The sequence below is a fragment of the Kribbella sp. NPDC050241 genome (genome assembly GCF_044459685.1).
Classification (GTDB): domain Bacteria; phylum Actinomycetota; class Actinomycetes; order Propionibacteriales; family Kribbellaceae; genus Kribbella.
The window spans coordinates 1-55,833 of record NZ_JBITJE010000020.1; the positions used below are offsets into that span (position 1 = coordinate 1).

A 55,833-nucleotide genomic window follows, 5' to 3' on the forward strand; every position below is an offset into this window, starting at 1 on the left:
TGCCGACGGGCCAGATACACGAAGATCGGTGCGCCGATCAGGGCGGTCACCACACCGGCCGGGACCTCGAACGGCGGCTTGACATAGCGCGACAAAATGTCGGCATACAACACCAGCACCCCACCGCCAACCGCACACAACGGCAACAAAACCGTGTAACTCGAACCCACAATCCGGCGCATGATGTGCGGCACAATCAAACCGACGAACGCCACCGGGCCGGCGACAGAGACGGCGGCACCGCACAGCACGACGACGAAGGTTGAGCCGAGCAGCCGGGTCCGCTCGACGTTCTGACCGAGACCGCGGGCCATGTCGTCGCCGAGGGCCAGCAGATTCAGCGGCCGTGCCATCGAGAACGCACCCACCAGCCCGATGGCGAGCCACGGGAGCAGATCGCGTACGTCGCCCCAGCCGGCGAAGTTGACCCCGCCGACGAGCCAGAACAACACGCTGTCCGCGGAGTTCTCGTCGAAGATGATCAGCACCTGCGTCAACGAGATCAACAAGCTGCTCGCGGTGACACCTGCCAGCGCCAGCCGGACCGGGCTCACCCGCCCGCGGCCTGACCCGGCCAGCAGCATCACGGACACGCCTGCTGCGGCGGCACCGCCGAACGCCAGCACGATTGTTGGCGCGCCGGACAGCGACGGCAGGATCGTCACCGCCAGCACAACCACGAACACAGCACCCGCGTTGACGCCCATGATCTCCGGCGCTGCCAGCGGGTTGGCGGCGACGGCCTGCATCAGCGCGCCCGCCACCGCCAGGGCGGCGCCGACCAGCAAGGCCAGCACCACCCTTGGCATCCGGATCGACTGCAGGATCAACTCGTCCGGCTCGTCGGCCTTGACGATTGCTCCGGGTAGCCGTGACAGCGAGATGTGCTGACTGCCCATCGACAGACCCCAGACGACGCCGATCACCAGGAGGGCCAGCAGGACCAGGGCTGCCCAGGTGACCCGCTGCTTGCTGGTGACAATCCTCGGACGACGGTGAGCTGCGTCCTCGGTGGCGGTGGGCAGAATGCCCGTCGACTGGGACATGTCAGTTCCCGTAGAGGTTCTTGACGGCTTCCTGGGCGATCAGTTCCGAGGCGACCAGACCACGTGATCGCGACCAGACGTTCTGGTCGACCTTGTACGTCGCGTTGTCCTTGACCGCGGGGATCTCCTTCCAGAGCGGGCTTTTCTCCCACGTGTCGGCCAGGGTGTCGCCGGTCTGGCCGGCGATGAACATGATGTCGGGCTTGGTGGTGACAACTGTCTCCAGCGTGAGCGAGACCGTCGCGTCGCCACTGTCGTCGGCCAGCGGGGACTTGATCCCGAGCAGGGCCAGCACGCCGGGGGTGTAGGCCTTCGGTGGGAAACCGGTGAACTCCTTGTCGGACGACACCGCGAACAACGCCGCGCGGGTCTCACCGGACTTCGCCTTGGCCTTCAGATCGGTCAGGATCTTGTCGTGCTCGGTCAGCCGGGTCTTCATCTGGTCGCACTTGTTCAGCGCGATCGCCGCGGACATCTCGCTGTCCATCACCTGCTGGTAGTTGCCGTTGAGGCTGGCGTAGGCGACGGTCGGCGCGATCTTCGACAGTTGGGCGTAGATCGCCTTGTGCCGTCCGCTGTCGGCGAGGATCAGATCGGGTTTGAGTGCGGTGATCACCTGGATGTTCGGCGTCGCCCGCAGGCCGACCGACTTGTACTCGCCGACCTTGTCGCGCAGACCGGGGATGATCCGCTCCGGCTTGTCGTCGTCGGCGACCCCGGCCGGCGCCAGGCCGACCGCGACCAGCGCGTCGACGAAGGAGAACTCCAGCGCGACCACCCGCTTCGGGTCGCCGGTGACGGTGGTGGTGCCGAGGTCGTGCTTGATCGTCCTGGTGGCCTTGCCGCACTGCTCGAGATTGACGTCCGAGCTGATCCCCTGCGCGGCCGCGGACCGGTTGGCGTTCGGTGCGTCGCCGGTGGCCGGCGACGCGGACGTGCCGCCGCACCCGGCCAGGCCGACCGCCGCGACGGTCAAGGTGAGGACGGCGATCGACCGCCGCGGCCTCGAAGCGGTGTTGGACATGGCAATCACTCCTGGTGTCGAAGATGCGTTACAGGGGTGGGGCGGCGAATCTGGGGCCGGGACTGCAGCAGCCCGGCGAAGAAGGCCCGGACGGCCGGAAGGATCAGTGAGCCGCGGTGGGCGACTCCGGGGACGAGTTCGAACCGGACGTCGATGCCCTGGGCAAGGAAGTCGCGCTCGAGTGTGCGAAGGCGCTCGATCCGGGTACTGCCGGTCTTTTCGGCGCCGTCCATCCAGTTGGACTCGCCGGGGTTGTCGATCTCCCAGGTCTCGACGTCGTTGTCGCCGACAACCATCAGGATCGGCACGCGGCGCAGCGAGTCGAGGTCGACCGCACGACCGAAGCGTTGCTGGAGATCCTTGGTGCCGAGCCACCAGGGAAGACTGTCGTCGAGCTGGGTGATCCGGCCGGGAGCACCGATCGACACTCCGGCCAGGCGATCGGGATGAAGATAGAGGAAGCGGTGGGCGAACTGACCGCCGCCGGAGAATCCGTGCAGGTAGAACACGTCCGGGTCGACCGGGTACCGCCGGCTGACCTCGTCGACCATGGCGAGCAACGCCTGGTCGTACCGGATGCCCTGGTACTCGATGAACTTGAAGTTGTGTAGATCCTCCGGATCGATGATCCCGGCGGGGAACAGCGGCGCGAGTACGACGATCTGGTGCTCTTCGGCGAACGCGGCCATGTGGTCGCGGTACAACGAGGCGTTGCGCTCGGTGCCGTGCTGCATGACGAGCAGCGGGGCCCGGTCGGTGCCCAGGGTCTGCGGCACGTAGAGGCAGTAGCCGAGCCGCTGGTCGTACTGCGAGGCGAAGATCGGGGTCTTGCCCCGCGCGAAGTGGGCCGAGGTCGGCTCGGCGGGCTGCCCGATCATGGCCGGATCTCGTCGTACAGGTTGAACGGGACCAGTTCGTACTTGTTCTCGCACGGAGAACCCGCGGCTACGTAGTACTCGCCGGTGGTGAGATCGACGCAACTGGACAGGGTAGTGGACCACTGCTCGACGGCGGGAAGCCGCTCGTCCGGGTGGGCGCAGAGCGAGTCCGGGTATCCGAGGTGGTCCGACATCGCTGTGTGGATTGTGTTCCGGACGTCGTCCGGCGTGGCCCCCTCTGCTGCCTTCACCAGACCCCGACGAGCGCGTGGTACCCGGATCAGTGAGTCGGGGGAGATCAGTCGGCCGGCGCTGCCGACCTCCGTCGGATTGAGGACCTGGTAATGGTTGCCGTGCACAATCAGGCCGTCCTCGCCGTACTCCCAGCCGTGTCCGCCTGGAGTGGTCTCGACGTCGATGGAGAAACCGTCGCGATGGGTGAGGAGGGCGTTGCTGGGGATGTGGGCCTTGGTCGAGGTGAGGATCTTGACCGCGTCGGCGATGTTCGCGGCGTCGAGCACAGCGCGGCGGATGACCGTCTGAGGCATCCCGACCGAGTCGTCGAAGCGCCCGCCCAGGCCGTTCGCGTTCAGTGCGAGGCCGTCGGAGTTCGCGCCGTGGCGGCCGATCTGCCCGGCCTCGACCTGCAGGATCAGCGTCGGCTTCGGTGGCTGCACGATCCGGAGGACGACGACGGATCCGCGGACCGCTTCGCGCCAGTCCCAGTTCTGGCCGGCGTACACGTGCCCGTCGCCGGCCGCGCCGTCGATCAGGGAGAACGACGTACAGCCGTCGACGTCCTCGCGGACCGGGGACTCGGGGAACCAGTTGTCGTAGATGATCTCGCCGCGACAGTTGAGGGCGACGATCTCGGGCAGCGTGACGCCGGCGCCGTCGGCGATCCCGGCCATCTCTGCCAGCAACTCGGGGTGGTCCCGCTCGACGAGACGCTGCCACGGCCGGGTGTGATCGAGCACCTGATCCCAGGACAGACCGGTCTGGTGCGCGAAGCCCTCGCGGTAGTACGCAATCGCGTCGGCGATCAGATCCGCGGCGGCACTCCCGTACTGACGGCCACGTTCCTGGGCGGACGGGCTCGTGATCTCGATGACTCGGAGACTCGGCACACGCGCTCCTCGGATGAACACTCTTGGCTAGAAAGAGAACATTGACGCAATACTGTAACGGCTATTACGGTCCTGTCCAGACCTTGCGGACAACGGACCTGTAATCCAGGTGAGGAGCCACAGCGGATGACCACTCCACCGCCCACACTCGAGCCAGTCGACCTGATCCTGTACTGCGGGATCGTGTGGACCGCCGATCCGCACCATCCGCTCGCCTCCGCCATCGCGGTCACGGGGGACCGCATCGCCGGCGTCGGCGAGGACGCCGAGATCCTGCCCCTGGCGAGCGAGGGCACAGAGTTGGTCAACCTGGCCGGACGCATGGTGTGCCCAGGCTTCAACGATGCGCACACGCACTTCGAGAACGCCGTCGACTGGCACTTCCAGGTCGCACTGACCGACGTCAACGACCAGGCTCGGCTCGAGGAACGCGTCGCGGCCACGGCTGCGCGACTGACGCCCGGCGTCTGGATCACCGGGGGAGATCTCGGTGACTTCGCCTCCACCATGGAGGAGGCCGTCACGCTGCTCGAGCCGGACCTGGCCGCGGTCGATGCACTGACGCCCGGCAACCCGCTGCTGATCCGCCGTGCCGACCACCAGTACTTCGCCAATTCCAAGGCACTCGACGTCGCGAACATCGATCGCGAGACGCCGGACCCGCGCGGTGGCAGGTTCGGCCGGGACGCCGACGGCGAACTCACCGGAATGCTCTACGGACAGGCCGGTGAGTTCCTGCACCGGCTGGTCACCCCGATGTCGCTGGAGCAGAAGCTGCTCGGTGCGCGCGGCGTGATGGCGGGGCTGAATGCGGTCGGGATCACCTCTGTCCACGACATCGCGCGGCTGCCGTCGGTGACCGACGAGACGATCCCGCCCGTCTACCTCGAGCGCAGCTTCTCGAATGCGCAGATCTTCCAGACCCTCGCGGACCGCGGTGAGCTGTCCGTCCGCGTCTACGCCTTCCTCCCGCTCGACACCCATGACCGGCTGCCCGGTCACGGCGTCACGCCGAAGACCGGTGACGACTGGCTGCGCTTCGGGGCCCTGAAGATCTTCGTCGACAGCGGTGCGATGCTTCCGCCGTTCGACCTCGCGGACGCATCAGGTACCGGCCTGACCGACGGCTGGTCGTACCGCTTCGTCGGCGAGGAACGGCTGGCCGAGCTCGTACTGGCGGGTGACGCGGCGGGTTTCGACATCGGCGTCCACGTCCAGGGCGATCGCGGCTGCCGGATCGCGATCGACGCGTTCGAACGGGCGGCGCTCCTGAACGGCCCGCGCGACCGGCGGCACCGGCTCATCCACGCCTGGCACCTGGCAGCCGACGACTTCGCTCGCGCCGGCGAGCTGGGACTGGTCGCCGACGTGACGTCGGACCAACTCCTGCATTACTCCGCGAACCTCGACCAGGCGCTCGGCCTCGCCCGCTCCGCGAACGCGTTCGCCTGGCGCCGGATGATCGACTGCGACATCACCGTCAACCTGGTCTCGGACCTCCCCGGAGCGTTCAACAAGTCGCACGTCGCCGAGATCAATCCACTCCGCAACATCTATGCCGCGATCACCCGCAAGGCTGGCGATTCAGCGCAGAGCGAGCCGTTCCACCCCGACCAGGCGATCACCGTCGACGAGGCGCTGCTCGCCTACACCGCCAACCCCGCCTACTCGTCGCACGAGGAGGACGTGAAGGGAAGCATCACCCCGGGCAAACTCGCCGACCTCGTCGTGCTCAGCGAGGACATCCTTGCCGGCGCTCCCGAGGTTCTGCTCAGGGCGAGCGTCGAGCGCACGTACCTCGGCGGACGCCTGGTCCACCCCGTCACTGACAACAGCGCGGTACGACGGTCAGCGTGCTAGAGCCGTGATGTCTGTCGAGGCCACCACGTCGACCAGGAGTCTCTCGTTGGACTCGGCGTGCTCCTGGACCAGGCGGCCGGCTTCGGCGGCATCGCGGCGCACGAACGCCTGACAGATGGCCCGGTGCTCGTCGAGTGCCTCGGCGGGCCGATGGGTCGACTCCCGGTAGGTCGTCTCCAGGATCGACAGCGCGAAGCGCATCTCGACCGCGATGTCGGCGAAGAAGTCGTCGACCCGGGTGCTGCCGATCAGGCCGACCACCGCCTGGTGGAACTCCAGGTCGCGCTGCACGATCGCCTGGGCACGGCCGGAGGTCGTCGCCTCCGCGAGTTGGTCGAAGGCCTCGGTCAGCCGCTGCAGCTGTGCATCGGTCAGCGTGGCAGCCAGTGCCGCGGCGCTGCTCTCCAGCGTCTTCCGGACGCGGTAGAGGTCGTGGATGTCCGCCTCGGTGAACAACACGACACGGGAGCCCTTGTGCCGGTAGTGCCGCACGATCCGCTCCCGCGCCAGAATGCCGAGCGCGTCCCGGACGGTCCGGCGGGACACGTCGAACTGCGCTGACAGGCCTTCCTCGCGCAGTTGCTCGCCCGGCTTCAGCCGGCCGTCCATGATCGTCTCGCGAAGCAGGGCCGCGACTTCCTCGGCGGTCGTACCGCGATTGAGCATCGAGACTCGTCCGTCGACCGGCATGCGGCTTCCCCTCTCAGCTGCGCAAAGCTCCAGCGCACTCTATCGCGCACCACAGTCATGGTAGCATTGGTGCATTGTTCACCAATCGTGTGGGGCGTGATGAGCACTGTCGAGTCCAGTTCTCCCGTGCAGCAATGGAGCCAGGCGAGCATCGCCGAAGTTCTCGCCCAGGAGTTCGGTCTCCGGGCGGTCGCACAGTCGCCGTTGGGCGGCGAAGTCGATCAGAACGTGGCTGTCGACCTCTCCGACGGATCCCGCGTCGTCGTCAAGATCTCCTCGCCCGGAGCCGATGCCGACGAGATCCGCTGGCGGCAGGGGCTGCAAGCACTTGCCGGTCGGCCGGGTGTCCTCAGATCGGTTCACGTCGCCACGGCAGTTGCCGCGTGCAACGGAGATACCGCCGTTGCGATCGACCGCGACGGGACGCGCCGGATCGTCACGGTTCAGTCGTGGCTGGCCGGTCGGACCTTGTCCGAGCTGAACAGTCATTCCCCACAGCTCAGGGGCGAACTCGGCCTGACCGCCGCTCGGATGGTCCAGGCGCTCGCGCCGGCCACCAGATTGCCCGGGGCAACGACTCATCACTGGGATGTGCTGCGGTCGCCGGAGGCGATTGCCGACGGCATCGATGCGGTCGAGGACCCGTTCCGGCAGGCCCAGGTCCGGCGGATCGTCGGGTGGTTCGACCGGGCGATGGACAGTCACCGTGCCGGGCTTCCGAAGTCGGTCGTCCACCAGGATCTCAACGACTTCAACGTGCTGGCCCGGCCGGGGACAGACGGTCGCCACCATGTGCACGCCGTACTGGACTTCGCCGACGCGCTGTACACCGTGCGGATCGGCGAATTGGCCGTGGCGGTCGCCTATTCGATGCTGCGCACAGCGAATCCGCTGAGCGCGGCCGCGGCCGTGATCCGCGGGTACGCCGCGGAGCTCGAGCTCACCGAGGACGAGCTCTCCGTGCTCTATCCGCTGGCCGCGACCAGGCTGTGCGTCAACGCCGTCACGTGGATGAAGCGTTGTGCGGACAGCGGTACGTCGTACGGCCACGAGCGGATGAAGCACACCTGGCCGGCGATCGCTCTCCTCGCGACGACCCCACCGGAGGTCGGCGAATTCGTCGTTCGCTCGGCGGCCGGCGCTCCGGTCGAACCGGGGAGGCCGGTGCCGGGTGCCGGCGGTCGATGGTTGGCACCCGGCCTGGACCTCGTGCCCTTCGCACCCGCGCACGAACCGGTCGGCCGTGATCACCACGCCCGGCTGGGCCGTCATCTGCAGGCCGATGCCGGCACAGTCGTGCGGCGAACGACCGCGTCGGGTGAGGCGGCAACGCTCAGGCTCGGCGTGGAGATTGCGGCTTCACGGCCGTTTCAGGTCGTCGCGCCTCATGGCGCGGTCGTGGAGGAGCGTGATACGCCGTACTTGATCCTGCGACACGAGGGCGCGGAGACGATCTGGTCCCGATGGACCGGACTCGACTCGTCGCTGTCGGCCGGCGCCTCCGTGGCCGCGGGTGACCCGATCGGTGACGCGCAGGCAACCCTCCGCGTAGCGATCTTCCGTTCCCACGAGACAGCACGCGTCACTGGGAGGCAGTTGGTCGCGCCCTCCGAGGCGCCTGCGTGGGCGATCGTCTCGCCCGATCCGTCGGAGTTCCTCGGACTCGGTGCCCGGCCCGGCGGCGCCACGGACTGGACGGCCGACAAGGTGCTGGCGACGAGGAACGTGCGGTTCGCCCGGTCGCAACGCTCGTACTACGACCGGCCGATGAATCTCGTCGGCGGCCGGGGCGCCTGGCTGTACGACGAGTTCGGCCGTGGCTACCTCGACGCGATGAACAACGTCAGCCACGTCGGCCACAGCAATCCCCGCGTCGTCGAGGCCGCGACCGCGCAACTCTGGCGGCTCAACACGAACAGCCGGTTCCTCTACCCGGGCATCGCCGAGTATGCCGAACGGCTGACCGCGTTGCTGCCCGATCCACTGGGGGTCGTGTTCCTGGTCTGCAGCGGGAGCGAGGCCAACGACCTGGCCGTCCGGATCGCGCGCACGGTCACCGGGCGCTCGGACGTCCTGGTGGTCGACGGGGCCTATCACGGCAACACCTCGGTGATCACCGGGCTCAGCCCGAACCGCTACAAGGGCCCGGGAGGCACCGGTCCCGATCCAACCACCCACGAGGTACAGCAACCCAACCGCTATCGCGGCCCCTTCGGGTATGACGATCCGGACGCGGGCAGCAAGTACGCCGCCGACGTCCAGCGGCAGGTCGATCGGCTCACCGCGCTGGGTACGCCGCCGGCTGCCTTCCTCGCGGAATCGGCGATGGGCACGGCCGGCAGCATCTTCTATCCGGATGGCTACCTCGAACGGGCCCACGCCTCCGTCCGGTCCGCCGGTGCACTCTGCATCGCCGACGAGGTCCAGGTCGGATTCGGCCGCTTCGGTGACGTGTTCTGGGGATTCCAGAGCCAAGGTGTTGTTCCGGACATCGTCACGATGGGCAAGCCGATCGGCAACGGGCATCCGATGGCGGCCGTCGTCACAACCCGGGAGATCGCCGACGCCTTCGATACCGGGATGAGGTACTTCAACACCTTTGGCGGCAATCCGGTCTCGTGTGCGATCGGGACCGCCGTACTCGACGAGATCTCCGAGGGAGGCTTGCAGGCCCACGCGGCTGAGACCGGGCGGGTCTTCAAGGACAGGCTCGACGAGCTCGCCGGCCGGCACGAATTGATCGGGGACGTACGCGCCCACGGCATGTATCTGGGCATCGAGCTCGTCCGTGATCGGGTGACCAAGGAGCCGGCGGCACGGGAAGCGCTGGTGCTCAGCGAGCTGATGAAGGACGAGGGGATGCTGGTCTATCCGACGGGGTCGGCCGGCAACGTGCTGAAGATCAAGCCACCGCTCGCCTTCACGCCGGCCGACGCCGAACTGTTCACCGAGGTCCTCGACGAGGTACTGACCCGGGACTGGTGATCGGGGTTCCGGACGGTTGTGACAGCTTTACCACCCTTCGGCGAGAACGCGGTCAAGTGTGTCGGCGAAGAAATCGGCGTCGGGGATCTTGATGCCCAGTGGCGGCTTGATCTTGAGTACACACAGGCGATCCGACGTCGGCTGCATGATCACGCCGAGCCGGCGCATCCGCTCGCAGATCGCTGCGGTCTCCGCCGGTGCGGGCTCCAGCGTTGTGCGATCGCGGACGAGTTCGACACCGACGTACAGCCCCATCCCGTGCACGGCGCCGATGATCGGATGGCGGTCGGCGAGCTCCAGCAGGCGCGCCCGCAGGTGGTCGCCCACCACGCGCGCGTTCTCCTGCAGTTGTTCGTCGCGAAGTACGTCGAGGACCGTCACGCCGGCGACACAACTGACCGGACTGCCGCCGGCCGACGAGAAGAAGTATCCCTGGCTGCGGTAGCCCGCCGCGATCCCAGCCGTCGTGATGACCGCACCGAGCGGATGCCCGTTGCCCATCGCCTTCGCCACCGTGACGATGTCCGGTACGACGCCTTGTTGCTCGAAGCCCCAGAAATGGTCGCCCAGGCGGCCGTATCCGACCTGGACCTCGTCGGCGATGCACAGGCCACCGGCCCGCCGTACCGCGGCGTAGATCTCTTGGAGATAGCCGTCCGGGAGAGCCATGCCGCCGGCGTTGCCGTAGAACGACTCGGACAGGAACGCAGCGGGCGGGCGGCCGGCGTCGCTCAGCTCGTTGATGTAGGCAGCGGCATCCTCGCCGTACCGGTGTGCGTCGGCTCCTCGGTACTGCCCGCGGTAGGCGTTCGGCGCGGCGACCGTGTGGACCCACGAGGGCCGGGAATCGAGGGCGTTGGGATTGTCGGCGACCGACGTCGAGATGGCGTCGGTGGCGTCGGACCAGCCGTGGTAGGCCTCTCGGACCGCAACGACGTCACGCCGTCCGGTGTTGGCCCAGGCGAGCCGGAGGGCGAGGTCGTCGGCCTCGGTGCCGCTGTTGACCAGGAACACCGTGTCCAAGGGGTCGGGCAGTAGCGCTGCCAGGCGTTCGGAGAACTCGACGACTGCGCGATAGTGGAAACGCGAGTTGGTGTTGAGCAGACGCCACTGCCGTTCGATCGCCGCGGCGAGGCGCGGATGCCCGTGGCCGAGGATCGACACGTTGTTGACCATGTCGAGGTAGGACCGGCCATCGGTGTCGAACAGGTGGTTCCGCCAGCCGCGCTCGATCTGCGGCGGCTCCCGGAAGTAGTGCTCCTGGACCGGAGCGAACGCGGTATCGCGGCGATCCAGCAATGCCTCGGGATCGGTGGCCGGCGGAGTGCGGACCCCGGCCGGATCGATCAGGCCAGTCGGGTCCAGGCACGACTCTGCCCACGCGTCGGCCAGACTTGCCGGAACGAAGAACGGCGGCTGAGCGTCGAGGTCGCTGACCTGCACCCACAGCGCGGCCCCCGATGCCAGCCGACCGAGTACATCGCCGGTCTCGACAGCGCCCTCAGCAGTAACGTCCGCACCGCTGAGCCACAAGGTCACACCGTCCGGGCCCCTGAGCGCCACGGTGTCGCCCTGCCGCTGCACTACCCCGGGCCACGGCGCCCGGATCTCCAGCTCTCGTCCTGCGAATACCTCGACGCCAAGACCGATGGAAGCCGGAGCCTCGAACGAGTTCAGCCGGGTACGCGTCAACCGCGGCTGGAGGAACGGAACAGCCACGGCCGCCGATCCGGCCCGCTTGATCGCCGCCGCAGCCGCGGCCGCCTCCGCGCCGTCGAGCAGGAAGCGCCCGTCGTGCAGGTCGGCACTCGTCGCCGACAGATCCAGCTGATCCGGAACCACGGGCTGGTCGTCGATCCACAGCAGGGCGGAGCCGTCGGCAGTCCGGTGCTCCTTCCGGGGTCGCACCGAGGCGCGGATCAGTTCGGTCAGGACCTCGAGCGGAACCGAGGTCGCCCGCTCGAAGATGCGCCACTCGCGCGCGAGGTTCTCCGTCGCGTACCGGTTGTCGCGGTCGACTTGCGTCTGCTGCTGACCACTCACCATCAGCGCGGCGGCCCGCAGTACGACGAGCGGCCCGAGCGCCGCGAGTTCGTCGTCGGAGATCGGCCGGATCCGCTCGTACGCGACGATCGCCGGGAGCATCGTCGACGGATCGGGGGAGTAGTGCAGCAGCGACGTACAGGTCACCGCGAGTTCGGCGATCGACCAGCTCTCCGTGAGGTCGCCGAAGTCGATGACGCCGACCGGCCGGCGACGCCCGTCGGCGTCGACGGTGGCGATCACGTTGTCGTCGGTCAGGTCGCCGTGGATGGCCTGGAGTGGCAGGTTTCCGGCGTACGGTGCGAGCGCCTTGGCGGCTGTCCTCGCCGCGGCGCGGGCGGCGTCCGGTCCGCCGTGCACGGTCACGAAGTCGGCCAGCCGTGCCACCACCTCGGCCGCGTTCCGCAGATCCCATTGGAGCGAGCGGGGCGGGACCTCGCCGGCGAAGCCGGCCAACGCGCGCGAGGTGCGAGCGGCGAGATCGCCCAGGGCGGCGACGACCTCGGGCGCGAGGTAGCTGCTGTTGCTCAGGACGTCGCCGGCCACGAAGGTCACCAGCCGCGCGTACGTCGGCCGGCCGCCGAGCGTGACGAGCTGCACGGTCGAGCCGTCGGCCCCGGGGACCGCCACGGGGACCTGAATGTCAGGCTCGTGCTGGGCGACCCGGGCGGCCGCGAGATCCTGCGCTGCCAGATCCTCGCGCGTGAAGGCGGCGTTGGACACCTTCAGGACGTACGTGGTGGCCGCCGCGCCGACGAGGAAGTTCGCGTCCTGCTGGCTGCCGAGTTCGGTGACCTCGCCCTCGATGCCGTACGTGTCCCGCACGTACTCCAGCGCCTGAGCCACGGTGATCTCCGGTGCGGGGAGGGCCGCTTCCTCGAAGAAGTTGAAGGACTGGGTCATGCACGTTCCTCCGCGATCGAGTTGCCGCCGTCGACAATGAGGCACTGGCCGGTGAGATAGGACGAGGACGGTGAACACAGATAGGCGATGAGGCCCGCGACTTCCTCCGGGGTACCGCTCCGGCCGACCGGGGTCCGGAGCCCCTGCCTGTGCTCGTCCGGCGTCTGTGAGTCGGTGGCGATCCACCCTGGGGCCACTGCGTTGACCGTGACCCCAGCGACCGCGGAGTCGAGCGCGAGTCCTCGGACCAGTCCGACCACGCCGGCCTTGGCGGCGCAGTACGCGACCTCGCCGCGCATGCCCATGACCGGTCCGGTGAGGCTGGCGACCATCACCAGGCGCCCGGCGCCGGACTCCTCGAGCGCCGGCATGACGGCGCGGGCGAAGAGGAAGGCCGAGTCCAGGTTGCGTGACAGGCTCGCCCGCCAGGTCTCGAACGACAGCTGCCCGACTGCTCCCGACTCCGGCTCCGGACGAGTGGTCGAGGTCATGCCCGCACAGTTGACGGCGATGTCGAGCCGGCCGAACCGGGACGTGGCGGCTCGGACAAGTTCCATAGCGGTGTGGTCCCGGGTCAGATCGCCGGAGATGGCAAGGGTGCCGGTGGGGAGTTCGGCTGCGCGCTGGTGGACCCGGTCGCCGGTCGCCGAGATGACGAGGGACGCACCACGGGCGCTCAGTGCGCTCGCCACCGCGAAGCCGATGCCACGTGGTCCGCCGACCCCAGTCACCACCGCGGCTCGGCCCGCCAGGTCGAGGTCGCCCACGCACAGCCACCTTCCTACGATTGGTGACCAATGTAGCAGCTACGGAATTGGTGAGCAATCGTGGGTTACAGCGGCGGGACGAGGTCAGAAACCGAGTCGCCGGCGGAGGGCCGTGAGTTGCTCGGACGCCTCGACAGACCGGGAGGCCTCCAGGGTCGCGACGCCTTGCGCCAGCACGTCCCCGACGACGATCGAGGTCAGCGGTTCGCCGGTCAGGCCGGTGGGCGTCGTCGGGGAGTGGAGCGTGACTGTCACCTCGTGGGCGAGCTTGCTGCTCGGGTCTTCGGTCACCAGTACGGTCGCGGCCCCGACCTCTCGGGCGCGGTCGAGCAGGACTTCGACCTCGACGACCGAGCGGCCGGGCGCGAAGAGGACGACCACGTCACCCGGCCCGATCGCGAGGAGGTCGTCGGCGAGCCGGAAGCCCCCGGCATGGAGGGCCGTCACCCGGAGCCCCACCCGCCGCAGGACCAGGGCCAGATGATCCGCGGCCACGAACGAGGCACCGAAGCCGTAGGTCAGTGTGTGCTTCGCATCGAGCAGTAGTTGCACGGCGTGCTGGTATGCGTCGAGGGAGAATGTCGGCTGCATCAGCTCGAGCCGGTCCAACGACTCCGCCAGTACCTGGTGCCAGACGCTCTCGAGATCCCCACCGGTCGACTCGACTCGCTGGCGGGCGCGGACCGCCGGCCGGTTCGCCTGCGTGAACGGCGCCGCGATCTTCGCCTTCAGTTCTGCCAGGCCGGAGTACCCGAGCGCCTGTATGGTGCGGATGACCGTCGCGTTGCTGGTCTTGGTCTCGGCGCCGAGGTCGGCCGCCGACAGGAAGAGCAGTTCCTCGGCCGGCCGCTCGGCCAGCGACCGGCTGACTGCCCGCGCAGCCGGCGAGAAGCCTTCCCAGCGCTCGCGGATCCGCGACCGCAGGTCGGCGATCACGTCTGCCTGGGTCGCGGCGGTGACGGCGTTCGTGGAAGCATCGCGAGACTCATCCATGTCATGGATGGTACGAGTCGGAGCCACCCTGCGCGGCGGCCGTCGTTCGTAGGCGTTGAGGAGTTCGGAGTGAGTGCGGGACGAGCTCCTCGACACTTCGGTGCGAAGAGTCGGTGATGTTCACTCCCTGGCGGGGGTCAGGCGCAGGACGCGGGCGGAGGGCTCGAGGGTGTTGGTGGTGATGCTGAGTCCGTCGTCGGTCCAGGTGTAGGTCCAGTCGCCGAGGTCGGTGGGGAAGTGGGGGGCAATGCTCGAGCGTGGGATCGGGAGCGTGATGGCGGACGGGCCGGGACCGCGGTGCCACAGAGTCAGGTAGGAGGTGTCGGGGCCGTTGAGTGCGAGGGCGATCCACTCCTCGGTCCAGGCCGGGAGTCCTAGTGGCCATGCGGGGACGAGCGTGTTTAGATCGTCGAGTATGGCGCGATGAGCGGTCAGCGCGGACCGGACGAGGTCGAGCTCGGCCGGTGTCATGCGGTTGAGGTGGCCGGAGAGGTAGAGGCGGCCGGGGATGCCGTTGACGAGGGCGAAGGTGAACTCCTCGCGGGTGGTGCCCGTGATCGGGTACGCCCAGTGGCCGGCCTGTTCGGGGAGTACGGCGGCGGGGGCGGCCGCGGTGATCGGTGCGTAGAGCAACGGATCTTCCTGGTCCGAAGTCGACTGCAGATGAAGGCGGGACAGCATGGCGTAGTCCATCCGCATCGCTCCGGACGCGCAGTTCTCGATCAGCACGTCGGGGTGGCGTGTGTGGAGGCCGTCGAGCCAGTCGAGCAGCGCCCGTTGGTGTTCTAGCAGTCCATGGCCGAGCGACGTACCGCCCTGGTCGGTGCCTGGGCCGGTCATCGTGTTGTTGTCGAACTTGAAGAAGCCGACGCCGAAGTCGGACACCAAGCGGTCGACCGTGTCGTCGAGATGCTTGCGGGCGGCTGTGCTGCGCAGGTCGAGCAGGTAGCGACCGGACTCGGCGACCCGAACGCCGCGGCGGGTGAGGAAGGCTTCGTCGGGGAGTTCGGGTGCGATCGGTGACCGGACGCCGATCACTTCGGGTTCGAGCCAGAGGCCTGGGACCATGCCGTGTGAACGGATCCGGTCGATCACCTCGGCGAGCCCGTTCGGGAAGCGGGTGGTCGACGGTTGCCATGCTCCGACGGTGTTCCACCAGTCGCCGTCGGCGTACCAGCCGGCATCGATGCAGAAGTACTCCGCGCCCACATCCGCGGCCGCGTCGATCAGCGGCAGGAGTTTCTCGGTCGTCGGGTCGCCGACGAGGGTGTTCATGTAGTCGTTGAAGATCACCGGCATCCGGTCGTCGATCGGACGCCGGTTCCGTACGGCGCGGCGTTGCCGGGTGAGTGCGGCGAACACACTGTCTCGATCCGTGCCGGCGACGAGTGAGACGGGCACCGTCGTGAACGGCTTGTCGGCTGTGAGCTCGACACTCCATTGATGTTCCTGGTCGGTGGGGCCGCTGAGCAGCAAGTAGCCGCCACGCCGGGTCTCGCCGATCTCGTAGTGCCACGGCCCGTTGTGCTCGATCTGCCAGCCGAGGGCGTACGGCGTACCCGACTCGACCAGGACACCGACGGGCAGCCGCTCCCCGCTCGACCATGAGCCGGTGTTGGTCACCGCATCACGGCTTCGGGCGACGTGACGATGCGGATCGCGGACGATGTTCGCCAGTGCCTCAGCGCGCAGTGGTCGGCTTGACCACCGGTTCTCCGCCATCCAGCTGTTGGCGGCGGAATACAGCTCGGCGTCGATCGACGCGAGGCCGACGACCAGCGACGACAGGAAGGTGAGCTCGAGCGTGCCCGGGCCGGCCATCGAGGCTTCGGACCAGGCGCGTACGCCGGCGCGGGCTTCGAACACAGTGGTGACGCGCAGACCCGTGGTGGGCTCCTCCTGGATGATGCGCAACGTCGTCTGGGTTTCCTCGTGACGGACGTAGCGCAATTGTTGCCCGAGACTGGTGTCGACGTGCCGGTTGGTGCTCGGCGAGAGTCCGTGCCCGACGGCGGACACCTCGACCAACGGCTGGCTTGGAACCAGATCATCGCGGTCTGGCCGGGAGGCTTCGCGGACGCCGATCAGTCGCACCGGACCGTTGTCGAGAGCGAAGGTCAGGGTGAGCTCAGGGCTGCTCCAGCGCAGGAGATTCATCCACAGGTCTCGTTTCGTCGTCGGCTCGGCGGCGGGTCTCGAGGAGGTAGTCCTCGACCGTGAACAGGTGGGCGGCCATCCGGATCCGGGCCCGATCGGGGTCGTGCGCCGTCAGCGCGGCGAGGATCGAGAGGTGTTCCCCGTGGGCGGTCTCGTCGGCGCCCGGTTGGGTGATCGATCGGCGCAGCCGGTCGCGCATCGTTCGTCCACCCAGCGCATTGATCAGTGCCGCCAGCACCGGATTGTCGGCCGCGTCCGCGATGATGCGGTGAAAGGCGATGTCGTTCTCGATCACCGTCTCGTGATTGGGTTCGTCGTGCCTCAGTTCGGCCTCGTTGTGGCGCAACAGTTCGGCCGCGGCCTCGAGGTCGACCGGTGCGATCTGTTGCGCCGCGAGGGCGGCCGCCTCGGTCTCGAGGACCCGTCGTACCGCGTGCAGATGGTGCGTTCCGCTGCCGTCCTGCAGGTCGACGACGAATCCGATCGGTGCGAGCAGCATCGACGGTTCCAGCTTGGTGACGTAGGTGCCGTCGCCTTGCCGGGTCTCGAGAACTCCCATCATCGACAGCGCGCGAACCCCCTCGCGCAGCGGGTTTCTGGACACGCCGAGGGCCGTGGCGAGGTCCTTCTCGACCGGGAGCCGGTCGCCGGACCGGAGCCGGCCGTCGATGATCATCTGCCGGATACCCTCGATGACGACATCGGTCTGGGAGGTGCCGGGTGTACGAGCTTTCTCGACCACCTTGCCGGAGGTCATCGTCGTGGGTCTCGTTCCGTGCCGGCCGACCAGTAGACGCCGTCCGGGAACCGATAGGTCTGAAGTGACTCCCTGTGCATCTCGGCACTGTAACCGGGCGCGGCCGGAAGCACGTACGCACCGTCGCGGATCACACAGGGGTCGACGAAGTGTTCGTGCAGGTGGTCGACGTACTCGGTGACGCGGCGGTCGAGGCTGCCTGATACGGCGACGTAGTCGAAGATCGCGAGGTGCTGGACGAGTTCGCACAGACCGACGCCACCCGCGTGTGGGCAGACCGGCACGTCGAACAACGCGGCGAGAAGGTAGACCGCGAGTACTTCGTTGACGCTGCCGAGGCGGGCCGCGTCGAGCTGGCAGTAGTCGATGGCGCCGGCCTGGAACATCTGCTTGAAGAGCACCCGGTTCATCCCGTGCTCGCCGGTGGCGACGCCGATGGGCGCGACGGCCTTGCGGATCGCGGCGTGACCGAGGATGTCGTCGGGACTGGTCGGTTCCTCGATCCACAGCGGGTCGAACTCGGCCAGCGCCTTGACCCATTCGATCGCCTGCGGCACGTCCCACACCTGGTTCGCATCGATCATCAGGTGACCGTCCGGCCCGAGGACCTCGCGGGCGATGCCGCAGCGCCGGATGTCGTCGTCCAGATCGGCGCCGACCTTGAGTTTGACGTGTTTGTAGCCTGCGGCAACGGCTTCCTCGCAGAGCCTGCGTAGCTTGGCGTCGGAGTATCCGAGCCATCCGGCGGAGGTGGTGTAGCACGGGTAGCCCGATGCCTCGAGTTCCTCGATTCGTTGCTTCCGGCCCGATTCTTGCTGCTTCAGCAGAGTGACAGCTTGCTCCGGTGTCAGTACGTCGGTGAGATACCGCAGGTCCGCGGCCTCGACGAGTTCTTCGGGCGACAGGCCGGACAGCAGACGCCACAGTGGTACGCCGGCCCGTCGGGCGGCCAGATCCCACACCGCGTTCATGACCGCGGCCAGGGCCAGATGAATGATTCCCTTGTCCGGACCGAGCCATCGCAACTGACTGTCCGACTGTAGCTCCCGGTAGATCGCGCCGGGGTGTTCGCACAGTTCGTCGACAGACCGGCCGACCAGTGGCTCGGCGCGCTGAGCGGCGGCGGCGACGCACAGGTCGTTGCCACGCCCGATGGTGAAGGTGAAGCCGTGCCCGGCGAGATCCGGGTCGTCGGTGTGCAGGACGACGTACGCCGCGGAGTAGTCGCCGTCCTTGTTCATCGCGTCGGATCCGTCCTGGGTCAGCGAGGTCGGGAAGCGGACGTCGATGACCTCCACCGAGGTGATGCGCGGCATGGCTGGCCCCTCACGATCAGCGATAGATGGGATCTTTCTCCAGCTTTGATGTCGTTCAGTATGGACCAACGTCCGACCGAGCGCTACGATCCCGGAAATTCATAGGACTAATACCTCGTCGTCTCGACGGAGGACAGTGGTATGGGCAACCTGGTGGGCTCGAACCGCTCCGGCACGCAGCGGCTGTTCTACGACCGGCCGGCCGCAACGTGGCTGGAGGCATTGCCGCTCGGGAACGGGCGGATCGGAGCAATGTGTTTCGGCGGTATCGGCACGGATCGGATCGGACTGAACGACGAGACGTTGTGGTCGGGCAGCCCCGAGACCGCTCGGTCGTTGTCGACCCCGCTCGGTGCGACCGGCGCCGACGCCGTACAGGCTGTGCGCGACACGCTGAGAGCGGGCGACCTTCGCCGGGCCCACGAGTTGGCCCGCGGTTTTCACTCCGGCTACTCGCAGGCGTACCTGCCGCTGGGCGACCTCCTGCTCGAGGTTCGCGTCGCCGGCGCCACACCTGCTGCCGCCGATAGCAAGCAGTATCGCCGGGAACTTGATCTCGACGGCGCGATGGCCACGGCGGAGTTCGAGATCGGGAGAGTGTGGGTTCGGCAAGAGGTCTTCGTCAGCGCGCCGGACGGTGTACTGGTCCACCGAATGACCGCGTCCGAGCCGGTACTCGCGCTGACGTGCCGGCTCGCCTCCCAGTTGCCGTCGCGTCCATACGCAGTCGAGAACGGCCTCGGACTGCTCCTGCAGGCTCCAGCCGATGTCGCTCCTCCCCATCGCGACGTGCCGCAGCCGATCCGGTACTCCGACGACGAGGATCGCGGCATGGCAGCCGCCATCGCGTTGCGCACCACGACCGATGGCGAGATCTCTGCGAGTGGTTCCGAGCTCGCTGTCGAAGGTGCAACAGAAATCAGCCTGATCCTCTCGACCGCTACCGGATACGACGGTCCGTTCACGGCGCCGGCGCGGACAGCGGAGGAGTGCTGGTTCGCCGCGGATCAGACCGTGCTGGCGGCACTCGAGCGGGAGTACGACGAGCTCGTGACCGATCATCAGAGGGATCACCGGCGGCTGTTTCGTCGGGCATCGCTCGAGCTGGCTGGATCGGCGGAGCACTCGGAGCTGCCGACCGACGTGCGGGTGGCCCGGTCAGTCGACGTCGAGGACCCTGCCTTGGCTGCGTTGATCTTCAATTACGGCCGCTACCTGATGGTCGCGAGTTCGCGACCAGGTGGTCTGCCGACCAATCTGCAGGGCATCTGGAACGACATCCTGCGGCCGCCGTGGAGTTCGAACTTCACGGTCAACATCAACACCGAGATGAACTACTGGCCGGCGGAGACGACCAACCTGTCGGAGTGCCACGAACCGCTGCTGAGGTATATCGATCAGCTTGCCCAGGCGGGGCGTCGTACGGCTCGCGAGCGGTACGGCTGCGGCGGTTGGACCGCGCACCACAACGCCGACGCCTGGTGCTGGACCCTGCCTGTCGAGGGCGATCCGCGGTGGTCGAACTGGCCGATGGCAGGTGCGTGGCTGGTCCGTCATGTGTGGGACCACTACGAGTTCACCGGCGATCTGGAGTTCCTCGGCGAGTCGTGGCGCGTACTGCGGGGCGCGGCGGAGTTCTGCCTCGACTGGTTGGTCGAGCTGCCGGACGGCACGCTCGGTACGGCGCCGTCGACGTCGCCGGAGAACGACTACATCGCCGACGATGGACTGCCCGCGTCGGTGACCCTGTCGGCGACCATGGACCTGGCCCTCATCTCGGACCTCTTCCAGCGGGTCGAACAAGCCGCCGAACTGCTCGATGTCGTCGACCCCCTTGTCGCTGAGCTCTCCACCGCCCGCAAGCGACTGCCCGAGCCACCGATCGGCGCCCGGGGACAGTTGCAGGAGTGGGCGGCGGACCTACCCGAAGAAGATCCCCATCACCGGCACATGTCGCACCTGGTCGGACTCCATCCGGGCGATGCGATCACGCCGGACGGCACGCCGGTACTCGCGGTCGCGGCAGCGCGGACGCTGGACTTGCGGGGTGACGAGGCCACCGGCTGGTCGCTCGCGTGGAAGATCAATCTGCGGGCACGTCTTCGCGATGCAGCAGCCGCGCACCGCCTGGTCCGGGCGTTCCTGAGGCCCGCGGACGACACGGCGACGGGGCGACCGGGCAGCGGCGCGGGCGTCTACCCGAACTTGTTCTGTGCTCATCCGCCGTTCCAGATCGACGGGAACTTCGGTGCGACGGCGGGAATCGCGGAGATGCTGCTGCAGAGTCACACCGGCGAGATCGAATTGCTGCCGGCTCTGCCTGCCGAATGGCCGAGCGGGCGGGTGACGGGCCTGAGGGCTCGCGGCGGAGTCACCGTCGACATCGCGTGGACGCCGAGCGGCGTCGAAGCAGTCCTGACCGCTGATCGGGACCAGGAGCGGGTCGTACGCCACGGCGACGATCGGACGCCGGTCAGATTGACGGCCGGCGTCGGTCACCGCGTGAGCTCGAGTTGATCGCCGGTTCGGACGAGGAGGTTTCATGGCAACCCTGACAACCATTCGGCCACCGGCCGGTGAGACACCAGCTCGGTCCAGGCGACAGCGGCGGGAGCGCCCCGGTATCAAGGGGCTGCGGCGCAGCCTTCAACGCCACTGGACGCTGTACCTGCTGATGGTCGTGCCGCTGGTCTGGTTCGCGGTCTTCAAGTACATCCCGATGTCGAACGCAGTCTTGGCGTTCAAGAGTTTCAACGTGGTCAAAGGCATCTGGGGAAGCCCGTGGGTCGGGTGGCAGAACTTCGACCTGTTCTTCCACAACCCGGTGTTCTGGACCCTGGTGAAGAACACCTTCATCCTGTCGGTCTACACCGTCGCGGCCAGCTTCCCGATCGCGATCATCCTCGCGCTGGCACTCAACGAGATCCGCCTCGGCCTGTTCAAGCGAACCGTCCAGCTGGTCACGTACGCGCCGTACTTCATCTCGACCGTGGTGGTCGTGTCGATGACGATCCTGGTGCTGTCGCCGCGACTCGGAATCGTCAACGAGGGTCTGGGGTTCTTCGGCGTTCCCGCGATCGACTTCCTCGGGAACCCGGACTACTTCCGGCACATCTATGTCTGGTCCGACGTGTGGCAGACCACCGGGTACTCCGCGGTCATCTACCTGGCCGCGTTGTCCGGCATTGATCCGGCGCTGCACGAGTCGGCCAAGATCGACGGTGCCAGCCGGTTGCAGCGGATCCGGCACGTGGATCTGCCGGGCATCATGCCGACGGCTGTGATCATCCTGGTGCTTGCTGTCGGCAACATCATGGCGATCGGCTTCGAGAAGGCATTCCTGTTCCAGAACCCGCTGAACCTCAGCCAGTCGGAGATCATCGCGACCTACGTGTACAAGACGGGTCTGCTGAACGCGGACTTCAGCGGCGCCACCGCGGTCGGGCTGTTCAACTCGGTGATCAATCTGGTGCTGCTGCTGATGGTCAACATGATCGCCAAGCGGATCACCGGGAACGGATTGTGGTCATGAGCGCTCAGACCGAAGCGAGAACGTTGCCGAGTAAAAGGGGCGAGCGCCGTGCGGCGCGGGCACGCCGGATCCGCGAGCCGCGGACCGACCGGATCTTCCTGATCTGTGTGTATCTGCTGCTGGCGGTGTTCTTCACAGTCGTCCTGCTGCCGCTGCTGTACATCGTGGCCAGCTCGTTCAGCAGCCCCGAAGCTGTGTCGTCCGGGCGGGTGTTGCTCTGGCCGGTGGACTTCTCACTGCGCGGGTACCACGCGGTCTTCGCCAACCCGCAGGTCGTGCAGGGGTATCTGAACTCGTTGTTCTACACGGTGGTCGGGACGATCGTCAGCGTGACGATGACGATCGCAGTCGCGTATCCGATGTCGCGGCGTACGCTCGTCGGCCGCAATGTCGTGATGACGCTGATCCTGTTCACGATGCTGTTCACCGGCGGCCTGATCCCGACGTACCTGGTGGTTCAATCCGCCGGGCTGCTGGACACCCGGTGGGCGCTGATCATCCCGCAGGCGATCGGGGTCTGGCAGGTCATCATCGCCCGCACCTACTTCCGGACGGCGATTCCCGACGAACTGGTCGAGGCCGCCGAGCTGGACGGATGCGGTGATCTGCGCTTCCTGTGGTCGGTCGTCATCCCGCTGGCCAAACCGATGATCGCCGTGGTGGCGCTGATGTACGCGATCATGCAGTGGAATTCGTACTTCGACGCCTTGATCTATCTCAAGAACCCGGACTTGTTCCCGCTGCAGCTGGTCCTGCGCAACATCCTCATCCTCAACACGACCGGCGGTGGAGCGGTCGACGCCTCTGTCGTCATCCAGCGCCAGCAACTGGCCGATCTGCTCAAGTACTCGCTGATCGTGGTCGCGAGCGTGCCGGTCCTGCTGATCTATCCGTTCGTCGCGCGCTACTTCACCAAGGGAATCATGATCGGCGCCGTCAAGGGCTGATCCTCCGCATCACCTCGACCCCTGTGAGGGACCTATGTCTGTTCAGTTCAGAAGGAGGAGGCGTGCCGCGATCGCCGGCATCAGTCTCCTGGCACTCGCGCTTGCGGCCTGTTCCGGTGGCGGCTCGGACGACGAGCAGGGCAAACCGTTGCCCACGATCACCGGGAATCCCGCGGTCACCCTCGATGTGTTCGCACCGCAGGCGGCCGATTGGAACCTTGCCACGAACGACTTCACGAAGGTGGTGAAGGAGAAGTTCAACCTGACCATCAAGTGGCAGAACACGACCTTCGACGGTGGGCCGGCCAAGGAGAAGCGCCAGATTTCCGTGGCCAGTGGCGACTATCCGGACCTGTACCTGCTGATCCCGTGGGTCGACCAGTTCACCCAGGCGGACCTGCTCAAGCTGTCCAACCAGGGCGTCGTCGTGCCGCTGAATCAGTTGATCGACCAGTACGCGCCGAACATCAAGAAGGCGCTGGACTCCACCCCGGAGTGGAAGGCGATGGCGACCGCGCCGGACGGCAAGATCTACGGTATGCCGCAGTGGGTGGACTGCTTCCACTGCACGTACCAGGACAAGTTGTGGATGAACTCGGCGTGGTTGAAGAAGCTCGGACTCGAGCAGCCGAAGACCACCGAGGACATGCGCAAGGTGCTGCAGGCGTTCAAGACCCAGGATCCCAACGGCAACGGCAAGGCCGATGAGATCCCGCTCAGTGCCGATGTGCGGGACGTGCTGATCCCGTACTTCATGAACGCCTTCATCTACGACCCCCAAGGCACGAGCGGCAACAACCAGTCGACGCTGGTCCTCAACGACGGCAAGGTCGACATGCAGGCGAACAAGGACGGCTGGCGTGAAGGCCTGAAATACCTGAATTCGCTGTACAAGGAAGGCCTGATCGACAAGGGCGCCTTCACCCAGAACCCGGACGCCCTGCAGCAGCAGGGCAACCACGCCGGGTCGGTGGTCCTCGGTGCCGCGACCGCGCTGCACCCGGGGATCTTCGTCAGCACCCCTTCGCCGGACGGACGGGACATGCAGTACGACGTCGTACCGCCGCTGACCGGACCCGACGGGGCGAACTTCACCGGTTACAACTTCCCGAGTGCGCCCGGCGCGACCTTCGTGTTGACCAGCAAGGCGACGCAGGAGGAGCAGATCCAGGCTATCAAACTGCTCGACTACATGTTCACCGACCAGGGCCAGATCAACGCGTTCTGGGGCAAGGAGGGCAAGACGTGGATGAAGCCACAGCCCGGTGACGTCGCGCTCGACAAGTCGCTCAAGCCGGTCTACAAGCAGATTCCGCAGAAGCCAGGGGCAAAGCCGCCGAACTCGGGCTGGCAGGCGCTGGCTCAGTACAACAACAACGCGACCTACCGGAACTCCGAGGCGATCAGCACCGACCTCTACTCGCAGGCAGGCTATGAGCGTCGTCTGTTCGAGGCAACCAAGCTGTACGCCGGCCACGAGGACAAGGCCATGATCTATCCGTACTGGAAGGTGTGGATCGATCCGACGCTGGCCAACGAGATCGCGACGCTGCAGACCAACATCGAAAGCTACGTGCAGCAGAACGCACTCCAGTTCGTCACCGGCTCGAAGAACATCGACAACGATTGGGACGCCTACGTCAAGGGTCTCGACGGGCTCGGTCTGAAGCGCTACCTGGAGATCCAGCAGGCCGCGTACGACAAGATGCCCAACAAGTAGGTCCGCCCTGGACCGGCCGGAGTACGCCGGCCGGTCCACCGTTCTATAGCTGACAAGGAGCGACCAGTGCCGTTCGATGCAACCTTCGAGTCCCTGGCCACGTTCGAATGCCCGGACTGGTTCCGGGACGCGAAGCTCGGTATCTGGGCGCACTGGGGCCCGCAGTCGGTGCCTCGCTACGGTGACTGGTACGCACGGCATATGTATCGGCAAGGCTCTGAGCAGTACCGGTACCACCTGCGGACGTATGGGCACCCGTCGGAGGTCGGCTACAAGGACGTCGTCCGGCAATGGAAGGCAGAGCGCTTCGACCCGGGTGACCTGATGGACCGGTTCGTGGCGGCCGGTGCCCGGTACTTCGTCGCGCAGGCCGTCCATCACGACAATTTCTTCAACTACGAGTCGTCGGTGAACCCCTGGAACTCGGCGAAGGTCGGCCCGGGCAAGGACATCGTGGGCTTGTGGAAAGCCGCCGCTGAGGAGCGTGGACTGCCGTTCGGGATCACCGAGCATCTCGGTGCCGCGCTGACCTGGTTCGCGGCCAACAAGGGCAGCGACAAGCACGGGCCGCTCGCCGGTGTGCCGTACGACGGGACCGATCCGGCGTACCGGGATCTCTACCTCGACAATGCCAGGTTTCTTCCGGCGGCGGACACCCCGGTGCAGGACCCGTGGTACGCCCAGGATCCTGCCTGGCACACGTACTGGCTCGAGGCGGTCACCGAGATGATCGACCGGTACCAGCCGGATCTGCTCTACTCCGACGGCCCGCTGCCGTTCGGCGAGGCCGAGTACACGTCCGGTTTGACCGCGGTCGCCCACCTGTACAACACCAGTGCGCGGATCCATGGGACGAACCGTGCGGTGTACCAGCAGAAGGACCGCCGGCCTCAGGTGAGCGTGGTCGGTGTGATGGACATCGAGCGCAGTCAGACGCCCGGCATCCACGCGCTGCCGTGGCAGACCGACACCTCCATCGGCGACTGGTTCTACAACGTTCGTGACGTCTACAAGACTGCCGGCCACGTGGTGGAGCTGCTCGTCGACATCGCGTCGAAGAACGGGAACCTCCTGCTCAACGTGCCGCAACTGCCGGACGGATCGCTCGATCTCGAATGCACGCAACTGCTCGACGACTTGGGTGCCTGGATAAAGGTCTGCGGTGAGGGCATCTACGGCACGCGACCCTTCACGGTGTTCGGTGAGGGGCCTTCGAGTGTGATCATCGACGGTTTCACCGAAGACCGGGTGAGTTGGACGAATTCCGACTACCGGTTCACCCGCCGGGAGAACACCGTGTACGCCTTCCAGTTGGCCTGGCCGGACGACGGGCGCGCCGTGATTCGCAGCCTGGCAGGCGAATCGGTGACTGGTGTCCGTCTCCTCGGCCACGGCGCCGTACCCTTCGAGCACGCCCACGGCATCCTGGTCGTCCGATTGCCCGAGCAGGCGCCGCTCGAGGTCGCCAACTGCCTCGCTCTCGACCTCCACGCCGCTTGAGTCCAATGACATCGAGCGACAGGCCCGAGTACGTGGGCTATCTGTACGCGCATTTCAAACGCGAATCAGCCGACGGCGAGCAGATCTACTTCGCCTTGAGCGACGGCAACGACCCGCTGCACTTCCGCGACCTCAACGACGGAACGCCGGTGCTGTGCTCCAGCTTGGGCGAACGCGGCGTCCGCGACCCGCACATCGTCCGTTCGCCGGAAGGTGATCGGTTCTTTCTGGTCGCGACCGATCTGCGCCTCTATGCCAGCCTCGACTGGGACCGGCACCAGCGGCGAGGCAGCCGGTCGATCATGGTCTGGGAGTCGACGGATCTGGTGCAGTGGGGAGAGGGCCGACTCATCGAGGTCGCACCGGCCGAGGCCGGCAACACCTGGGCCCCGGAGGCGGTCTGGGACCCGGAGCAAGACGGCTACCTCGTCCACTGGTCCTCGACGCTGTACGACAACCCCGAACATGAGGGCGCGAGCTACAACCGGATCATGTGTGCGACCACTCGAGACTTCCGCGAGTTCTCCGAGCCGCGTGTGTGGATCGACCGAGGATGGCAGACGATCGATGCCCATGTGATCGACCACGAGGGCGTCTACTACCGCTTCCTGAAGGACGAACGCAGCCGCAGTGGTGACGCGCCGCTCGGTAAGTCGATCTTCTCCGAAACCTCGACTTCGCTGACGGCCGCCGACTGGAAGCCGCTGGCCGAGGGCATCGGCCTGGGCACGATCATCCAGGGCGAAGGCCCGCTGGTGTACAAATCGAACACCGAGGAGAAGTGGTACCTCTGGATCGACGAGTTCACGCCACAACGCCGTTACGTCCCCTTCGAGACAACCGACCTCGCCGGCGGCCGGTGGATCCCGTCCCAGGACTATCGATTGCCGACAGACCCCTGTCACGGCGTCGTACTGCCGGTGACCGCAGAAGAGTACGACCGCCTCCGTACCGCATGGACGTGAGGTGCCGGCTCATCAGGCCAAGTTCAACCGAGCTGGCAACCAGGGGGACGCTGGCCCAGCAGGTCGTGGCGTTCAGGCAACCCTGCCCCTGCTCGGGGTGAGGTTCAGTAGGCGGCGTCCAGCCGGGCCCGCTCCTCGGCCGTGAGTTCGGTGCCCGCCCCGGCCCATGCTTGTTCGACCTGCTCCGACCGGCTGGCGCCGACGATCGGCATCAGTTGCGGATCACCATCGGCCAACCAGGCCAGCACGATCTGACCTCGGGACATTCCCCGCTCCTTCGCAACCTCGTCCAGCGCCGCGATCCGCCGGGTGTTGCCCGGGTGCTCGTACTCGCTGGACAGCGTCCGGTTGTCACGGTCGTAGGCGCCGAGCAGCAAGGACGTATAGACCCAGCCCGTCAGGTCGTCGTTGCGGCGCAGTAGTTCCAGACCGTCCGCAGACAGCATGCCGAGCGGGATCGGCTGCCCTTCGACCGGGGCGCCCGGCGCCGGCTGCAGATAGGAGTAGCGCTGCTGGTAGGCCGTCGGCATCGCCAGTCCGGCCTGGCCGGCCAGTAGCCGCGCTTCGGCCACGCGCCAGGACGGGTGGTTCGACAGGCCGTAGGCCCCGAGTCGGCCGTCGGCGACCAGTTGGCCGAACGTTCCGATCAGATCAGCCAGCGGCACGTTGAGGTCCTCCACATGCGCCCAGTACAGGTCGACCTGGTCTCTGCCCAGCCGTTGCAGGCTTTCGTCCAACGAGCGACGCACAGTCGGTTCTGCCAGCCCCTCCAGGTGGTCAGGGAAGCCGCCGGGGTGAGTCGGCTGGGCTCCCACCTTGGTGCTGATCTTGACCGGCACGCCCGGGTTGGCGTGTAGCCAGCGGCCGATCACGGCCTCGCTCTGGCCGCCGAAGCCGGACTCGTCCTCCCAGAACGAGTAGTTGTTCGAAGTGTCGATCCAGCGGCCGCCCAGTTCGACATAGCGGTCCAGCACGGCGAAGCTGTCCCGATCGTCCAGCCGGGTGCCCAGGTACATCGTGCCGAGGACGACCCGATCTGCGGTGTTTTTGGTGTTCATAACCCCCACACTGGCTGCTGGAGCGCGCTCCAGGTCAAGTCCGACGGCGACCATCCTGGACGACGCCGGACAGAGCGCGCGGCAGATCGCGAACCAGCTTGTGCACGCCCGACCGTCGCTCACCCAGGACGTCTACCTGGCCCGTCCAGCGAAGAACCCGGCAGCGCTCGAAGCCGCCCTGAATAACCGCCCGGAAGTCAGAGCGGAGTTCGACGGTCTGCAAGCTCAAGCCATGCCTCTATCGCTCAGAGTGATCTTGGTGAGCCCTGGGTCCGGCGAGTCAATCCTCGTACGCGAACTTGGCCCGTGAGATGGCCACGAAGAACTCCGACATCGCTGCGGTCGTGCTGCCCAGAAACTCCTCGACGACCGGAGCCCATGCTTCGACCGTGTGCGAAGCGAAGCCAGGATCGCGGGCCTTCGATCGCGCGCCTGCTGGCCGGTCGCTGGGTCACTCGGGCCGCAGGACCGAGATCGAACGGGTCGTCCGCGCGATGGCGGTCACCCGACGGCGCGAACTGATCCGCGCGCTGGAGGCGTTCGCGACTGCGGCCGACGAGCCGGCCGTGGCGGCGGATACGGCCGGCCACCGTGGCTGGTGATCGGCCCCGTTCACTGCCGGGCCGCGAGGAAGTGCTGACACCGAGTGCAATAGCGCGCCTGAGGGTAGACGGATAGGCACTGGAGGCTGATGGTGCGACCGCATCGGCCGCATCCGCCGTACCGCCCCGTGTCCATGCGGGTCAGAGCGGCCTCAGTTTCGGCCAATGCGGTCTGCGCGGCCACGGTGAGTTTGTGACGAACCTCGCTGTGCGCGGCGGTGTCACGAGCGCCTGCCGTTCCGGCGATATCGTTGGCACCCCAAGCGATATCCCGGAGCTGTTGACGCCGGAACAGCAGCTGTTCGAGCAGGGCGGCCCGCAGAACACGGAGCTCCGCGGCCTCGAGGCGTCTGTTGGCGAATGCAGAAATCTGCTGGGTCACGGCCGCAACTCCTCCACTGGATCGGCTCTGTCAGCTGGCGCGTTGCTGGCAGCCCACGCAGAACCGTGCGTACGGCAGGATCTCGAGGCGCTCGACGGGGATCGTGGTTCGGCAGCTGTTGCAGGCTCCGTAGGAGCCGTCGGACAGGCGCCGTCCGGCAGCGTCGATCTCTTCGAGAACGCGCTCGATCGCGGCGGTCTGTGCCGCTTGCAAGTCCTCGTCCGCATGCGGCGCGGACTCCTCGATCGCCCTCAGTTGGGCGAGGCGGGAGTTGCGCTCGTGTGCCAGGCGCTGGCCTGCTTCGTGGTGTGTGAGTTGTGGGGCACGGCCCATGTCCGTCGTCATGTGAATCGGGGTCCTTTCAAGGGACGTCAACCGGAGACCGGCGTGCGCCTGGGGGGCAGTGCGCACGCCGGCTGTCTGCGGAAGGCCGTCTTGAGGCTCGTGATCTGTTCTGTCACCACCATCGGCGATGCAGCAGGGGCAGACCATGGGGCCTGACACCCATCTCGGGAGCTCGGACCGCCGCAGGCAGAGGCGGATGAGTGTCAGCCCGATCGACTTGCAGTGGGGGAACAGGCACGCTGGGCAGCATGGAACACATGCCGAGCCATCAAACAGCGGCGGCGAGGAGAGGCGTGCTTGCAGCGCCGTTGTTCTGGCGCATCTTCGCGCTGAACGCGGTGGTGCTTGCTGCCGCGACCGCAGTGTTGCTGTGGGCACCGGTGACGGTGTCCGCTCCGGTGGTTTTCACCGAGGCACTGGTGCTGCTGGGCGGTTTCGCGGTCATGCTGGTCGCCAACGCTGTACTGCTGCACCTAGGGCTGGCTCCGCTGGACCGGCTGAGCCGCCGAATGGCGACGGTTGATCTGCTCAAGCCGGGGCAGCGGCTGCCAGTCGCCGGTCAGGGTGGTGTCTCGCAGTTGATCCGTGCCTTCAACGAGATGCTGGCGCGGTTGGAGGCAGAACGTGCCACCAGCAGTACCCGGGCGCTGTCTGCCCAGGAGGCGGAGCGGCGACGGATCGCTCAGGAGCTGCACGACGAGGTCGGCCAGAGCCTGACCGCCGTACTGCTGGAACTCAAACGAGCGGCCGGGCGGGTGGACGACTCCGACGTGCGCGCGGACCTGCTCCATGCTCAGGAGACGACCCGGGAGAGCCTGGACGAGGTACGCCGGCTGGCGCGGAGGCTGCGGCCAGGTGTGTTGGAGGATCTTGGTCTCGTCAGTGCTCTGACTGCGCTGGTGACCGAGCTGTCCACGCACACCGGTCTCGCGATTCGTCACGATTTCCAGCCTGGTCTGCCCGTGCTGGACGACCAGGCCGAGCTTGTGATCTATCGGGTTGCCCAGGAAGGACTGACGAACGTTGCCCGCCATGCCGACGCCGACTACGTGGAGATCAGACTGCGCCACGGCGAGGGAGCTGTCAGTCTTCGGATCCGTGACGACGGCCGCGGCCTCGGGCTGGCCCACGAGGGAGCCGGAATCCGTGGCATGCGTGAGCGCGCACTGCTGGTTGGCGCCACTCTCGATCTCGGCGCCGCGCCGGCGGGTGGTACCGAGGTGAATCTGCTGGTGCCACTCGACCGGAAGGGAGTATGAGCATGGCTGCACAGGACGCCATCCGCATCTTGCTCGCCGACGATCATGCACTGGTACGCCGCGGTGTACGGCTGATCCTGGACAGCGAACCGGGCCTGACGGTGGTCGCCGAAGCAGGAGATGGCAAGGAGGCCGTCGACCTGGCCCGGTCGGTCGAGATCGATCTGGCGATTCTCGACATCGCCATGCCGAGGATGACCGGGCTGCAGGCAGCACGTGAGATGTCGTCGCGCCAGCCCGAGCTGCGGATTCTCATGCTGACGATGTACGACAACGAGCAGTACTTCTTCCGAGCCCTCAAAGCCGGAGCAGCGGGGTATGTGCTCAAGTCCGTCGCTGACCGCGACCTGGTGGAGGCGTGCCGGGCCGCGATGCGCGGAGAGCCGTTCCTCTACCCGGGAGCGGTGAACGCGCTGATCCGTAACTACCTGAATCGGGCACGCCTCGGCCAAACAATCCCGGAGCAGATCCTGACCGCCCGCGAGGAAGAGGTACTCAAGCTCGTTGCCGAGGGGCACTCGTCCAAGGAGATCGCTGGAATCCTGTTCATCAGCATCAAGACGGTCGAGCGGCACCGGGCGAACATGCTCCAGAAACTTGGCCTCCGCGACCGCCTGGAACTGACCCGGTACGCGATCAGGGCCGGCCTGATCGAGGCCTGACCGGCTGCACGGTGAGCCGCGGTCCTCAGCCAGGTCCGCGAGGTTGCCGACACCCGGCAACGATGGAGTCCGGCGTTCGCCGATCGGGCACGTTTTCAGGCCAGGTGCGGGACGGCATCGTTGGGGTCGTGCGAACACGGAGGCGCGGGTATCGCGGCTCCGCGATTCGTGCCGACGAGGAGGTTTCGATGACCGACCTGGATCAGGTGGCGCCACCCGACACACCACGTGACCCGCACCCTGTCGACCTGCAGTGGTATCGAGACGAGCTCGAGCAGCAGCGGCGGCTTCGTCTCGATCAGTTCACCGACCTCGCGTACGACGCGCTGGCCGCCTCCGGACCTGCTCAGACTGACGTGACAGCAACGCTGATGAGCGCTTCCAGAGCTGCCCTGGCGGACATCGACGCTGCTCTGTTCCGGCTCGCGATCGGCGCCTTCGGGATCTGCCAACGCTGCGGACGCGCCATCTCTGCGGACCGGCTGCAGGCCATCCCGATGGCCAGTCTCTGCCTGCGATGCCAGCTCTCCAAGGAGTCGGGGAACGACCGCCTGCATCCCTGGCGCACAGGCACCATCCCTCCGACATCTCCTTCGCGAGCGCCGCGGGACATCGTTGACGTGTGGGGCGAGGATTCGTTCCCTGCCAGCGACCCGCCGGCGAACTGGTGAGTCGGTCCGTGGGGACCACTCAGGCCGGCGACAGCGATCCGATCCACGAGCAGCTGACCCATGTCGGTGCCCACCAGAACCGTCCCTGGTCGGTGACGGCCAGGGTCGGACCCGGCGAACCCGCGGCAGGACGTCGCCGACCGCTGGGCCGTGCGGTGGTGCGGGTCCTCACCACCACCGATCACAAGCTGATCGGCCACATGTACCTGATCACGTCGTTCGCGTTCTTCCTGATCGGCGGACTGATGGCGCTGGTCATGCGGGCCGAGCTGGCCAGGCCGGGCCTGCAGATCGTGAACGAGGAGGTCTACAACCAGCTGTTCACGATGCATGGCACGATCATGCTGCTGCTGTTCGCGACACCGCTGTTCGTCGGCTTCGGCAACGTGATCATGCCGCTGCAGATCGGCGCGCCGGACGTCGCGTTCCCGCGGCTGAACATGTTCAGCTACTGGTTGTTCCTGTTCGGCGGGCTCATCGCGTTCAGTGGCTTCTTCACTCCCGGCGGCGCGGCGAGCTTCGGCTGGACCGGCTACGCTCCGTTGTCGAACGCGGTGCGTTCGCCGGGTATCGGGGGTGACCTGTGGATCATGGGTCTGTGGATGGCCGGTCTGGGCACCATCCTCGGTGCGGTCAACTTCATCACCACGATCATCTCCCTGCGGGCACCGGGTATGACGATGTTCCGGATGCCGATCTTCACCTGGAACACGTTGATCACGTCGATCATGGTGCTGGTGGCGTTCCCGATCCTGGCGGCGGCGCTGCTGGTGCTGGAGGCCGACCGAACGCTCGGGGCCCATGTCTTCGATGCGGCCAACGGTGGACCGATGCTGTGGCAGCACCTGTTCTGGTTCTTCGGGCATCCCGAGGTGTACATCATCGCGTTGCCGTTCTTCGGCATCATCACCGAGATCCTGCCGGTGTTCAGCCGCAAGTCCGTGTTCGGCTACCTCGGTCTGGTCGGTGCCACGCTGGCGATCGCTGCGTTGTCGATGACGGTGTGGGCGCACCACATGTTCGTCACGGGCGCGGTCAGCCTGCCGTTCTTCTCGTTCATGTCGTTCATGATCGCGGTGCCGACCGGGGTGAAGTTCTTCAACTGGATCGGCACGATGTGGGGCGGCTCGGTGTCGTTCGAGACGCCGATGCTGTGGTCGCTCGGATTTCTGACCACCTTCTTGTTCGGTGGATTGACGGGGGTGATCTTGGCCTCGCCGGCCTTGGACTTCCAGGTCACCGACACCTACTTCGTGGTGGCGCACTTCCATTACGTGGTCTTCGGCACCGTGGTGTTCGCGATGTTCGCGGGGTTCTACTTCTGGTGGCCGAAGTTCACCGGGCGGATGCTGGACGAGAAGCTGGGGAAGTTGCACTTCTGGTTGCTGTTCATCGGCTTCCACACCACGTTCCTGGTGCAGCACTGGCTGGGTGTCGAGGGGATGCCGCGGCGGTACGCGTCGTACGGCGCGAACGAGGGCTTCACCACGCTGAACGAGGTCTCCAGCGTCGGCGCCTTGATCCTCGGCGCCTCGACCCTGCCGTTCCTCTACAACGTCTACAAGTCGCGCAAGGCGCCGCAGGTGGGCGTGGACGACCCGTGGGGCTGGGGCCGTTCGCTGGAGTGGGCGACCAGTTCCCCGCCGCCGCGGCACAACTTCGACAAGCTGCCACGGATCCGCTCCGAAAGCCCCGCCTTCGACCTGCACCACCCGGACGTTTCGCTCACCGAGTCCCCCGACAATCGCGCGCCGAAGGACAACCTGCTGGACGCCGGCGAGGACCAGGACCGCGTCGACCATCTCGAGGAGACCGCCGGTACCGAGGCCGAAGGAGAAGACACGAGGTGAGAAACCCACGCCTCGGTCAGAAGTCAGGTAACGGCTGTGGTCACGGGTGCTGTGTCGCATCAGGTGGGAGTCACTGCGCCACAAGGAGGCAGATTCCCAGCGCCGTCAAGGTGAGCACCTTGGCCGCCTCGAGACCGACGTAGTAGAGGTGCATGGTTGACCGGGGTGGGTACTGACCGGCGAGGACGCGGTCGGTGCGCCGGTTGAGTTGAGGCCGGATGATGATGAGCTGTCCGGCGAGGATGACCAGGATCACCGCGGTGAGAGTCGCTACGGCCGCGGTCGGCCGTCCTATGACGATCGCTGCCAGCGTCACCAGTGCCAAGGCGATCTCGACACGGTTCAGCGCGCGGAAGACGATGCGGCCGATGCCGAGGCCGATCGGAATGTCGACCCCGGGGGCGCGGAATTTGAGTGGTGCCTCCAGGAACGAGATCGCGAACACCATGCCGAGCCAAATGAGGACGGCGGCGGTTGCTACGGCGGCTGGTGCGGCGTTCAACATTGCTCCTCTCGGATCCAGTGATGCTGCGTCCGTGATCGCTTGACCGTGGCGGATCGCGGCCTGAGCGGGGGCCAATGGCCCTAGGCGGCTGGCCAGCCGGCGATGCGCGCGACGAATTCAGGGGGCGAGGCGACGATCATCATGACTGCGGGTTCGGTTCCTGGGTTGGTCAGGCTGACTCGTTCCCCGGTGGCGATGTGCGCGATGGCGCCGGGGGCGAGACTGTGTCGCTGGTCGCCTTGCCGCAGGTCGATCGAGCCCGAGAGGTGGACCAGAACGATCTCGGACGGCCCGTGGTCGTGTTCGGGCAGGCCGCCACCGGGCGGGATCCATACCTGGACCATGGCGATGTTGTCGGAGGTCTCTGCGGCGACGAGAACCTCCATCGTCGGACCTCCGGGGATGGGTGCCCGGCGCCGAGGCGTGGTGCCGATCCTGGTGAGGTGCATCAGGTGCTCCTGTTGGGGCGCGGGCGGGTGCTCACGCCGGGGTCGCGGCTGGGGAGAGGTGAACGATGCAGGCGTCGGGTTCGGCGAACGGCTCGAGGCTGGTTGCCGTGATCGGTGCGCGAATCTCGGTGAGGGCACCTTGCATCAGGCCGAGATGCAGCGGACACAAGGTGGACGAGAACTCTTCCGCGAGCTCCAGGAAGGGGCAGTGACGCAGTCTGATGCGTTCGGCTGCGTCGCCGTCGGCTTCCGGGGCGAATCCCAGGTCGGTCATCATCGCAGTCAACCGCTGGGTGGCCTCCGCGACGCCGGGCTGATGGGATGGGGGAATGTGCTCGACGAGATAGCTGCCCCAGTTGCGGCCCGCAGCCTCGGCCGCGGCGCCTGCATCGGGACTCGTGGACAGTTGGCCGAGCAGGATCTTGGCCAGCAGGTGGTACTGACGACGCCCTCCACGGTCCATCCCGGGATGTGGCGTGTGCACGGTCCGAGGCCGGCCACGGCCGGTCGGTTCCTCGAGCCTGCGATCGACCAGTCCTTGCGACACAAGCGCGTCGAGGTGGAAGCGGACCGTGTTGGGGTGGATGCCGAGCCGTTCGGCGAGCTCGGTGACACCCAGCGGAGCGTCGGAGGCTCGCAGGGCTTCTAGCAGTGCCTGTCGGCGTGGCTGGTCGTCGGCCGTCTGATCAGTCCTGGTCATGGAGGTCAGCTTGCCTGCTCCTGCGGCGGCAGCGCCGCGATGAGTGGATGGTCATGGTCGATGGCGCCTATCTTGAAGGCTCCGCCGGGGGAGCCGAGGTCCTCGAAGAACCCGGCGTTCGCGGCCTGGTAATCCTTCCACTGCTCGGGCAGGTCGTCCTCGTAGAAGATGGCCTCGACCGGGCACACCGGTTCACAGGCGCCGCAGTCGATGCACTCTTCGGGATGGATGTAGAGGGAGCGCCCTCCTTCGTAGATGCAGTCGACCGGGCACTCCTCGACGCATGCGCGGTCCTTCAGATCGACGCACGGCAACGCGATCACGTACGTCACATCAGCCTCCCTCGTCAGACGCTTGTAATTACTACAAATATCACATGTAATAATCATTGAAAACAGCGATGTGAGGAGAGTGGCACGATGCCGGCTTCGGAGATCTTCATCCAGGCGACCGAGACCGACCCGGACGTCATCGCTCGAGGTGCCGTCCAGGAGGCCCACGAGCGACTGCTGACCGGACTGGCGGAGCTGATCACAGCACAGGCAATTGCCCAGGGCGCCGAGCCACGGTCTGCGGAGTTGGTGGACTTCTGCCTCCATGAAGTGCGCCGATACCTGGCTACCGCGGATCGGGATCTCTATGCGGCCGCCTCCCAGGACGATGAGACTCGGCTTCTGGTCGAGGCTCTCCGAGTCGGAGCCGCAGCACTCAACACTCAGATCGACGAGCTGGCGGCTGCTGGCCCGGTCGATGCGGCGAGGCTCGGCGTGATGATCACGGCGACCCTGGACACCCACCTCCAGATCGAGGAGTCGGTGTTGCTCCCTGCGCTCGCCGGCCTGCCTAGCGTGGATCCGTCGTTGCTGGCCGCAGGCCTGCAGGCCTACCTGGCTGGGGAGCAGGTCGAACAGCCGACGGTCATCGACGTACGGCGAATCGCGCGCGGCGGCCGCCATCCACGCGTCTTCGCCCGGTACGCCCGACTCGCTCCCGGAGAGGCGTTCATCCTGGTCAACAGCCACGACCCGAAGCCGTTACGCCGAGAGTTCGAGGCCATTCACCCTGGCGCCTTCAGTTGGGACTATCTGCAGGCCGGGCCTGAGGAATGGCGAGTCCGGATCGGCCGGGTCGCCGCTGATGCCTGAGGAGTCCACGAATGATTCAGCTGACGTCCTGCCTGAGCGGCCGACGGTGCGGGTGCTGCTCGACGTGCACGAACTCGTCGATGACTCGCCTGTACCGTCTGGTGCCCGGTGGACGCTCGCCGAGTCGGGTCGCCAGCTCGACGCGAATCTCATCCATCTCCCGGCTGGGCAGCGTGTGGACACCCACACCGAGCCGGATCTCGACGTGGTACTCGTCGTCGTCGCGGGCGGCGGCACCGCCGGAACACCCGACGGAGAGCAGACGCTTGCCGACGGCAACGTTGTCTGGCTGCCCCGTGGCTCGACCCGCAACCTCACGGCCGGCGATAGCGGTCTGTCCTACCTGACCATCCATCGTCGTCGTCCAGGCCTGCAGATCAGGAAGCGCCCCGGTCAGTAGCTTGCCGGCGCCACCCGGCCCCGTCGATTGGCCCGGTCAGCGAAGGGGTCAGTGTGGCTCGTTCAGCAGCCGGGTCAGGACCGCCGCCTGGCTGTGGTCCACGTCCTTGGTCGCGGTCACCAAGGTCAGGGCATCGTGTTTCGCCAGTGCGCGCAGGTGGTCCAGCGCGGTCCGCCCGGCCTGTGTTGCCAGCTCGTCGCGATAGCGAGCCTCGAACTGCTCGAACCTCTCGGGGACATGGCCGTACCACTTGCGAAGTTCTGTGGAAGGTGCGACGTCTTTGGCCCACTCGTCGATGGCGGCCGCCTTCTTGCGGATACCGCGGGGCCACACGCGATCGACCAGGACCCGGATACCGTCGTCGGCCGCGGGCTGATCGTAGATCCTGCGGACCCGCACAGTGTGGCGTGTCATGCGGCACCGCCCGTGGTGTCGCTCCAGTCGGGCACTGCGAGGGCTGTTCCCATGCGTCGAAGCTCGTCGCGGTGGAGTGCACTCAGGCGTGCCAACGCTCGCTCGCCGTGCCGCGTCATTACGACCCGGACAGCCCTGGCGTCCGTCGGATGGGGCGCCCTGGGCACCGATCGGCCAGTTCGCTCACGCTCGCCCACTCGCGGCCGGGCACCCCTTCAACGCCAGCATCAACTGGTACTCCTGAGGTGTCAGGCCGTGATTGCAGGGCGGCTGGGTGTTCTGTCATCACCTCGGCCGCCAACCGCCTGGTCTGGCTTTCCTGCTGCCGATCGTCAGGAGCTGTGTCGGGGTGGCGTGTATTTGGTGGCGAGGCGGGCTAGTGCGATTGCTGCGATGAGGAGGCCGAAGTCGCGTAGGGCGACGTCGTAGAAGCCTGAGAGTGTGAGGAGGTTGATGATGATGCCGATGAGCCAGGCGGCGACGAGCAGTGCGCCGTAGCGGGGGATCAGGGCGACGGCGATGCCGGCGACGATTTCGATGACGCCGATGACGTACATGGCGTCTTGTCCGGAGCCGGGGACGATGTCGTTGATCCAGGGGGCCAGGTAGGCGGGCCAGTCGGTGAGGAGGTTGGCGAACTTGTCCAGGCCGAACACGATCGGTGCCACCGTGAAGACGGTTCGCAGGACCAGGAAGGCCTGGTACGCCGGGTCCGAGAGTGTCTCCCGGCTTGGTGTGCGGGCGGTGCGCCCCTCAGTGCTCATAATCTGCTCCTTCTAGAGCCTCGATGTACTTCCATGGTTGTCTGACGGCCACGGACTAGCACCGCCACCCGTCGGCTGACTTAAAGCCTCGCTGGTTGCCGATGATCGGCAACACGCGCCAATGTCAGAACGTTGGTCAAGGCAACGTCTCCGCGCCGATGGTTCATGAGAGCCATCCCCGGGCCACCGCCGACCAATTTGGCAAGAGCCACGGGCATGTGCTTCGGTGGCGGAGCGCCTAGCAATTCGGCGAGGATGGGCAGCCACTCGCGCACCGGTGCCGGCTCGTCATCGACGATGTTGAGCACGCCGCGCGCGTCGCTGTGCAGCGCAGCGACGATCGCCGTGGCCGCGTCGTGGACGTGGGTGAAGGAGAAGATGCCGTCGCCGGTCCCGATGATCGGCATCTTCCCAGCCCGTACCTCGCAGACGAATGATCCACGGGCGCCATAGATCGTGCCAGGGCCGTAGAGTTCCCCAACCCGCAGTACCAGCACATCTGCCTGCCTGGTGCGCTCTTCAAGCGACCGCAGGGCGGCGAACATCGGGGCGACCGGCGGCGCTGTACGAGCTTGCCAACCCAATGGCCTCGTGGCCCGTTGAGGTGAGTAAGGGCAGCAGTTGGCGTCCGACGGCGCCGGTTGCACCGGCTACGAAGACGCGCATGGTTCCTCCTGGAGAATCGGGTCCCGTGATCGAGCACAGGGCGTCATTGTTGGGGTGTCATCGCCGGGCGTCGCGGCGTTGGTCCTGGAGTTCGTCGGCCAGGCCGTAGATCGTCATTGCCTGCCGCGGTGCCGAGTCATCGACGTCGCCCACACTGACCAGCTGCTGCAGAACCCGGACGACGATGGATTGCGCGTCGATTCCGAAGTGGCGGCGCAGGGCGGCGCGGGTGTCGGAGTGGCCGAATCCGTCGGTGCCCAGCGACGTCCAGGGCCTACGGACGAACGGGGCGATCTGGTCGGGTACCGCGCGGATCCAGTCCGAGACCGCCAGGACGGGGCCTGCGGTTTCCTCCAGCCGCCTCGTGACATAGGGAGTTCGGGGCGGCTGGTCGGGGTGAGACTGGCTCCATTCGTCGGCTGCGAGTGCGTCGCGGCGTAGCTGGGTCCAGGACGTCACGGACCACACATCGGCCTGGACGCTCCAGTCGGTTTTCAGGAGGCGTTGTGCTTCCATTGCCCAGGGCATCGCGATGCCGGAGGCAAGGATCTGCGCCTTCGGGCCATCGCCATCCGTGGCGGGGGAGTAGCAGTGCATTCCGGCGAGGATGCCGTCGATGTCGACGTCGGCGGGCTCGGCCGGCTGCGTGATCGGCTCGTTGTAGAGGGTGAGGTAGTAGAAGACGTTCTGGTCTTCGCCGGGTCGCGCTTCGCCGTACATGCGGCGAAGGGCATCGGCGGTGATGTGGCCGAGCTCGAACGCGTAGGCTGCGTCGTAGGCGACACAGGCAGGGTTGGTAGATGCCAGCAGCAACGAATGGCCGTCCTGATGCTGCAGGCCCTCACCGTTGAGGGTGGTGCGGCCGGCAGTGGCACCCAGCAGGAAACCTCGGGTCATCTGGTCGGCCGCGGCCCAGAGTTGGTCACCGGTGCGCTGGAACCCGAACATCGAGTAGAAGATGTACAGCGGGATCATCGGCTCGCCGTGGGTGGCGTACGACGTACCCGCAGCTGTCCAGGACGCCGCGGAGCCGGCCTCGGTGATGCCCTCATGGAGGAGCACACCTCGGATGTCCTCCTGATAGCTCAGTATCTGCTCGCGGTCCACCGACAGGTGGGTCTGTCCGTGGGGGGAGTAGATCTTCTTGGACGGGAACAGGGAATCCAGGCCGAAGGTGCGGGCCTCGTCGGGGATGATCGGCACGAACCGGTGACCGATCACAGGGTCTTTCATCAGTTCCTTGAGCAGCCGGACGAACGCCATCGTGGTGGCGACCTCCTGCCGACCTGAGCCGCGACGGGCGATCGCGTACGCCGCCTCTCGCGGGAGCGGGAGCGGTTTGCCGGCAACTCTGCGGGCGGGCAGGTAGCCGCCGAGGGTTCGCCGGCGCTCGTGCAGGTATTCCAGCTCTGCTGAGTCTTTCGGTGGCCGGTAGTAGGGCGGCTTGACGGCGTCGAGGGCGGTGTCGGGGATGTCCAGAAACAGCCGGTCGCGGAAGCCTTTGAGGTCGTCGATGGTGAGCTTCTTCATCTGATGGGTCGAGTTGCGGCCCTCGAAGTGGGAGCCCAGGGTCCACCCCTTGATGGTCTTGGCCAGGATCACGGTCGGCTGGCCGGCGTGTTCGGTCGCGGCCCGGTAGGCGGCGTACAGCTTGCGATAGTCGTGTCCGCCGCGTTTGAGGTTCCAGATCTCGGCGTCGGACAGATGCTCGACCATGGCAGCGGTGCGGGGGTCGCGGCCGAAGAAGTGCTCGCGGACGAATGCACCGGATTCGGCCTTGTAGGTCTGGAAGTCGCCGTCGGGTGTGGTGTTCATCAGGTTGAGCAGCGCGCCGTCGGTGTCGGCGGCCAGTAGTGGATCCCATTCCCGGCCCCAGATCACCTTGATGACATTCCAGCCGGCGCCGCGGAAGTAGGACTCCAGTTCCTGGATGATCTTGCCGTTGCCGCGAACGGGACCGTCGAGACGCTGAAGGTTGCAGTTGACGACGAAGGTCAAGTTGTCGAGTTCTTCACGGGCCGCCACGCCGATCGCGCCGAGCGACTCGGGTTCGTCCATCTCACCGTCGCCGAGGAAGGCCCAGACCCTCTGGTCGCTGGTGTCCTTGAGGTCACGGTTGTGCAGGTAGCGGTTGAAGCGGGCCTGGTAGATCGCGTTGATCGGGCCCAAACCCATCGAGACCGTGGGGAACTCCCAGAAGTCCGGCATCAGTCGCGGGTGCGGGTACGACGGCAACCCACCGCCCTGTCCGGCGTGGGAGAGTTCCTGCCGGAAGCCGTCGAGCTGATCGCTGGTCAGTCGGCCTTCCAGAAACGCGCGCGCGTAGATGCCTGGTGAGGCGTGACCTTGGAAGTAGATCTGGTCGCCGCCTCCGGGTGCGTCGTGGCCGCGGAAGAAGTGGTTGAAGCCGACCTCGAACAGCGCCGCGGCCGAGGCGTACGTCGAGATGTGGCCGCCGACACCGATGCCCGGGCGCTGCGCACGGTGGACCATGACCGCGGCGTTCCAGCGGTTGTAGGCCCGGATCCGTCGCTCGACGTGCTCATCGCCAGGGAATGTCGGCTCGGCGTCGGGTGCGATCGTGTTGAGGTAGTCGGTACTGCGCAGGTTGGCGACACCGACCCGGCGGTCGCGGGCTCGCTGCAGGATGCTGAGTAGCAGGTACCTCGCCCTGTTCTGCCCGGCATGGTCGACCACCTGGTCGATCGATTCCAGCCACTCCTGGGTCTCTGACGGGTCCAGGTCGAGCAGTTGGCTGTGCAACCCAAGGCTTTCTGGCAGGCCTTGCGGCGTGGGGGTCATGACTGCTCCTTCGGGTCCGAGAGTTCGGCCGGTGACGTGCCGGCGAAGCGGAGCCGGCCGGCCAATGAGGACGTGGCGGACGGCGCTCGGAACGGACGGATCACGGCCACGGGACAGACAGCGTGCTGCAGTAGCGTCGGCACCGGGGGGCCGGCGAACAGGTCAGTGGCGACTTTGATGTCGGGGGCAACTTCACGCGCATGGGCCGCCGCCTCGGCGAGGATCCACTCGGCGGCCGATTGGAGGTCGAGGTCGGTATCACCGACGAAGGCCATGTCCAGTGCGTTGCTGATCATCTGCCGGCTGAAGGCGTGAACGATGCGCAGGAGGCAGTGCCTCGACGACGCCTCTGCGGCGGCCCAGGCCAGCGCGCCCTGCGCGGACACCGATCCGTCGACCCCAACCAGAACCGATCCACGACCCCGATTGTTCACTGCAGTTGCGTTCGTCATGTCGCCGCTCCGCTTCAGCTCTGGATGTGCTGCGGCTTCGACTGTGCCGGTGCAACGGCGCCACAGGTACTGCGACGATCGGCGAACCTCAGGACGCACTGATGGCCGACGCCCGGCAACGATGCTGTAATTGGACAGCGCCGCACAGCCGCGGCGGTATCTCACGCGGAGGGGAGTGAGATGAGCGACTACGGCGGGCTACCAGGACTGAGCGACAGTGCCCCGAACAGCGCCGACGAGGCCTGGTTGACGGCGATCGCGCAGGCGGCCGCCGGCGACGCACAGGCGCCGCTGGAGCTGCTCGTCGAGTACCTCACCCTGCTCGCGGATGCTGCCATCTCCGGGCGCGGTCCGCGGGAACACGAGCTGGCGATCGTGCGTGAACTCGGGCGTCGCGCAGCAGAGCAGGGCATCCCGGCGGGACGAGTGGTCGATCTGTATCTGTCCGCAGCGTGGCGGATGTGGCGAGACCTGCCCGACGTCGTGCCGTATCGCGACCGCGACACGGTCCGCGCTTCGGCCCAGGCGGTACTGCGGGCCGTCGGTGAAGCGATCGCCGTCCTCGTGGACAGCTATCAGGTCGCGACCAAGCAGCTGATCAGACAAGAGGAGGCGCTGCGCCGCGAGTTGATCGACGATCTGCTCCGTGGCGACGCCGACGTCTCCCGGATGGTCGAGCGTGCCGAACCGTTCGGGCTCGATCTCGGCCGGCCCCACCAGGTGGTCCTGGCTGCCCCCGCGGACGGGCTGCCCGACGGCGACACGACAGCGAGCATGCTGGAACGGTTCATCCTCGACCAGTTCGGGGACCGCGAGGTGCTCGTAGCCACCAAAGAAAGCATGTTGGTGATGCTGCTCCCCGCAACCGCCCCCACCCGGGCCCCCCGCACGACCATCAAAGACGTCGGGGACCTCGTCCACGATGCGTTGGTCGGGCACCGGCGCGGTCGTACCTGGCGTGTCGCTGCCGGCCGCTCCTATCCCGGCTCCTACGGCATCGCCCGTTCCTATGAGGAGGCGCGCGAGGCATTGATGCTCGCTGAGCGGCTGCAACTCGATACGCCCGTGGTCGATGCCCGCAACATGCTCGTCTACCGGGTTCTGATTCGCGACCAGGCCGCCATCGTCGATCTCATCCAGGCTGTGCTAGGCCCGCTGACGCACGCACGCGGCGGTGCCGAGCCTCTTCTTCAGACCCTTGAGGCGTACTTCGCGACCGGTGAGGTCGCCACGGAGGCGGCCCGGCGCCTGAACATGTCGGTCCGCACCGTCACCTATCGGCTGGACAAGGTCAAGACCCTGACTGGACACGACCCCGGCGACCCAGCGCAGCGGTTCACGCTGCACATCGCCGTGCTGGGCGCACGCCTGCTCGAATGGCCTGCCCGGGACCTTCCCTCCGGCGCAGAGGCCCAGGCCTGACCTGACCCGGGCTGCGTCTCAAGGGCCATCGTTGCCGGGCGTCGGCCATCCGGGCGGTCACAGGTTCGCCGATCGTTGCCGTACCCGTCATCGCCACACGGCGGCACAGTTGTTACTGCACGAGCAACACCCGGACTTCGGCTCAACCAGAGCCGGACCCCGGCGGACTGCGGCTCGTGTGTATGACCGAGTCACGGGCCGTTCTTTCGGGATCCGCCCGCCGCCGCAAGGAGGTTTGTCGTGGACCAATCAGTCGTAACCCGCCTCGACGCGACCGACGCCAGGGTGCGGGGGAGCAGGCCATGAGGGCCTATCGGGTCGTCTGGGTGCTCTTCTGTGCAGTGCTGGGCGCACTGGGTGCAGTCATGGCGCTCAGTTGGTCACTCACAAACGTCATTTTGCTTCTCGTCCTCGCGTCCCTCACGGGCGCAGTCGTGGCCACGGTCGCTTTGGCGGACCCCGACGGTCCCACTCGGCTTCCACGGGACCGACGACGGATCGTGTCCGCCAGCACAGCCCTCGCTGCGGGTGGCACGGTCTCGTTCATCGGCCTGGGCACCCTGGTAGGCGCGGCGACAGCTGTTTTGCTGCTGGTCATCGTAGTTGGGGGATCGCCTTACGCGATTCGCTACTGCGTTCGCTGGCTCCGCGAACATGGCCACCTCGCCGACCCGCCGCCTCGGTCTGTCCGGCCGGATCGTGCCGACCGCCCGAGAGCGTCCGTGACGGCACCCATCCTGAAGACCGAACCAGACCAGGCACCCATGCCCCAGGTCGCGCCGGGTCTACTGAGCGACGAAGCCCTTTGCGTGGCCTGGCGGGCGAGCTTCTCGGCTCTGCAACGGGCGAGGTCGCCGATGCATCGACTGCGGATCGTCGATGAGCGCCGGGCGTATCTGGACGAGATCGAGCGCCGCAGCGCCCACGGCATGGCAGCGTGGCTGGCGTCGGGACCGAGAGCTGCGGGAGATCCCACCAGGTTCGTGCTCGGAGACGGCGCGGCAGGTCGCGCCCGCATCGAGTGGGACGACTTGCTCCACGACACGGACAAGTGAACAAACCACAACGCGACAGCTGCGTCTGGCGGATGCCAGGGAAATCGGGAAGACGATGACAAAGCTTCAACATCTCTACCGCCACTTCGGGCAGAGCCCCTGGCTGGACAACCTCACCCGTGCCTCCCTGCGTGACGGCACCCTGGAGCGCATGGTCGCCAACGGGGTTCGTGGCGTCACTGCGAACCCGACGATCTTTGCCAGAAGCATCATCGGCTCCCATGACTACGACGAACAGTTCGCTGAGCTGATCGATGCCGGCAGGTCGGTGGAGGAGGCTTACTGGGAGTTGGTCATCTCTGACGCCAGCCAGGCCCTGACAGTCCTTCGTCCAGTCTTCGATCGCGGTGATTGCGTCGACGGATTCGTGTCTGTGGAGGTGTCTCCAGCGCTGGCTCACGACGCTCCGGGCACGATAGCGGCCGCGCGCTGGCTGCGCCGGCGTATCGCTCAACCGAATCTGCTCGTGAAGATTCCGGCAACCGCAGAAGGCGTTACCGCCATCGAAACGCTGACCGCTGAAGGCAGCAGCATCAACGTAACTCTGCTGTTCTCCCTGTCTCGCTACGCGCAGGTCATCGAGGCCTATCTGTCGGGGCTGGAGAAGTTCACCGCGAACGGCGGTGATCCCTCGACTGTCAGCAGTGTCGCCTCGTTCTTCGTCAGCCGGGTCGACACCGAAGTTGCCCGGCGACTCGAGGCGCTCGGGACCGACGAGGCGCTGGCCCTGCGCGGCCACGCCGCAGTCGCGCAGGCCAAACTGGCCTACCGGTTCTTCACCAATGAGTTCTCCACAGCCCGTTGGCACCGGCTCGCCAGGATGGGTGCGGATGTCCAGCGGCCACTGTGGGCTTCGACATCCACCAAGAATCCCAAGGACAATGACACCCGCTACGTCGAGGAACTCATCGGCCCCGACACGGTCACTACCTTGCCCGAAGCAACCATCGCTGCCTTCGAGGACCACGGCACGATGGCTTGCACCGTGGACACCGGACTGCCGGAAGCAGTCGAAGTGATGGTGCGACTGGCGGCGGCCGGAATCGACATGACTGCTGTAGGCCGAACCCTGGAGGACACCGGCATCGCCGGCTTCGACAAGGCATACGAAGATGTGCTGGCGAAGCTGACCCACCTCGCGGCAGCCCCGCAGACACGTGGCCAGACCAGCGCGAAGGGTTCTCCGGATGCCTCTCGACGACGCAGCACCCGCCGCGGCTGAACCTATCTCCCTCGCCGGGCACGACGACACCCCGACCACGGCGCAACAGCCAGCGAGCTTGAGCCTGACCTCCGCCGTGATGTTCGTGTCCGACGTGGACCGGTCGGTTGCCTTCTACGCGGATCTGCTCGCATGGACAATCGCCGTCCACGAACTACGGGTGGTGACTTCGGACAGACTGTTCGGTACGGATCGAGGGGTGGTGGTCGGCGGCGACCATAGCCAGACCCGCGCCGCGGACGGCGGCGGACTGTGGTGCGGGAGCTGGACGCACTGGGGCCCCCAACAGTTTGGCAAGCCGGTAGGTGATCTCCGGGCGGAGCGCGCCGCCTCCGGTGAGGAGTGGCCCACGGTCCAATGCGTCGACAACCATCGCAGCGCAGTCAAGGCGCAGGAGATCAGTGACGACCGTGACGATCGACTCCACGAGCTCGGCAACGGTCGTGGTCGCGCCAAGATCGGATGTTCCCACGTCCAATCGCTGCGCGCACATCACGACTCCGTCGACCAGCAAAGCCACCTCCGTCAGGCCTGCTCCGATGTCCAGCACCAGTAGTGGTCGGGCCATGCCGGCGCCTGCTCCGAGCGCGGCGGCCTTCACGCTGTCGATGGTCAGCACGACCCTCGCATCGAGAACCTCCAGGGCGGTGCGGGCCACGCTGATGTGCTGATCAGCGGACAGGACCGGTGTGGTCAAGACAACCAACGAGTAGTGGCCGAGGCCAGCTCGGCGGCCGAGAAGGCGTTCGAGTACGCAGGCAGCCCCCGTGGGGTCGACGACGACGCCGCGGTTCACGGGACGACTGCCACCGGCAGCGCCCGACGAGGCGATCGTGGGATCGTCGAGGATCAAACCGTGGTCGGGCATCCACGCCCTGGTTCGGGCGCTGCCGAGGTCAATCGCTACGCCGGACGACCGCTGGCTGGCCGACCACGTACCGCGCCGCCGCAGCGCTCTCGTACGCGGGGACGGCGTACGCGGGGTCGGCGTCATGAGCCAGTCCCCTTGAGTTGGTGGCACGGGCCGCAGTACCGCGCGTGGGGCAGGATGCGCAGGCACGCCAGCGGAATGGGCCGGTCACAGAGGCGACAGCTGCCGTACTCGCCGGCGTCCATCCGGCTCAGTGCGGCGTCGACATCGGTGAGCACCATCTGGGCCGCCGCGGCAAGAGCGGCCAGCACCTCTTCACGTGCCTGTTGGTCGGCAGGCAGATCGTCGAGGCTTGGCCAGGTACCTGCGAGGTGGGCGAGTTGCTCCAGCCGGAACGCGCGCTCAGCACGAAGCGCTCCTCGGAGCGCGACCAGGTCCTCGGGATCTAGCTTGACTTCTTCGAGAACGGCGAACGTGTAGCTCAAGACTTCACAACCTTTACAAGGCATCAAAAGAAGAACGAAAGTAGACGCCGCTGCCGCCAACGGAGTCATCTGTTATGCACCGTTCGCCCCAGTTGCGCCTAGCCTCCAACCATGCCCGACCCCGACCGCGGTCACCATCGGGACCAGCACCCATTTATTCGAGGTGCTCAGTCATCTTGAGCCCGGCTTCGACAAGGCACCGGCGAACGTTCGCTTCGTGCTCGCCCGCGTTGGCGTCGGCGCGAACATCGGAAGCGCCCGACCTTTCCTACCGGGAGGTAGTAGTCGGCGTAAGGACTTCCGGCCTGTGTTCGTTCAGAGCACGGGTCGCGCCAAGCCGCGCTCACGTCGAGTTGTTGTGCAGGTCAACGATCAGGCTGGGGCGCGGCCAGTGGTTCCTGGAGATCCTCCAGCAGTTCGACCTGGCCGGACAGCATCCCGGTGAGGATCGTACGGGCGACTCTGAGCAGTTCTGTGATGTCGGGGCTCGTCAGCGAGTAGATCACCGTCGAGCCTTGCTTGCGGGTCGATACCAATCCGGATCGGCGTAGCACGGCCAACTGCTGGGACAGACTCGTCGCCTCGATGCCGACATCGGACAGTATTTCCGCAACTGAGTGATCGCGCTCGCTCAGCAGCTCCAGCACGCGGATGCGCGCGGGATGCCCGAGCGTCTTGAAGAACTCAGCCTTGACCTGATACAGAGGTCTGCTCACCCGACGCACCTCCGACTCGGCAGCGGGGGCGTCACCTCTCCGGCGCCGACGTTCCACAGCTGAAAATCTATCATTCCCTGCACATCTGATCACTTGCAGAACCCGTGAACCAGCTGCCGGCGCCACGCGGCTCAACTCGATGAAGCCGAGGCCCTCGACAACCCATGCCTCCGGCAGCGCGTCGAATTCGCCGCCGATCGCTAGCAGGTCGACCGCGGCATGCGAGGCGGGAGCGAGCAATTGATAAGACCTGTGGATCGTTACGATTGTCGATCGTTGTGGTTGTCTCGGACCTGTGCCATGAAGCGTGCCGTTGCTCGTGGATTCCGAAGCACGTGCAGTTTCGCGCCTGTGGCGTGCGTCGTGAGCGCGTTGATGAGGAGCGGTCGGTGCCGTCGGCGCCAGGACCACACCCAGAGCCAGAAATCGGCACGTTCCCGCGAGCGGCGCATCGCTTGCCAGGCGCAACGCGGAAAGGAGTAGTCGAGCAGGAGGACGGTGTCCGCCCTGTGGAGTCGGACGTCGAGGACATCGTAGGGCCCGAGGTCTCCGTCCATGATCCACTGGTCGGCGCGGGTGAGTTCGCCTTGAAGGACGGCCCAACGATCACGGGGAGTCGCTTCCAGGCCCGGTCCCCAGAAGTGCTTGTCGAGTTCGATGACGGGGAGCCCGGTCGCGGTGCCCAGGTTCGTTGCGAGGGTTGACTTCCCTGCGCCGCCACGGCCGAGGATCACGACGCGCTTCATGAGCGCAATCGTGCCAGAACGCTCGTCATCTCATCGGATCCCGCACCGGCTTCCACCCCTGACAGGCCGCGTGGACGGCGCTGCGCTCGACGAGATACCCGTTCTCGAAGCGCCCGCATTGCTCGGCGGGAACGACGCGATGAGCCTTCTCGCCTTTCGCGGGTGCGGTGACGAGCCCGGAGACAGTGATCACGCCGACGGGGAGGTTCGTGACTTGTTCAGTGAATGCGACCGTCCCTGGGGGCGATCGCGTCATTGCCCGACACAACGAATCGGTGCCTTGTGGTCGCACTCGGTGTAAACATGGATCATGGATCTGACTCTCGTCACCTCGTACGACGCCTCGCCGGAGGAGGTGTTCGCGATGATCACCGACGTCACTTTCCAGGAACAGGTGTTCGAGCGTCTGAGGGCGCAGTCGTACGACGTTGAGGTGGGGGACTCCGGTGACGATCGGGCGGTCCGAGTCCATTGGCAGACGCAGCCCGTGGATGTGCCGGTCGTGGCACGACGGCTCGTCGGTCACTCGCTGATCCTGGCGCAGAACAAGATCTGGCACCGGCCGGACGTCGACGGCGCACGGGAGGCTGAGGTCGACGGCGAGGTGGCCGGTGCGCCGGTGAGGCTGACGGGCAGGACGCGGATCACCCCAGAAGGACGAGGGACAACCCAGGCTTTCGAGCTGCACGTGACCGCGTCGCTTCCGGTGGTGGGCAAAGGGCTCGAGCAGGTCATGGCGGACGCGGTCCGGGTCAGGCTGGAGAGCAAGTTCGAGGTCGCGTGGTCCTGGCTGGCCGGCTCACTGTGAGGCCGCTGGGTCCGAGTCCTCGTCGGGCAACGGCCGAACGTGAACCCGGGAGCCTGCGGCCGCGGCTTGGCGGACGAGTTCGGTGACTCCGGCGGCGTCGGTCACGGTGCGGGTGGGCGCGTCGGGCTCGCGGGAGGTGTAGGTCACTTCATAGAGCAAGGCGGTCGCTCTTTTCGTGCGCTGGGCCGGACGCGACTGGTCAGACTTCTTCACCGGGCAGGTCGGCCGGAACGGTCACCCCGTTCTCCATGGCCAGCCGGAGGAGACTGTCGAGTTCGCCGGAGTAGATGCGCTCGGCGTCGAGGTCTCCGGCGTCCTGGGCGGTGCGGAGTTCCCGCCGGGCGGTGACGATCCGCTGTCGCAGTTCCTCGGTGAACGCGTCCATGGTCTCCGTCCGGCCGTGAGCTGTGCCCCTACCGTACACAAGAGTTGCAGAATTCTTCAATTCATGATCGCATGCATTGCGCATGACATGTAGTGACGGAAGGGCGGAGGCCTGGTGACCACACCGCTGCACCAGCTGAAGGCGGAGTTCTTCAAGACCCTCGGTCATCCCGCCCGGATCCGGGTGCTGGAGCTGTTGAGCGAGCGGGAGATGGCGGTCGGTGAGTTGCTGCCCGAGCTTCCGCTGGAGGCCTCGAATCTGTCGCAGCAGTTGGCAGTCCTTCGCCGAGCTGGCCTGGTCACGACCCGGAAGGACGGCTCGCAGGTCTACTACTCGTTGACCAGCCCGCACGTGGCCGAGCTACTCGCTGTCGCGCGAGTGATCCTGACTTCGGTTCTGTCGGAACAGGCGGAGCTGTTGGACGGTCTTCGCGCAGACGCGCTGGCGTCGGGTCGATCCCGGGTTCGGCGGGCGGTGCGATGAGAGCGCTCATGCGGAAGATCCGCGAGATCGGCCGAGTAGCAGAACCGGCGCCGGAGCGGGCGGGTTCGGGAGATGCCGTACTGCGTGGATCGGTCCAGGTACGGCATGTCGATGCCGGGTCGTGCAACGGGTGCGAGGTGGAGATTGGTTCGGCGTTCGGACCTGTGTACGACGCTGAGCGGTACGGCGCCCGGTTGGTCGCTTCGCCGCGGCACGCGGATGTGTTGTTGGTGACGGGACCGGTGACGCGGAACATGGCCGAGCCGCTGCGGAAGGCGTACGACGCGACACCCGCGCCCAAGCGAGTTGTCGCGGTCGGCGACTGCGCTCACGACTGTGGCGTGTTCGCCGGAGGATACGGGGTCGAGGGCGCGGTGGGTGAGGTGATTCCCGTCGACGTTGTGGTGCGGGGATGCCCGCCGGAGCCGTCGCAGATCGTTGAGGCGCTGCGGGACCTGACCGGACGATGACGATCGGTTGGGCGCTGCTCGGCGTACTGATAGTAGCCGGGCTAGGAGCGCTGGGCGCTGTTGCCGCCGGTCCGCGTCCGCGGGCCGTTGTGGCGGGCCTGTCGACGGCCGCGGCTGGGGCTCTCGGTGTGCTGGTCGGCGTACTCGCGATCAGTGGCGCGCCGTACACGGCGACGGTGCCGCAGTTGCTTCCGTTGAGCGAGGCAGTGGTCGCCGCGGACGCGCTCTCCGGAGTGTTCTGTGTGTTGATCGGTGGTGTCGCTGTCATCGCCGGGCTGTACAGCATCGGCTACACGGATCACGCGGGGGAGACCGGTGCGGGCTCGCGGACTGCTCAGGCTTTGTTGCCGCTGTTCGTGGCGGCGATGATCCTGGTTCCGGTGGCTGGGAACGTGACGACGTTCCTGGTGCTGTGGGAACTGATGGCGCTGACTTCGCTGGCGCTGGTGTTCGCCGAGCACCGGCTGCGACCGGCGGTGCGTGACGCAGGTGTCTGGTACGGCGCGATGACGCACGCCGGCCTGGTGGCGATCCTGCTCGGTCTGGTGCTCTTCGCATCGAGGGCAGGCAGTGAGTCGTTCGATTCGCTTCGTGAGGCTCAGATGCCGGCTACGACCCGGTCGGTGATCTTCGTGCTGGTGCTGGTGGGATTCGGCTCGAAGGCCGGCATGGTGCCGCTGCATGTGTGGTTGCCACGAGCCCATCCGGAGGCACCGAGTCAGGTGTCGGCGTTGATGTCGGCGGCGATGGTGACGCTCGGGATGTACGGCATCCTGCGAGTGGGCCTCGACCTCCTCGGCGGTGGCCCTCGCTGGTGGTGGCTGCTGGTGCTGATGCTGGGCGGCTTGTCGGCGGTGTACGGCGTACTGCAGGCAAGTGTCGCGGTGGATCTGAAGAGACTCCTGGGGTATTCGACGACGGAGAACATGGGCCTGATCCTGATCGGCGTCGGCGCGGGCGGCATGTTCGCAGCCGACGGGAATCGCACGCTCGCCAGCTTGCTGATCGGGGCCGCACTGCTGCATGCGCTGAACCATGCCGGCTTCAAGACGTTGCTCTTCCTCGGCGCGGGTTCAGTCGTGCGATCGACCGGCGTACGAGATCTGGACAGGCTTGGTGGACTGGTGTCGCGAATGCCGTCCACGACCGCCCTGTTCGGTCTCGGCGCGCTCGCGGCGGCCGCGCTCCCGCCGGGCAATGGGTTCGTCTCAGAGTGGATGCTGCTGCAGGGACTCATCCATGGTCTGCCTGGCGCGGACACCGTCGTAGCGGTCGCGATGCCGCTGGCGGTTGGCGTGGTCGCGCTGACTGCAGGACTGGGGGTGGCGACCTTCGTGAAGGCGTTCGGGGTGGGCTTCCTGGCTCGCCCACGCTCGGAGTCGGCGGCGGCCGCGCAGGAGTCGCCGTGGATCATGCAGGCGGCGATGGTTCTCGCTGCGGTCGCCTGCGCCGCCCTGGCGATCGCCCCAGCATCGGTCGGGCCGACGTTGACCAAGGTTCTGGGGACGCTGCCTACTGTTCACGACGGTGCGCCGATGCGAGGTGGCGTGACGCTGCGTCTGGTAGGTGTCGAGGCGAAGATGTCACCGCTGCTGATCTTGGTCGGTGTCTTGCTCGCGGCATTGCTGGTTGTCGTGCTGATCCGGCGCGGGCTGCCACGGCGTCGGTCGCTGGTGTGGGGCTGTGGCGGTACCCGCCTCGACCCACGGATGGAGTACACCGCGACGTCGTTCGCCGAGCCGTTGACTCGGGTCTTCGACGACGTACTGCGACCGGAGTACGACGTGGACGTCACGCACCATGCCGAGTCGCAGTACCTGATCGAGAGTGTGCAGTACCGGCAACGAGTCGATGATCGACTCGAAGCGTCGCTGTATCCACCGATCATCGCCGCCGGGACGAAGGCCGGCGGGGTCCTGAGCCGGGTGCAGAACGGCAGTGTGCACAGATATCTCGCGCTCGGGCTGGTCGGCTTGATCACCGTTCTCGTCGTCGTGGGGCTGACCACGTGAGCGTTGTCGGGGTGCTCATCCAACTCGTTCTGTTGGTTGTCGTGGCGCCGTACTTGGTCGGCATGATGCGGCAGGTCCGGGCCTGGCTCGAGGGCCGTGCGGGCGCTGGTGCCGGGCAGCCGTGGCGGGATCTGCGCAAGCAGTTCCGCAAGGAACCAATCTCGCCGGCAGGATCAAGCTGGGTGTTCACCGCTGCCCCGGCTGTGCTGATGGCGACGACGCTCGTGATCGCGGCGGTGGCGCCGTTCATCACCACGGTTTCTCCGCTGGGCGACGTCGCGGATCTCTTCGCCGTGGTCGCGTTGCTGCTGCTCGGTACGGTCGCGCTGGCCCTGGCCGGACTCGACACCGGTACGGCGTTCGGCGGGATGGGCGCCAGCCGTGAGATCACGGTGGCAGCACTGGCCGAACCGACAATCCTGCTCGCCGGGTTCGCGTTGTCCGCGCGGGTCGGATCCACGAATCTGTCCGCGATCGTGGAACGAGGCCAGCAGTCGCTGGCGAGCGTGCTGACGCCGGCGACCTTGCTCGCCGCGGTCGCACTCGCGGTCGTCGTGATGGCGGAGGCCGGCCGACTGCCGGTCGACAATCCGTCGACGCACCTGGAGTTGACGATGATTCACGAGGCGATGGTGCTGGAGTACTCCGGCCGTGACCTCGCCCTGGTCGAGTTCGCGTCGGCGCTGCGGCTGACGGTGTTGCTGGGGCTGTGGGCGAACCTGTTCCTGCCGTGGGGTGTTGCCACGACCGACTCGCCGGTGGCGTTGCTGATCGGTGTCGTGGCGTTTGTGGTGAAGGTCGCGGTGCTAGGAGTGGTTCTCGCGACCGGCGAGGTGTTCATGGCCAAGTTGCGGCTGTTCCGGGTCCCTGAGTTGCTCGCAGGCTCGTTCCTCTTCGGCGTCCTGGCCGTCTCGTCCTCCTTCTTCCTGGCGTGATCGCGATGACTCAGTGGCTCTATCTGACCTGCGGCGGCCTGCTCTTGTCGTCGGTGATGGTGCTGTGGCGGCGTGAGCTGTCGGCGATCGTGCGCCTTCTGGTCGTGCAGGGGATTCTGCTCGGCGTACTGGCAGGGATCCTCGCCATCCGGCTGGACAGCGTCGAACTGGTCGTGGTCGGGCTCGGAGTCCTGGCCCTGAAAGCGGTCGTGGTACCGGGGATCCTCCGCCGAGTGCTGCGTGACAGCGGCGAGGCGCGCGAGACCGAGCCGTTGATCAACGTGACCGCCTCGATCGTGGCGGCCGCCCTACTGATCTTGCTGGCGTACGCCGCGAGCCGCCCGATCGTGCGGCTCGCGCCTTCGGCGGAGACCCAGGCGGTGCCGGTTGGGCTGGCGATGGTGCTCCTCGGGTTCTTCGTCCTGGTCACCCGACGGCGCGCGCTGTCGCAGATCGTCGGATTCCTGCTGCTCGACAACGGTATCGCGACCACGGCGTTCCTGATCACCGGCGGTGTGCCCGGCATCGTCGAACTCGCGGTCTCGCTCGACGTGCTGCTCGTCGTACTCGTGTTGCAGGTCCTGACTTCTCGGCTGCGGGTCACCTTCGGCGGGACCGACATCGATGAGCTCCGGGAGTTGCACGACTGATGGCTGCACGACTTGTTCAGGGGGAGAACCGATGACCGCCGATCTCACCGGTGGCGCCGCCGCACTGCTGGTTGCCGCGCCTGTCGTTGCGCCCGTGGCTGCGGCCGGCGTCACGGTTCTGATGGGCTGGCGGCGTTCGGCTGCCGTCGCGACGATCTCGGCGGCCGCGGTGGTTCTCGTCGTGGGCGCTGGTACGGCGGCCTGGACCGCCGACGGCGGCGTCGTTGCTGTTGGCAATTTGCTGAGGATCGACGCCCTGTCCGGCCTGATGCTGATCGTCATCGGTGCCGTCGGCGTTATCGCCACGTGGTCCGGTCTTGGCTACGTGGAAGGCGAGCTGCGTGCGGGACACACCGACGCGACCGGCGCTCGACGGTACGGCGTACTCGTGCCCTTGTTCCTGGCCGCGATGGTACTTGCGGTCCTGGCGAACAACCTCGGGCTGCTGTGGGCCGCGGTCGAGGCAACCACGATCGTCACCGCCTTCCTGGTCGGTCATCGTCGCTCCCGGAAGGCGGTCGAGGCGACGTGGAAGTACGTGATCATCTGCTCGGTCGGCATCGCGCTGGCCTACCTGGGGACGGTGCTGGTCAACTACGCCGCGAAACAGGCAGGGATCGCCGGCCATGGGACCCTCGACTGGACCGAGCTCACGGCGCATGCCGCTGAACTGGACCCGGGCGTCATGCGGCTCGCGTTCGCTCTGCTGGTGCTGGGTTTCGGCACGAAGGCGGGTCTGGTCCCATTGCACAGCTGGTTGCCCGACGCACACAGCCAGGCGCCCGCACCGGTGTCCGCGTTGATGTCCGGGGTGTTGCTCCCGGTCGCGATCTACGCCTTGGCCAGGTATCGGGTCATCGCCGTCGAGAGCGTCGATCCTGGCTTCGTCCGCGGCCTGTTGCTCGCCGTCGCCCTGCTCTCGCTGCTGCTGGCAACCGGGCTGATCCTGGCCCAGCGGGACTACAAGAGGCTGCTCGCGTACTCGAGTATCGAGCACATGGCGCTGGCCGCGATCGGCGTCGCGATCGGTACGCCGCTGGCGATCGCGGCCACGCTGCTCCACATCGTCGGGCACGGTCTCGGCAAGGCGGTGTTGTTCTGCGGCGCGGGGGAGATCCTCGCCCGCGAGGGCACCACCCGGATCGACCGGGTCCGCGGCCTGTTCGTCCGCACGCCGCTGTTGGCCGGCGTGTTCGCGGCCGGGCTGGCCGCGTTGGTAGGCCTTCCGCCGTTCAGC

The 55,833-nt window shown here is 66.7% G+C and carries 54 protein-coding genes (1 of these 54 only partly in view); 25 read left to right on the plus strand and 29 right to left on the minus strand.

Going from position 1 to position 55,833, the window contains the following annotated elements; genetic code table 11:
• The 4 genes from ACIBG5_RS42260 to ACIBG5_RS42275 form a co-directional block, all read right to left on the minus strand.
• On the minus strand, window positions 1-1,046 hold a 1,046-nt coding region (locus ACIBG5_RS42260; RefSeq protein WP_396397745.1), incomplete at its 3' end, for a FecCD family ABC transporter permease.
• 1 nt (window position 1,047) lies between these two features.
• Window positions 1,048-2,070 (minus strand): Fe(3+) dicitrate ABC transporter substrate-binding protein, encoded by a 1,023-nt coding sequence (locus tag ACIBG5_RS42265; protein ID WP_396397746.1) that lies wholly within the window; start codon window positions 2,068-2,070, stop codon window positions 1,048-1,050.
• 5 nt (window positions 2,071-2,075) lie between these two features.
• Window positions 2,076-2,948 carry an alpha/beta hydrolase gene (locus ACIBG5_RS42270; RefSeq protein ID WP_396397747.1) on the minus strand — a complete coding sequence of 291 codons (873 nt, stop codon included), beginning with the start codon at window positions 2,946-2,948 and terminating at the stop codon, window positions 2,076-2,078.
• Window positions 2,945-4,075 carry a C45 family autoproteolytic acyltransferase/hydolase gene (locus ACIBG5_RS42275; RefSeq protein WP_396397748.1) on the minus strand — a complete coding sequence of 377 codons (1,131 nt, stop codon included), beginning with the start codon at window positions 4,073-4,075 and terminating at the stop codon, window positions 2,945-2,947. The genes ACIBG5_RS42270 and ACIBG5_RS42275 overlap by 4 nt, the downstream gene beginning before the upstream one ends.
• A gap of 126 nt (window positions 4,076-4,201) precedes the next feature.
• Between ACIBG5_RS42275 and ACIBG5_RS42280 the strand changes: the two genes are divergently transcribed.
• Window positions 4,202-5,935 carry an amidohydrolase gene (locus ACIBG5_RS42280; protein WP_396397749.1) on the plus strand — a complete coding sequence of 578 codons (1,734 nt, stop codon included), beginning with the start codon at window positions 4,202-4,204 and terminating at the stop codon, window positions 5,933-5,935.
• Here ACIBG5_RS42280 and ACIBG5_RS42285 read toward each other — a convergent pair.
• Window positions 5,924-6,625, minus strand: coding sequence for a GntR family transcriptional regulator (locus tag ACIBG5_RS42285; RefSeq protein WP_396397750.1), 702 nt, complete (start codon window positions 6,623-6,625; stop codon window positions 5,924-5,926). The genes ACIBG5_RS42280 and ACIBG5_RS42285 overlap by 12 nt on opposite strands.
• 99 nt (window positions 6,626-6,724) lie before the next feature.
• Between ACIBG5_RS42285 and ACIBG5_RS42290 the strand changes: the two genes are divergently transcribed.
• Window positions 6,725-9,610 carry an aminotransferase class III-fold pyridoxal phosphate-dependent enzyme gene (locus tag ACIBG5_RS42290; protein ID WP_396397751.1) on the plus strand — a complete coding sequence of 962 codons (2,886 nt, stop codon included), beginning with the start codon at window positions 6,725-6,727 and terminating at the stop codon, window positions 9,608-9,610.
• Between the two features lie 27 nt (window positions 9,611-9,637).
• Here ACIBG5_RS42290 and ACIBG5_RS42295 read toward each other — a convergent pair whose 3' ends face one another.
• The 6 genes from ACIBG5_RS42295 to ACIBG5_RS42320 all read right to left on the minus strand — a co-directional run bounded on the left by ACIBG5_RS42295 (window position 9,638) and on the right by ACIBG5_RS42320 (window position 18,546).
• Window positions 9,638-12,556, minus strand: coding sequence for an aminotransferase (locus ACIBG5_RS42295; RefSeq protein ID WP_396397752.1), 2,919 nt, complete (start codon window positions 12,554-12,556; stop codon window positions 9,638-9,640).
• Window positions 12,553-13,323, minus strand: coding sequence for an SDR family NAD(P)-dependent oxidoreductase (locus ACIBG5_RS42300; protein WP_396397753.1), 771 nt, complete (start codon window positions 13,321-13,323; stop codon window positions 12,553-12,555). The genes ACIBG5_RS42295 and ACIBG5_RS42300 overlap by 4 nt, the downstream gene beginning before the upstream one ends.
• Window positions 13,324-13,407: 84 nt before the next feature.
• A complete protein-coding gene (locus tag ACIBG5_RS42305) occupies window positions 13,408-14,316 on the minus strand; it encodes a MurR/RpiR family transcriptional regulator (protein WP_396397754.1) in 909 nt (302 codons plus the stop codon).
• 120 nt (window positions 14,317-14,436) lie between these two features.
• Entirely contained in the window at window positions 14,437-16,473 is a 2,037-nt protein-coding gene (locus ACIBG5_RS42310) for a glycoside hydrolase family 36 protein (RefSeq protein ID WP_396397755.1), read from the minus strand.
• A complete protein-coding gene (locus tag ACIBG5_RS42315) occupies window positions 16,445-17,230 on the minus strand; it encodes a FadR/GntR family transcriptional regulator (RefSeq protein WP_396397756.1) in 786 nt (261 codons plus the stop codon). Before ACIBG5_RS42315 ends, ACIBG5_RS42310 begins: the two co-directional genes overlap by 29 nt.
• Complete coding sequence (locus tag ACIBG5_RS42320; RefSeq protein WP_396397757.1) at window positions 17,227-18,546, minus strand: L-fuconate dehydratase; 1,320 nt, start codon at window positions 18,544-18,546, stop codon at window positions 17,227-17,229. Before ACIBG5_RS42320 ends, ACIBG5_RS42315 begins: the two co-directional genes overlap by 4 nt.
• Before the next feature lie 141 nt (window positions 18,547-18,687).
• On the opposite strand from ACIBG5_RS42320, the gene ACIBG5_RS42325 reads away from it, so the two are divergent.
• The 6 genes from ACIBG5_RS42325 to ACIBG5_RS42350 all read left to right on the plus strand — a co-directional run bounded on the left by ACIBG5_RS42325 (window position 18,688) and on the right by ACIBG5_RS42350 (window position 27,210).
• Entirely contained in the window at window positions 18,688-21,063 is a 2,376-nt protein-coding gene (locus ACIBG5_RS42325; protein WP_396397758.1) for a glycosyl hydrolase family 95 catalytic domain-containing protein, read from the plus strand.
• A 25-nt stretch (window positions 21,064-21,088) separates the two neighbouring features.
• A complete protein-coding gene (locus ACIBG5_RS42330; RefSeq protein ID WP_396397759.1) occupies window positions 21,089-22,078 on the plus strand; it encodes an ABC transporter permease in 990 nt (329 codons plus the stop codon).
• Window positions 22,075-23,025, plus strand: a complete 951-nt coding sequence (locus ACIBG5_RS42335; RefSeq protein ID WP_396397760.1) for a carbohydrate ABC transporter permease — start codon at window positions 22,075-22,077, stop codon at window positions 23,023-23,025. The genes ACIBG5_RS42330 and ACIBG5_RS42335 overlap by 4 nt, the downstream gene beginning before the upstream one ends.
• Window positions 23,026-23,059: 34 nt before the next feature.
• Window positions 23,060-24,745 (plus strand): ABC transporter substrate-binding protein, encoded by a 1,686-nt coding sequence (locus tag ACIBG5_RS42340; RefSeq protein WP_396397761.1) that lies wholly within the window; start codon window positions 23,060-23,062, stop codon window positions 24,743-24,745.
• Between the two features lie 66 nt (window positions 24,746-24,811).
• Window positions 24,812-26,245, plus strand: a complete 1,434-nt coding sequence (locus tag ACIBG5_RS42345; RefSeq protein ID WP_396397762.1) for an alpha-L-fucosidase — start codon at window positions 24,812-24,814, stop codon at window positions 26,243-26,245.
• Window positions 26,246-26,250: 5 nt separating this feature from the next.
• Entirely contained in the window at window positions 26,251-27,210 is a 960-nt protein-coding gene (locus tag ACIBG5_RS42350; RefSeq protein WP_396397763.1) for a glycoside hydrolase family 43 protein, read from the plus strand.
• 104 nt (window positions 27,211-27,314) lie between these two features.
• Here the strand turns inward: ACIBG5_RS42350 and ACIBG5_RS42355 are convergent, their stop codons facing one another.
• Complete coding sequence (locus ACIBG5_RS42355; protein WP_396397764.1) at window positions 27,315-28,268, minus strand: aldo/keto reductase; 954 nt, start codon at window positions 28,266-28,268, stop codon at window positions 27,315-27,317.
• Between the two features lie 389 nt (window positions 28,269-28,657).
• On the opposite strand from ACIBG5_RS42355, the gene ACIBG5_RS42360 reads away from it, so the two are divergent.
• Window positions 28,658-28,870 carry a hypothetical protein gene (locus ACIBG5_RS42360; protein WP_396397765.1) on the plus strand — a complete coding sequence of 71 codons (213 nt, stop codon included), beginning with the start codon at window positions 28,658-28,660 and terminating at the stop codon, window positions 28,868-28,870.
• A 10-nt stretch (window positions 28,871-28,880) separates the two neighbouring features.
• Here ACIBG5_RS42360 and ACIBG5_RS42365 read toward each other — a convergent pair whose 3' ends face one another.
• Both ACIBG5_RS42365 and ACIBG5_RS42370 read right to left on the minus strand, forming a co-directional pair.
• Complete coding sequence (locus ACIBG5_RS42365; protein ID WP_396397766.1) at window positions 28,881-29,252, minus strand: hypothetical protein; 372 nt, start codon at window positions 29,250-29,252, stop codon at window positions 28,881-28,883.
• A 30-nt stretch (window positions 29,253-29,282) separates the two neighbouring features.
• On the minus strand, window positions 29,283-29,597 hold the full coding sequence (locus ACIBG5_RS42370; protein ID WP_396397767.1) for a TraR/DksA family transcriptional regulator: 315 nt from the start codon (window positions 29,595-29,597) through the stop codon (window positions 29,283-29,285).
• 257 nt (window positions 29,598-29,854) lie between these two features.
• Here ACIBG5_RS42370 and ACIBG5_RS42375 point away from each other — a divergent pair, with 257 nt between their 5' ends.
• From ACIBG5_RS42375 to ctaD, 4 genes are all read left to right on the plus strand, one after another.
• On the plus strand, window positions 29,855-30,856 hold the full coding sequence (locus tag ACIBG5_RS42375) for a HAMP domain-containing sensor histidine kinase (protein ID WP_396397768.1): 1,002 nt from the start codon (window positions 29,855-29,857) through the stop codon (window positions 30,854-30,856).
• Between the two features lie 2 nt (window positions 30,857-30,858).
• Window positions 30,859-31,518 carry a response regulator gene (locus ACIBG5_RS42380; protein ID WP_396397769.1) on the plus strand — a complete coding sequence of 220 codons (660 nt, stop codon included), beginning with the start codon at window positions 30,859-30,861 and terminating at the stop codon, window positions 31,516-31,518.
• A 188-nt stretch (window positions 31,519-31,706) separates the two neighbouring features.
• Window positions 31,707-32,189 (plus strand): TraR/DksA family transcriptional regulator, encoded by a 483-nt coding sequence (locus ACIBG5_RS42385; RefSeq protein ID WP_396397770.1) that lies wholly within the window; start codon window positions 31,707-31,709, stop codon window positions 32,187-32,189.
• Window positions 32,190-32,389: 200 nt separating this feature from the next.
• Window positions 32,390-34,039 (plus strand): cytochrome c oxidase subunit I, encoded by a 1,650-nt coding sequence (gene ctaD, locus ACIBG5_RS42390; RefSeq protein ID WP_396397807.1) that lies wholly within the window; start codon window positions 32,390-32,392, stop codon window positions 34,037-34,039.
• Between the two features lie 70 nt (window positions 34,040-34,109).
• Here ctaD and ACIBG5_RS42395 read toward each other — a convergent pair whose 3' ends face one another.
• The 4 genes from ACIBG5_RS42395 to fdxA all read right to left on the minus strand — a co-directional run bounded on the left by ACIBG5_RS42395 (window position 34,110) and on the right by fdxA (window position 36,025).
• A complete protein-coding gene (locus ACIBG5_RS42395; protein ID WP_396397771.1) occupies window positions 34,110-34,541 on the minus strand; it encodes a hypothetical protein in 432 nt (143 codons plus the stop codon).
• Window positions 34,542-34,624: 83 nt separating this feature from the next.
• Window positions 34,625-34,930, minus strand: a complete 306-nt coding sequence (locus tag ACIBG5_RS42400; protein WP_396397772.1) for a cupin domain-containing protein — start codon at window positions 34,928-34,930, stop codon at window positions 34,625-34,627.
• Between the two features lie 94 nt (window positions 34,931-35,024).
• Entirely contained in the window at window positions 35,025-35,693 is a 669-nt protein-coding gene (locus ACIBG5_RS42405; RefSeq protein ID WP_396397773.1) for a helix-turn-helix transcriptional regulator, read from the minus strand.
• A 5-nt stretch (window positions 35,694-35,698) separates the two neighbouring features.
• Complete coding sequence (gene fdxA / locus ACIBG5_RS42410) at window positions 35,699-36,025, minus strand: ferredoxin (RefSeq protein ID WP_396397774.1); 327 nt, start codon at window positions 36,023-36,025, stop codon at window positions 35,699-35,701.
• Between the two features lie 87 nt (window positions 36,026-36,112).
• Between fdxA and ACIBG5_RS42415 the strand changes: the two genes are divergently transcribed.
• Both ACIBG5_RS42415 and ACIBG5_RS42420 read left to right on the plus strand, forming a co-directional pair.
• Window positions 36,113-36,838, plus strand: coding sequence for a DUF2249 domain-containing protein (locus ACIBG5_RS42415; RefSeq protein ID WP_396397775.1), 726 nt, complete (start codon window positions 36,113-36,115; stop codon window positions 36,836-36,838).
• Window positions 36,839-36,890: 52 nt separating this feature from the next.
• A complete protein-coding gene (locus ACIBG5_RS42420) occupies window positions 36,891-37,238 on the plus strand; it encodes a hypothetical protein (RefSeq protein ID WP_396397776.1) in 348 nt (115 codons plus the stop codon).
• 48 nt (window positions 37,239-37,286) lie between these two features.
• Here ACIBG5_RS42420 and ACIBG5_RS42425 read toward each other — a convergent pair whose 3' ends face one another.
• From ACIBG5_RS42425 to ACIBG5_RS42445, 5 genes are all read right to left on the minus strand, one after another.
• Window positions 37,287-37,652: a DUF488 domain-containing protein gene (locus ACIBG5_RS42425; protein WP_396397777.1), complete on the minus strand. Its 366-nt coding sequence runs from the start codon at window positions 37,650-37,652 to the stop codon at window positions 37,287-37,289.
• A gap of 332 nt (window positions 37,653-37,984) precedes the next feature.
• A complete protein-coding gene (locus ACIBG5_RS42430; protein ID WP_396397778.1) occupies window positions 37,985-38,416 on the minus strand; it encodes a hypothetical protein in 432 nt (143 codons plus the stop codon).
• 80 nt (window positions 38,417-38,496) lie between these two features.
• Window positions 38,497-38,961, minus strand: coding sequence for an NAD-dependent epimerase/dehydratase family protein (locus tag ACIBG5_RS42435; RefSeq protein ID WP_396397779.1), 465 nt, complete (start codon window positions 38,959-38,961; stop codon window positions 38,497-38,499).
• A 178-nt stretch (window positions 38,962-39,139) separates the two neighbouring features.
• Window positions 39,140-41,884: a pyruvate dehydrogenase (acetyl-transferring), homodimeric type gene (gene aceE / locus ACIBG5_RS42440; RefSeq protein ID WP_396397780.1), complete on the minus strand. Its 2,745-nt coding sequence runs from the start codon at window positions 41,882-41,884 to the stop codon at window positions 39,140-39,142.
• Window positions 41,881-42,336, minus strand: a complete 456-nt coding sequence (locus ACIBG5_RS42445) for a universal stress protein (protein WP_396397781.1) — start codon at window positions 42,334-42,336, stop codon at window positions 41,881-41,883. The genes aceE and ACIBG5_RS42445 overlap by 4 nt, the downstream gene beginning before the upstream one ends.
• 180 nt (window positions 42,337-42,516) lie before the next feature.
• Here ACIBG5_RS42445 and ACIBG5_RS42450 point away from each other — a divergent pair, with 180 nt between their 5' ends.
• The 3 genes from ACIBG5_RS42450 to tal all read left to right on the plus strand — a co-directional run bounded on the left by ACIBG5_RS42450 (window position 42,517) and on the right by tal (window position 46,035).
• A complete protein-coding gene (locus tag ACIBG5_RS42450) occupies window positions 42,517-43,758 on the plus strand; it encodes a PucR family transcriptional regulator (RefSeq protein WP_396397782.1) in 1,242 nt (413 codons plus the stop codon).
• An 857-nt stretch (window positions 43,759-44,615) separates the two neighbouring features.
• On the plus strand, window positions 44,616-44,813 hold the full coding sequence (locus ACIBG5_RS42455) for a hypothetical protein (protein WP_396397783.1): 198 nt from the start codon (window positions 44,616-44,618) through the stop codon (window positions 44,811-44,813).
• A gap of 55 nt (window positions 44,814-44,868) precedes the next feature.
• Complete coding sequence (tal, locus tag ACIBG5_RS42460) at window positions 44,869-46,035, plus strand: transaldolase (protein ID WP_396397784.1); 1,167 nt, start codon at window positions 44,869-44,871, stop codon at window positions 46,033-46,035.
• Between the two features lie 154 nt (window positions 46,036-46,189).
• On the opposite strand, the gene ACIBG5_RS42465 is transcribed toward tal, so the two are convergent.
• The 4 genes from ACIBG5_RS42465 to ACIBG5_RS42480 form a co-directional block, all read right to left on the minus strand.
• Window positions 46,190-47,029 carry a rod shape-determining protein gene (locus ACIBG5_RS42465; RefSeq protein WP_396397785.1) on the minus strand — a complete coding sequence of 280 codons (840 nt, stop codon included), beginning with the start codon at window positions 47,027-47,029 and terminating at the stop codon, window positions 46,190-46,192.
• A complete protein-coding gene (locus ACIBG5_RS42470) occupies window positions 47,026-47,391 on the minus strand; it encodes a TraR/DksA family transcriptional regulator (protein ID WP_396397786.1) in 366 nt (121 codons plus the stop codon). Before ACIBG5_RS42470 ends, ACIBG5_RS42465 begins: the two co-directional genes overlap by 4 nt.
• A gap of 365 nt (window positions 47,392-47,756) precedes the next feature.
• Window positions 47,757-48,107, minus strand: a complete 351-nt coding sequence (locus ACIBG5_RS42475) for an ArsR/SmtB family transcription factor (protein ID WP_396397787.1) — start codon at window positions 48,105-48,107, stop codon at window positions 47,757-47,759.
• Window positions 48,108-48,367: 260 nt separating this feature from the next.
• Complete coding sequence (locus tag ACIBG5_RS42480; RefSeq protein WP_396397788.1) at window positions 48,368-48,853, minus strand: hypothetical protein; 486 nt, start codon at window positions 48,851-48,853, stop codon at window positions 48,368-48,370.
• A gap of 310 nt (window positions 48,854-49,163) precedes the next feature.
• Here ACIBG5_RS42480 and ACIBG5_RS42485 point away from each other — a divergent pair, with 310 nt between their 5' ends.
• Complete coding sequence (locus ACIBG5_RS42485; RefSeq protein ID WP_360450565.1) at window positions 49,164-49,661, plus strand: DUF2505 domain-containing protein; 498 nt, start codon at window positions 49,164-49,166, stop codon at window positions 49,659-49,661.
• On the opposite strand, the gene ACIBG5_RS42490 is transcribed toward ACIBG5_RS42485, so the two are convergent.
• Complete coding sequence (locus tag ACIBG5_RS42490; RefSeq protein ID WP_396397789.1) at window positions 49,653-49,820, minus strand: hypothetical protein; 168 nt, start codon at window positions 49,818-49,820, stop codon at window positions 49,653-49,655. The genes ACIBG5_RS42485 and ACIBG5_RS42490 overlap by 9 nt on opposite strands.
• 40 nt (window positions 49,821-49,860) lie before the next feature.
• Window positions 49,861-50,046: a hypothetical protein gene (locus ACIBG5_RS42495; RefSeq protein ID WP_396397790.1), complete on the minus strand. Its 186-nt coding sequence runs from the start codon at window positions 50,044-50,046 to the stop codon at window positions 49,861-49,863.
• Between the two features lie 114 nt (window positions 50,047-50,160).
• Here ACIBG5_RS42495 and ACIBG5_RS42500 point away from each other — a divergent pair, with 114 nt between their 5' ends.
• The 6 genes in view from ACIBG5_RS42500 to ACIBG5_RS42525 are tightly spaced (at most 31 nt apart) and all read left to right on the plus strand, a layout consistent with a single transcriptional unit that may run on beyond the window.
• Window positions 50,161-50,529, plus strand: a complete 369-nt coding sequence (locus ACIBG5_RS42500) for a metalloregulator ArsR/SmtB family transcription factor (RefSeq protein ID WP_360450560.1) — start codon at window positions 50,161-50,163, stop codon at window positions 50,527-50,529.
• An 8-nt stretch (window positions 50,530-50,537) separates the two neighbouring features.
• Window positions 50,538-50,999 (plus strand): NADH-quinone oxidoreductase subunit B family protein, encoded by a 462-nt coding sequence (locus tag ACIBG5_RS42505; RefSeq protein WP_396397791.1) that lies wholly within the window; start codon window positions 50,538-50,540, stop codon window positions 50,997-50,999.
• Window positions 50,996-53,011: a proton-conducting transporter membrane subunit gene (locus ACIBG5_RS42510; RefSeq protein ID WP_396397792.1), complete on the plus strand. Its 2,016-nt coding sequence runs from the start codon at window positions 50,996-50,998 to the stop codon at window positions 53,009-53,011. The genes ACIBG5_RS42505 and ACIBG5_RS42510 overlap by 4 nt, the downstream gene beginning before the upstream one ends.
• Window positions 53,008-53,946, plus strand: a complete 939-nt coding sequence (locus ACIBG5_RS42515) for a respiratory chain complex I subunit 1 family protein (protein WP_396397793.1) — start codon at window positions 53,008-53,010, stop codon at window positions 53,944-53,946. Before ACIBG5_RS42510 ends, ACIBG5_RS42515 begins: the two co-directional genes overlap by 4 nt.
• 5 nt (window positions 53,947-53,951) lie before the next feature.
• Window positions 53,952-54,596: a hypothetical protein gene (locus ACIBG5_RS42520; RefSeq protein ID WP_396397794.1), complete on the plus strand. Its 645-nt coding sequence runs from the start codon at window positions 53,952-53,954 to the stop codon at window positions 54,594-54,596.
• A 31-nt stretch (window positions 54,597-54,627) separates the two neighbouring features.
• Window positions 54,628-55,833, plus strand: the 5' portion of a protein-coding gene (locus ACIBG5_RS42525) for a proton-conducting transporter membrane subunit (RefSeq protein ID WP_396397795.1). 288 nt of this gene lie beyond the right edge of the window; 1,206 of the gene's 1,494 nt are visible here — the first part of the coding sequence; it begins with the start codon at window positions 54,628-54,630; its stop codon lies beyond the right edge, outside the window.

What these genes read in the sequence shown, in the direction of transcription:
- ACIBG5_RS42520 (WP_396397794.1), top strand. Translation starts at nt 53,952, where the DNA reads ATGACTCAGTGGCTCTATCTGACCTGCGGCGGCCTGCTCTTGTCGTCG.
- ACIBG5_RS42320 (WP_396397757.1), bottom strand. Translation starts at nt 18,546, where the DNA reads ATGCCGCGCATCACCTCGGTGGAGGTCATCGACGTCCGCTTCCCGACC.
- ACIBG5_RS42405 (WP_396397773.1), bottom strand. Translation starts at nt 35,693, where the DNA reads ATGACCAGGACTGATCAGACGGCCGACGACCAGCCACGCCGACAGGCA.
- ACIBG5_RS42455 (WP_396397783.1), top strand. Translation starts at nt 44,616, where the DNA reads ATGCATCGACTGCGGATCGTCGATGAGCGCCGGGCGTATCTGGACGAG.
- ACIBG5_RS42435 (WP_396397779.1), bottom strand. Translation starts at nt 38,961, where the DNA reads ATGTTCGCCGCCCTGCGGTCGCTTGAAGAGCGCACCAGGCAGGCAGAT.
- ACIBG5_RS42495 (WP_396397790.1), bottom strand. Translation starts at nt 50,046, where the DNA reads ATGGACGCGTTCACCGAGGAACTGCGACAGCGGATCGTCACCGCCCGG.
- ACIBG5_RS42350 (WP_396397763.1), top strand. Translation starts at nt 26,251, where the DNA reads ATGACATCGAGCGACAGGCCCGAGTACGTGGGCTATCTGTACGCGCAT.
- ACIBG5_RS42415 (WP_396397775.1), top strand. Translation starts at nt 36,113, where the DNA reads ATGCCGGCTTCGGAGATCTTCATCCAGGCGACCGAGACCGACCCGGAC.
- ACIBG5_RS42290 (WP_396397751.1), top strand. Translation starts at nt 6,725, where the DNA reads ATGAGCACTGTCGAGTCCAGTTCTCCCGTGCAGCAATGGAGCCAGGCG.
- ACIBG5_RS42485 (WP_360450565.1), top strand. Translation starts at nt 49,164, where the DNA reads ATGGATCTGACTCTCGTCACCTCGTACGACGCCTCGCCGGAGGAGGTG.
- aceE (WP_396397780.1), bottom strand. Translation starts at nt 41,884, where the DNA reads ATGACCCCCACGCCGCAAGGCCTGCCAGAAAGCCTTGGGTTGCACAGC.
- ACIBG5_RS42425 (WP_396397777.1), bottom strand. Translation starts at nt 37,652, where the DNA reads ATGACACGCCACACTGTGCGGGTCCGCAGGATCTACGATCAGCCCGCG.
- ACIBG5_RS42480 (WP_396397788.1), bottom strand. Translation starts at nt 48,853, where the DNA reads ATGAAGCGCGTCGTGATCCTCGGCCGTGGCGGCGCAGGGAAGTCAACC.
- ACIBG5_RS42445 (WP_396397781.1), bottom strand. Translation starts at nt 42,336, where the DNA reads ATGACGAACGCAACTGCAGTGAACAATCGGGGTCGTGGATCGGTTCTG.
- ACIBG5_RS42430 (WP_396397778.1), bottom strand. Translation starts at nt 38,416, where the DNA reads ATGAGCACTGAGGGGCGCACCGCCCGCACACCAAGCCGGGAGACACTC.
- ACIBG5_RS42450 (WP_396397782.1), top strand. Translation starts at nt 42,517, where the DNA reads ATGAGCGACTACGGCGGGCTACCAGGACTGAGCGACAGTGCCCCGAAC.
- ACIBG5_RS42355 (WP_396397764.1), bottom strand. Translation starts at nt 28,268, where the DNA reads ATGAACACCAAAAACACCGCAGATCGGGTCGTCCTCGGCACGATGTAC.
- ACIBG5_RS42305 (WP_396397754.1), bottom strand. Translation starts at nt 14,316, where the DNA reads ATGGATGAGTCTCGCGATGCTTCCACGAACGCCGTCACCGCCGCGACC.
- ACIBG5_RS42295 (WP_396397752.1), bottom strand. Translation starts at nt 12,556, where the DNA reads ATGACCCAGTCCTTCAACTTCTTCGAGGAAGCGGCCCTCCCCGCACCG.
- ctaD (WP_396397807.1), top strand. Translation starts at nt 32,390, where the DNA reads ATGTACCTGATCACGTCGTTCGCGTTCTTCCTGATCGGCGGACTGATG.
- ACIBG5_RS42265 (WP_396397746.1), bottom strand. Translation starts at nt 2,070, where the DNA reads ATGTCCAACACCGCTTCGAGGCCGCGGCGGTCGATCGCCGTCCTCACC.
- ACIBG5_RS42400 (WP_396397772.1), bottom strand. Translation starts at nt 34,930, where the DNA reads ATGGAGGTTCTCGTCGCCGCAGAGACCTCCGACAACATCGCCATGGTC.
- ACIBG5_RS42510 (WP_396397792.1), top strand. Translation starts at nt 50,996, where the DNA reads ATGACGATCGGTTGGGCGCTGCTCGGCGTACTGATAGTAGCCGGGCTA.
- ACIBG5_RS42280 (WP_396397749.1), top strand. Translation starts at nt 4,202, where the DNA reads ATGACCACTCCACCGCCCACACTCGAGCCAGTCGACCTGATCCTGTAC.
- ACIBG5_RS42370 (WP_396397767.1), bottom strand. Translation starts at nt 29,597, where the DNA reads ATGACGACGGACATGGGCCGTGCCCCACAACTCACACACCACGAAGCA.
- ACIBG5_RS42285 (WP_396397750.1), bottom strand. Translation starts at nt 6,625, where the DNA reads ATGCCGGTCGACGGACGAGTCTCGATGCTCAATCGCGGTACGACCGCC.
- ACIBG5_RS42315 (WP_396397756.1), bottom strand. Translation starts at nt 17,230, where the DNA reads ATGACCTCCGGCAAGGTGGTCGAGAAAGCTCGTACACCCGGCACCTCC.
- ACIBG5_RS42270 (WP_396397747.1), bottom strand. Translation starts at nt 2,948, where the DNA reads ATGATCGGGCAGCCCGCCGAGCCGACCTCGGCCCACTTCGCGCGGGGC.
- ACIBG5_RS42385 (WP_396397770.1), top strand. Translation starts at nt 31,707, where the DNA reads ATGACCGACCTGGATCAGGTGGCGCCACCCGACACACCACGTGACCCG.
- ACIBG5_RS42340 (WP_396397761.1), top strand. Translation starts at nt 23,060, where the DNA reads ATGTCTGTTCAGTTCAGAAGGAGGAGGCGTGCCGCGATCGCCGGCATC.
- ACIBG5_RS42465 (WP_396397785.1), bottom strand. Translation starts at nt 47,029, where the DNA reads ATGACGCCGACCCCGCGTACGCCGTCCCCGCGTACGAGAGCGCTGCGG.
- ACIBG5_RS42330 (WP_396397759.1), top strand. Translation starts at nt 21,089, where the DNA reads ATGGCAACCCTGACAACCATTCGGCCACCGGCCGGTGAGACACCAGCT.
- tal (WP_396397784.1), top strand. Translation starts at nt 44,869, where the DNA reads ATGACAAAGCTTCAACATCTCTACCGCCACTTCGGGCAGAGCCCCTGG.
- ACIBG5_RS42505 (WP_396397791.1), top strand. Translation starts at nt 50,538, where the DNA reads ATGCGGAAGATCCGCGAGATCGGCCGAGTAGCAGAACCGGCGCCGGAG.
- ACIBG5_RS42310 (WP_396397755.1), bottom strand. Translation starts at nt 16,473, where the DNA reads ATGAATCTCCTGCGCTGGAGCAGCCCTGAGCTCACCCTGACCTTCGCT.
- ACIBG5_RS42375 (WP_396397768.1), top strand. Translation starts at nt 29,855, where the DNA reads ATGCCGAGCCATCAAACAGCGGCGGCGAGGAGAGGCGTGCTTGCAGCG.
- ACIBG5_RS42335 (WP_396397760.1), top strand. Translation starts at nt 22,075, where the DNA reads ATGAGCGCTCAGACCGAAGCGAGAACGTTGCCGAGTAAAAGGGGCGAG.
- ACIBG5_RS42380 (WP_396397769.1), top strand. Translation starts at nt 30,859, where the DNA reads ATGGCTGCACAGGACGCCATCCGCATCTTGCTCGCCGACGATCATGCA.
- ACIBG5_RS42325 (WP_396397758.1), top strand. Translation starts at nt 18,688, where the DNA reads ATGGGCAACCTGGTGGGCTCGAACCGCTCCGGCACGCAGCGGCTGTTC.